The organism is Vibrio galatheae, from assembly GCF_000967545.1.
GTDB classification, from domain to species: Bacteria; Pseudomonadota; Gammaproteobacteria; order Enterobacterales; family Vibrionaceae; genus Vibrio; species Vibrio galatheae.
This window is the reverse complement of sequence record NZ_JXXV01000006.1, coordinates 56,313-113,983: the sequence shown is the minus strand read 5'-3', so window position 1 is coordinate 113,983 and position 57,671 is coordinate 56,313. Positions and strand designations below refer to the sequence as shown.

The following is a 57,671-nucleotide window of genomic DNA, read 5'->3' as shown; positions in this document are numbered from 1 at the left end:
AAAGATGTAAAGGCATACTCACCTGGGAATATTTTAAAAACATGGCTAGATCCGTGCATCCAATACAACTGCACGAGCATGATAGTCAGGATGACCATAAAAAAGATGACTTTATGAATAACTTTCAATACTACAATCCAATCATCGAAATGCTGAAAATGGAGACTCGACTCAAAATAATAATAAGATATCGCTTCCATTTTATTGCGTTTTCGCTAAATAAAAGCGGATAAATATTAGATCTGACTCATAAACTGAAAGCTAAAATATCAACGAAAAAGCACGCTAAAGGCCCATCCTAAAAGACCAAGTTGTCACCATGATTTGACCTGAATGAATCAAAAACTGCTACAATGGCGCCCTAATAACAAAGAGGGATTACCCTCGTTGAAAAAAGAGCACTGTCATGTCTTTATTAGCTAAAGGTACGTTGAGAAAAATGCGTGCCTCTCTCGAAAATACCGTTCACTACCGCCTGCCTGTTGGCGACGAGCTCGTCGATCTGGCACCTTTTATCGGTAAAAGTCTTACCCTAACTCACACAGGCAACATTTATTGTTGTTCTTGCGGCAAAAAAACCAAGAAAAGCTATTCTCAAGGGCACTGCTTTGTGTGCATGAAAAAGCTCGCAAGTTGCGACATGTGTATTATGAAGCCAGAGACTTGCCACTACGATCAAGGTACTTGTCGTGAGCCGCAGTGGGGTGAAGAGAACTGTATGGTCGATCACTATGTTTACCTTTCGAACACGTCTAGCCTCAAAGTTGGGATTACTCGTCATACCCAAATCCCAACTCGTTGGATAGATCAAGGAGCCACACAAGGACTGCCTATTTTCAAGGTAAAAACACGTCATATTTCAGGACTGATTGAAGTCGAACTCGCGAAACATATTGCTGACAAAACCAACTGGCGAACCTTACTAAAAGGTGACGGTGAACCAATGGCACTAGAAGAACGATTTAGCGAACTTCTTCCTTTGGTCGAGGAAAAAATTAGCGAGATAAGACAACAGTTTGGCGACGATGCTATTGAAGTTCTCCAAGAAGGCATTACCGCGATTCACTATCCAGTGACGCAGCATCCAACCAAGATAACCTCCCACAATTTTGACAAAAAACCTGAAGTTGCCGGCGTTCTGCAAGGCATTAAGGGGCAATATATGATTTTTGATACTGGTGTGATCAATATTCGTAAGTTTACCTCCTATGAAGTGGAAGTCAGCGCCGAATAAAAGCCGTTGAATAAAGCAAGACCTCCATATGGGAGGTCTTGTCGTCACGCTGTTTGTGGTTATTTGAGTATCGCCTTTAGCTCATCAAACAGGATATCAACCTCTTCTAAGGTGTTGTAGTGCATAAATCCGATTCTCACAACGCCACCGGTATCTTCTAGTCCGAGTTGACGCACCAAACCTAATGCATAGAAGTGTCCGTTCCAAACACAGATATTCCGTTCACCTAGTTTTTTAGCGACAAACTCGGGTGAATGATGGTCAAAAGTCAGGGCGAATGTTGGTGTTCTCAACTCGCTGTTGGCTTGCGTTTTTCCATACAAGGTCACCCCATCCAGCTCTGATAGACGCATCAAAAACCGCTCGTTCAGCGCGGACTCGTGTTGGTTAAACTGACTAAATGAATCGACCAGTCGCTGTCGCAATGAACCGTTACTTTTGCCCCACTGGGACAAGTATTTTACGGCCGCGACAACACCTGCTAAGCCTTCGAAGCTTTGAGTACCCGTTTCAAAACGCCCCGGTCCATCGTTAGTGGCTGGCTCAACCTTGTAAGGTTTAAGTGCTTGCAACCATTTAGGTGCGATGTAAGCAATTCCGACATGGGGGCCAAAGAACTTATACGCTGAACATGCCAAGAAATCACAGCCCAGTTTTTGTACATCAATTAAGTGGTGCGGAGCATAGTGAACCGCATCTACATAAACTTGGGCACCGACTCTGTGCGCAGCATCAATTACTCGCTTGACGTCGACAATCGAACCTGTGGTGTTGGACGCGTAAGTGAGTGCAACCAGTTTGGTTTTGCCATTAATCAGTGACAAAAGATGGTCAATATCTAAATCACAGTCCACTTCATCAACTTGTGCCTGATGAACCGTTACACCTTTATCTTCAGCGGCTTGTTGCCAGCTCGACACATTCGAATAGTGATCTAACGCAGTCACGATCACCTCATCACCCGCTTGCCAATCACGGCTTATCGCCCGGCTAAGCTGGAATGTCAGCGATGTCATGTTTGCACCAAACACAATGTTGCGACTTGATTCTGCGTTTAGCAGTGCCTGTGCAGATTCACGTGCCTGTTGCATCAAATCCGTTGTTTGGCGACTAGAAAAGTAATGACCGCCCAAATTTGAGTTATAAAAACCCAAATAAGCATGCATAGATTCAAGTACCGATCTTGGCACCTGAGAGCCACCCGGACCATCTAAAAACATCACGGGGAGATTGTTGTGAGTTTGTCCCAGCGCGCTAAACTGCGCTCTGGCTAAATTAGGAGTGAAGCTCATTAACGCTATCCTTTGCAGTCAGTACAAATACATCCATGTAACCCTCTTCGCCTTCAATCACTGAGCGAATCGGTGTCGCGTTATGCCACAGTTTGTTGTCTGCAAGCATCGCCACTTCACCACTTTGTAAAGCCTTACGGAAAAATGGCGCTTCGTTGAAACTGTTGTACAGCATGATGTCACCACCTTCTATATTGTGGCGTCCCATACCTATCAAGGCGATGTGTTCAAATCCATCCTGATGAACGCCTTCAGGCGCAACCTGTGTCTCGTTGTAAATCGCTGAGATTCGAATTTGATGAATTTCAATCTCTTGACCGTTAGTCAGATGGTTAGAGTCAACAAAGAGCTGACACATTTCGCGCATGCCATCACTGTTAATGATTGACTGTTCAATCGGCTCAAACTGCCTAACGACGTTACCTTGAAAGCGATTGATATCATCGGTTTGCATGAACTCATTCTTGTTCAAATCAACCACTTTACCGTCTTGCAAGGCTACCACTGAGTAACGTCTTAAGCGGTACTTGCCATCCGCATGCTCCGTATGTGGTAGCTGCATAAAAGATGGAGCAAGTTGTGAAATTGCTGTGTCACTTAACTTAGTCAGTTGTAGGGTGGTTTCGCGCTGATGTAACATCATCATCTCCTTAATGAATATACATACCTATAATTTGATTAACATCTTGTTCACAAATATTATTTACGCAGTTATGTTGCAAGATCAATAAATTTCAGCATTTCAATCCAACATAATCATAATTTAGGAGTTATATTTCAATATTTATTAAATTAATGGTCAATAACACCAATCGGCAAGCACCAAAGGTTCAAAAACTAGATAAGTTCACTAGTAACCAGCTATTTTTCATTTAAGTTCATACACTTAAATCAATAATTCATGCAAAAAAATGAACACTTGTGTTCTATTTAATTACCATTTATTCCATTTTCTCCCCTTGTGAACCCTTTTATTAACCCCATATATTCCATACAATCGAATCAATTAGATAAGCGTCACGCGATGGAGCACAAATGAGCGACGTAAAACACAGCAATCTTCTTATTCTTGGTTCTGGCCCTGCTGGATACACAGCGGCGGTTTATGCCGCACGTGCGAACTTAAACCCAGTATTGGTGACCGGTATGCAGCAAGGCGGGCAGTTAACCACGACAACAGAAGTCGAAAACTGGCCAGGTGATCCTGAAGGTCTAACCGGCCCTGCTTTGATGGAACGCATGAAAGAGCATGCTGAGCGATTCGAAACTGAAATCCTATTTGATCACATTAATGAAGTAGACTTTAGCCAACGTCCATTTCGCCTAAAAGGTGATAGCGGCGAATACACGTGTAATGCCTTGATTATCTCAACGGGCGCATCAGCAAAGTACTTAGGCCTAGAGTCCGAGGAAGCGTTTAAAGGTCGTGGCGTATCGGCGTGTGCAACCTGTGACGGCTTCTTCTATCGTAATCAAAAAGTGGCAGTTGTTGGTGGTGGCAACACTGCTGTTGAAGAGGCACTTTATCTATCTAACATTGCATCTGAAGTACATCTTATCCATCGCCGCGATAGTTTCCGCGCTGAGAAAATTCTGGTTAAGCGTCTTATGGATAAAGTTGAAAATGGTAACATTGTGCTTCACACAGACCGTACTTTAGAAGAAGTCGTTGGCGACGATATGGGTGTGACTGGTGTACGCATTAAAGACACTCAATCAGATAACGTAGAGCAAATTGATGTGATGGGCGCCTTTATTGCGATTGGTCACCAACCAAATACCGCCATCTTCGAAGGTCAGCTTGAGATGAAAGACGGCTATATCGTTGTCCAATCAGGCCTTGAAGGTAACGCCACTCAAACTAGCATTCCAGGCATTTTTGCCGCCGGTGATGTTATGGACCACAACTACCGTCAAGCCATTACCTCTGCGGGCAGCGGGTGTATGGCTGCACTTGATGCTGAGCGGTATCTGGATGCACTTGCCGATAGTAAATAATATTTTTCATTTTTAGCTCAAAACCTTAAAGCCCTGCGGTATGCCCGCGGGGCTTTCTTTTGTATAATGCGCAGCTCGAAATCCTTTATAATAATTCTCATTAAGCCTTCACGATGGATAAAAAGAAACAACGCAGCTTGAATCAGTGGCTCAAGCAGCAAAGTAAGCTCGCCAAGCGCTGGCTTATGATCGCTGTCAGTTTGGGCGTTCTTTCAAGCGTATTTCTATTAGTTCAAGCCGCCCTGCTTGCAACAATTTTGCATCAGCTCATTATCGAGCATGTTGATAAATATGAATTAGTCCCATACTTTCTCGGCTTAGTTGCCGTGGTCGGCGCGCGCGCATTATGTTCTTGGGGACGTGAAATCGCAGGTTATCGATGTGGAGAACAGATCCGCATCTACATACGTCAGCGAATCTTAGATAAACTCCGCGAATTAGGGCCTGCTTATATTAAAGGCAAGCCAGCTGGTGCATGGGCAACGCTGCTGCTTGAGCAGGTCGAAGATATGCACGATTTCTTTGCCCGTTACCTACCCCAGATGTCACTGTCTGTGTTAGTGCCGTTTGTTATTTTGATCGTGGTTTTCCCAGTTAACTGGGCGGCAGGTTTGATTTTCCTAATTACTGCGCCGCTTGTACCCCTGTTTATGGCCTTGGTCGGAATGAAAGCCGCCGAAGCAAACCGCAAAAACTTCAAAGCGCTGCAACGCCTTTCTGGTCATTTTTACGATCGTCTTCAGTCCATGACAACAATTCGACTATTCGACCGAACCGCGGCTGAAACTGAGGTGATGAGAGGCGCATCTGAGGTGTTCAGAACTCGAACTATGGATGTGCTGAAAATCGCTTTCCTGTCCTCAGCGGTGTTGGAATTCTTTACTTCTATCTCTATCGCTTTAACCGCGGTTTACTTTGGTTTCGCTTTTATCGGCGAGCTAAATTTTGGCGATTACGGTGCAGGTGTTACGTTATTTGCCGGCTTGTTCATCCTCGTACTCGCTCCCGAATTTTATCAGCCACTGCGTGATCTGGGCACCTTCTATCATGCCAAACAACAAGCGGTGGGCGCTGCAGAAAGCATTGTCGAATTTATCGAAACAGAGGTAGATTCTGTGCGTTCAGGCACAACTAAACTTAGTGCGGATAATGGAATCACTATTGCGGCCAGCTCACTAGAAGTCTACTCCCCTGAAGGTAAAAAACTGTTAGGCCCGATCAGTTTCGAACTTTCCTCAGCGCAAACTACAGCGGTAGTTGGGCCAAGTGGCGCGGGTAAGACAACATTGATCAATGCCATCTTAGGTTTCTTGCCTTATTCAGGTTCGCTCACCATTAATGGGATTGAACGCAGTGAACTTGATTTGGCCAGTTGGCGTGAGAACATCAGTTGGGTAGGTCAAAACCCACTACTGCTGCACGGTTCAATCCGCGACAACATCACCCTTGGCAAATCTCATGTCAGTGACGATGCTATAAACCGCGCGTTAGAGCAGTCATTTTCAGCAGAATTTGTTGACAGGCATGGGCTTGACTATGCGATATCTGACCGCTCCGGTGGTTTGTCGGTAGGCCAAGCTCAGCGCTTAGCCTTGGCACGTGCAATGGTGCAAAACGGGCACTTCTGGTTGCTCGACGAACCAACCGCGAGCTTAGATGCACGCAGCGAACGCTTGGTCATGCAAGGCTTAGAAAAGCAAATCGCTGGAAAAACGGCGCTAATGGTGACCCATCAACTAAGCCCATTGAAAAATGTAGGACAGATCTTAGTGATGAAAGAGGGTCAGCTTGTCCAAGCTGGCTCGTTTGACACACTGGCAAATCAAAAAGGTCTGTTCAAAGATATGCTGACAGCCAACCAAGCGCTCAACCAATCAAATAAGGGGAACCTAGATGCGTGAATTACTTCCCTACTTAAAACTGTATAAAAAGCATTGGTTTGGTCTTTCTCTTGGCATGCTACTCGCCTTTTTGACGCTTGCCGCGTCTATTGGCCTTCTTACGCTTTCCGGTTGGTTTTTATCGGCTGCGGCAGTGGCAGGCCTAACCATTGCACGTGAAACGTTCAACTATATGTTGCCCGGGGCTTTTGTGCGCGGTTTTGCCATGGGCAGAACGGCTGGTCGTTGGGGTGAGCGTGTTGTCAGCCACAACGCGACATTTAAGCTCCTAACCGATTTGCGTATCTTCTTCTTTTCTAAACTCGCACCCCTCATTCCGGGGCGGGTATCTAACCTACGTGATGCCGATTTATTAAACCGCCTCGTGGCAGACATCGACGCGATGGATCACGTCTATCTTAGATTAGTCAGCCCGATGATCGTCGGCACTTTAGGTATTTTGAGCTTAACCGCGTTAGTGAGTTGGTTTGACTCACAGCTTGGCTTAACGCTCGGTGCGATTTTGTTCGCTTTGCTGCTAACTTGGCCAGTGTTGTTCTACAAACTCGGTAAACGTAATGGTTCGGAGTTAACCCATAACAAAGCCAACTTGCGTATCGCCACTCTCGATTGGCTTCAGGGTTACAGTGAACTCACGCTGTTTGGCGCTGAAGAACGTTATCGTAACGCGATTTTAACCACGCAGGAAAAACTGCTGAAGAACCAGTTCTTTAATGCGCATTTTTCTGGCTTAGCGCAAGCACTACTGCTGTTAGCAAACGGTTGGACTATCGTATTAATGCTCTGGTTGGCGGCTGACGGCGTTGGCGGTAACACACCCGATCCTATGATTGCTCTGGTTGCTTTTGCGACAATGGCCAGTGTTGAGCTACTTATGCCTATTGCCGGTGCGTTCCAGCACTTAGGACAAACACTAACTTCAGCTCGTCGATTAAATGACATCATCCTTTCTGAACCAGATGTCTGCTTTCCAGAGCACGACACCGAACATCAGCAAGCATTTTCGATTCAATATAAAAACGTTGCTTTCCACTACCCCGATTCCAGCAATACGGTAGTGAGAGAGATTAACCTCGATATTCCGGCCAATCATCGTATCGCAATCGTCGGTCAGACGGGTTCAGGCAAATCGACCTTGCTTCAGCTACTCAATCGCTACTGGGATGTGCAAACCGGTTGTATTGAAATTGCTGGTAAACCAATTCAAGAATGGAGCGAGAGTCAACTTCGCCAAGCCATTAGTGTTGTCAGCCAGCGTGTCGACATTCTCAACGGCGCACTGCGTGACAACTTAATCATGGCCAAACCAGCAGCTCTAGATAATGAGCTCACTGAGGTGCTGCATCAGGTTGGGCTTGGAAAATTACTTGAAGATACTGGTTTAGACACTTGGCTAGGTGATGGTGGTCGTCAGTTATCTGGAGGCGAGAAGCGCCGTATTGGTATCGCTCGTGCCCTATTGCACAATGCCCCGATCCTGCTTCTTGACGAACCAACCGAAGGATTAGATAAACAGACCGAGCAGCAGATAATGCAGCTATTTGAACAGCACTTTATCAATAAGACCGTCGTGTTTATCACGCACCGCCTAGTCAATTTGGATAAGATGGACTCAGTGTGTTTGATTGAGCAAGGTGAGATCGTTGAACATGGTAGCCACCACGCACTGATTGAGAAGCAAGGTCGTTATTATCAGTTGAATCAGACCCTTTAACCGCAAGAGTTGGTCGACAATGTCGGCCAACTATATCGCCTGTTCATGGGCGATGTACTCTTCCAGAGCCCCAAGTGGCATTGGCTTAGCGAAATAATAGCCTTGAAACACATCACAGCCCAATTGACGCAGCACGACTGCCTCTTCTGCTGACTCTACACCTTCGGCTACGGTTTCCATTCCCAAACGCTGCGCCATATCGAGCACACCAGCCAACATAGAGTAAGACTTATCATTGCTCAGCATATCCGAGACAAAGCTTTTGTCGATTTTCACCTCACAAATAGGCAGATGTTTAAGTAGGCTCAACGATGAGTAACCGGTACCAAAATCATCCAAAGAAATGCGTATCGACTGTTCTTTAAACGCACTCAATAAGCTCTTAAGTTGGTCAACGTCTTCAGCAAATACACTCTCTGTCACTTCAAGAATCAGACGTTTTGGATCAAACTGATACTTCTGCAGCAATTGTTTGACAGTCTCGACAAAGTCGTAGTCTTGTAACTGCTTAACGGAAACATTAATCGCGACGTCAATTTGTACACCAGTTTGCTTCATCAACTGGCTCATATCTGCAAGCGAGCGTTCGAGAATGAAGTCACCTAACAGCGGCATGTAACCACAATTTTCTGCCACCGCGATAAATTTATTCGGTGGGACGAAACCAAGCTCAGGGTGATTCCAGCGCAATAGTGCTTCAACACCTTTGAGTTGTCTTCGAGCGCTCACCTGTGGCTGATAAACCATAGACAATTCGTTACGCTCAATCGCTCCCTTAAGGGCGAGCTCAATTTTACTGCGCTCTAGATAATCTTGTAAGAAAACTGGATGATAGAAAGCAATGCTACTGCGGGACTGTTTCGCATGTGACATGGCTAGGTCAACATTGCGTTTCATCGCTTCACCATCAAATTCGCCACTATTGTTGATGGCAATACTGACGCTGCATGTTAGTTCAAGTTCAAGCTCTCGATAGACAAACAAAGCATTGAAGGTGTTACGCAGTCCCTGCGCTATAGCTTGCAATAGCGCTTCTTGTGTCACCTCAGTCACCACAACAAACTCATCACCATTGGAACGATATAACTTATGTTCCTCACCGACGTATCGGTTAAGTCGCTCTGCAATAAGGCGCAGCACGAAATCCCCTGTCTGGCTACCAAAGTTGTCGTTAATCACTTTAAAGCCGTCTACATTAAGGCTTAACATGCTGTAGCTAGAGCGGTGCGATATCTGTGCAAGGGTGCGATCGAGACTAAAGCGGTTTTGAATTCCGGTTAGATAGTCGTGATGAGCCTGATAGGTCAACTCTTCTTGCTTACGTTTTTCACTGGTCGCAATACTGCTGAACAGGATGAACATCACCAGTACCGCAACCAGATACAGACCAATGATTACAGGTAATTTGGCGATAAAATTGGCAAACACGACGCTATTTTTCACCTCGGTCGCGACCCAAAGACCATATTTATCAATGTACATGACGGCTGAAATAGACTGCCGAGCAGAGTTAACCAATTCATTCACCACCACATTACCGGCGGTTTTTATCTCTTGGTAAGTCAAACCTGTTTGACGTTGCAGCCTCGCTACACTCAAGTCAACGTCACTTTGGCGTATCTGGTAACGGTAAGCTTTCGCATCGTATATTTTTTCGCGCGGGGCAATTTGGAAATATCTATCCTGTTCGCGGTAGAGATAGAGGTCATATTCTTGAGCGTCATAGCTTTCACTGTCAGTACGAAAATAGTGAAAGCCGTGTTTAAGCGAAACAGAGATTGAGAGAACAAAAAGCGGTTCACCGTTCTCATCCCTGATCATTTTTCGAAACGGAATAACCAGTTCCCCTACGGCCTCGTTGTAATATGTTCGACCAACGACAGCTTCGACACTTTGCACTGTCTCTTGGAAGGTATCGCGAGTTTCAGGGCGATTGATCTGATTGTAATGACCTTTGTCACCCAAATGTGGAGCAACAATGATCGGTGTTCCATCTGGCTTATAAAGCGCAACGACCAAGATTGTACTGTCGAGTTTGACCGTGGATTCAAGGATCTTGTAGGTATGATTTTTATCGGCATAAATATCGAAGCGTGTGAGGTCTGCGCCGACAATATCCAAAATGGTTTTAAACTGGGTTAGAGAAGAATCAAACGCTCGCGCCGTTAAGCTGGTTAAGTTGGCCTGTGTTTGACCAAACTCACGATAGGTTTCTTGATATGACAGATGTACAGCACCGACGGTGATAACTGTCCAAAATAAAAGGATAAAATAGAAGGCTAACCAAATATTCTTCTTAATAAATGCCATTTAGTCCAAATCCGTGGTACCGATACAACATGTTTGCACTCTTTAAAGAGTAGTGCAAAAAAACGTCCTGCCTATGCTGAGTTCTAGGTTACTTCGTGGATGTCAGTTCCTCAAGCAATTCGTGAGAGAAAAACTATTTTGATCTTGATTTTGCTTTTAGCACTGGGCCTAAATCGTTAGATACAAAAAAGCAGCATCGATATGATACTGCTTTTTTATATGATTATTTGGTTCTAGCGCTGTTTGTTGCGAGCGTTTGGCTGCCCCGCACCCTTTTTAGGTTTGCGACGAGAAGGGTTGTTACTGCGTCCACTACCACTGCTCACTCGCTCTTCATGGCGCTTAACAGCACGACGAATCTTCTGGCTGCGCGAACGCTCGCGCTTACGAGATGAGTTGGCTTTGTTTTCATCAAGCAGCGTCTCTTTCTCTGGACGAAGCTCAACCAGCTCACGTAGGTAGTTTACCTCTTTAAGGTCCAGTTCCATCCAGCCCCCACGAGGGAGTTTCTTGTCTAGGTAGATGTCACCGTAGCGAACACGTTTCAGGCGGCTAACTGTGGTGTCTTGTGACTCCCAAAGGCGACGAACTTCACGGTTACGACCTTCGTTGATCGCTACGTAGAAAGTGTGGTTCATACCATCACCGCCTGCGTAGACAACGTCTTCAAAGCGAGCCATACCATCTTCAAGTTCAACGCCACGAACCAAGTTTTTCACTTTTTGTTCAGTCACTTCACCAAAAACACGGACTAAGTATTCACGCTCAACTTGGCGACTTGGGTGCATCAAACGGTTTGCAAGCTCACCATCTGTAGTGAATAACAACAGACCCGAAGTGTTCGCATCAAGACGACCAACTGAAATCCAGCGAGAACCACGGATTTTTGGTAGACGATCAAATACAGTACGGCGACCTTCTGGATCATGACGAGTACACAGTTCACCTTCTGGCTTGTAGTACGCAAGTACACGACAGATCACTTCTTCCTGCGCTTTAGCAGAAACAACATGACCATCGATACGCACAACTGCATTTTCATCTTCAAGTCGTTCGCCAAGCTTAGCAACGATACCGTTCACGCTCACACGACCCGCTTTAATCAAAGCTTCTAGTTCGCGTCGAGAACCGTGACCAGCTCTAGCCAATACTTTCTGTAGTTTTTCGTTCATTTATCTACCTATGTGTCGTCTTCTCAGACGTCGAATAAACAAGTGCGACCCAAAATCGCGGCCGCACATTATCGCAAAAAGTGTGGGGAAAATCACGCACTTTTGACTATTCGAATGGCGTAGGATCACCAGAACCAAGACGAGCGATCACTGGCTCATCGTCACTGAAGTCGACGACTGTGGTTGGCTGCTCTCCAAGGTAGCCACCGTTCAAGATACAATCGACGGCATGTTCTAACATATCGCGGATGTCTTCAGGATCCGCTTCCGTCGTATCTTTGCCAGGTAGAATCAGCGATGTAGACATCAAAGGTTCGCCCATCGCTTCCAACAAATCCAGTGCAATACGGTTATCTGGGACACGAATACCTATCGTTTTACGCTTTGCATTCATCAGGCGACGAGGGACTTCTTTAGTCCCTTTGAAGATAAAGGTGTATGGTCCAGGTGTATTGTTCTTCAACAAACGAAACGCCGTGTTATCGACTCGTGCATATAGCGAGAGTTCAGAAAGATCGCGACACAGCAAAGTAAAATTGTGTTTGTCATCTAAACGTCGAATCTGACAGATACGTTCTAATGCCTGTTTATTTTCAAGCTGACAACCGAGCGCATAGCCTGAATCCGTTGGGTAAACGACGACCCCACCGTTTCGAATGATTGCTACAGCCTGATTGATCAAGCGAGCCTGTGGGTTTTCTGGGTGAACGTAAAAAAACTGGCTCATTGTAATTCCTCATTATTGAGTCTCTCGACTCTATATAGTTATTGTGGGCTTGAATCAATGATAGGTGACTCTAAACCCCAAGCCTTCCATACTGGCTCAACACCCGCTGGAAGCCATAAATTCCGCCCTAGCTCCATCCACGGAGAGGGATAATGAAAGTCGCTGCCTTGAGAGGCTAATAGATTGTATTGTATAGCATAATCGGCCAAGTTGCGTCTTTCTTGTTGACCTTGCTGCGGCTGAGCCACTTCCATCGCATCGCCACCCGCTTCAACAAATGCTGCGATCAAACGCTTTAGCCACTTTGTCGTCAAGTCATAACGCGCTGGATGAGCCAACACGGCTTTTCCTCCTGCAGCGTGTATTGCCTCGACGGCTTCTTGCATCGAACACCAATTTGGTGGCACATAACCCGGATTGTTGCGAGTGAGGTACTTTTTAAATACTTGCTGCATTGTTTTGGCGTATTGGTTATCAACCAACCACTTGGCAAAGTGAGCTCGCGTGATAGGTGCGTCTCCTGCAATTAACTTAACTTCGTCCAACACCCCTTCACGGGTCGCTTTTTCAAGTCGGCTGGCAATTAACTCCGCTCTCACTTCACGATGTTGCTGCTGCTTGTGAATCAAAGCCACCAACTCGTCAGATTGTGGGTTAATGTTCAAACCGACAATATGAATGTCTTTGTTTTGCCATACGGTCGAAATTTCAATGCCATTAATTAACTTGAGTGGCAGTTCGTTTTCGGCAATATATCGATGCGCATCGTCTAGAGCGTCAACTGTGTCGTGGTCTGTTATAGCCAAAACATCAAGTTGAAAGCCAAGCGCCCTATCAATTAGTTCGTTTGTCTCGAGCCTTCCATCTGAAGCTGTAGTGTGACTATGTAGATCAATTCTCATAATTTCATTTTTTTAGTTGACTTTTTACCTCTGCACTAGTTAACTAGTACACAAATATGCAGTACCTGACTTAAGGCTCACTATGTTACAAGACATTAACCAAAACCATAAAGCAAAAGTTGTTGGCGGCGATAGCAATTATCGTTCAGCTGATCTTGCTTGGTGGCGCACTTGGACAAGTTCTTGGTGGGCTAACGTGTACTTTTAATTTATAGAAATCATGTTTCCAAGCCCGCTACTAAAGCGGGCTTTTTTGTTTTGTAATCTGCCTCACACTTAAGTGCTTAAACAATGGTCAAATTTAACCAAAACCAGATTGGGTGACCGTTTTCTTTATGCGACTATGTACAGCAGCAAGTAAAAATTTCAGAGATAATAGGAGGTCTTGTGAACAAGGCCATTGAAATAAAAAAACTAGGCAAGGTCGAGTTAATTCGAACTCAAGCCCCTTATGCGCAGGATCCAACACAACTGTTCCATACGTTGTGCGAAAACAAAACCGATAGCCTGCTACTGGAATCTGCAGAAATTGATTCTAAGCAAGACCTTCAGAGTCTACTGATTGTCGATTCAGCTGTGCGTATCATCTGCTTTGGTCACACAGTGACAATGACCGCGCTGACCGATAACGGTAAAAACTTGCTGACTCATCTGACAAACAATGTCCATCCAAACATTCGCCATTCCTTTGATGGAAGTGAATTGGTGCTTGACTACCCTGCGCCTTGCGAAACATTGGATGAAGATTCTCGCCTACGTGAAGCCTCATCTTTTGATGCCTTGCGTTTGGTGCAACACAGCTTTGATATCTCAGGGCAAGATAAACACGCGGTTTTCTTAGGTGGTTTGTTCGCTTACGACTTAGTCGCCAATTTCGAACCGCTTGGTGATGCAAAGGCCACTAACCAGTGCCCAGATTACGTATTCTACGTAGCTGAAACCCTACTGGTTGTTGACCATCAGACAGAATCGTGTCAGTTACAAGCGACGTTGTTTGGCGACGACAGCGAAAAAACCGTACTCAACCATCGCATTGCGGAAATCAGCTCGCAGTGCGCGGCGCCAAAACCATTACCGAGTGCAACAAAAGTAGCCGATCTTACAGTACAACCTAGCGTATCGGATGATGACTTCTGTCAGATCGTGCGCGACCTGAAGCAATATGTCGTAAAAGGTGATGTGTTCCAAGTGGTGCCTTCGCGTCGCTTTACACTACCATGCCCTTCGCCGCTGGCGGCATACAAAGAACTGAAACAGAGCAACCCAAGCCCTTACATGTTCTACATGCAAGATGAGCTGTTTACGTTGTTTGGCGCCTCGCCAGAAAGTGCCCTTAAGTATGAAACACAAACCAATCAAGTGGAAATCTACCCAATCGCAGGGACTCGCCGACGCGGTAAACGCCCAAGTGGAGAAATTGATTTTGATCTGGATAGCCGTATCGAACTTGAACTGCGTACCGATAAAAAAGAGAACGCTGAGCACATGATGCTGGTCGACCTGGCGCGCAACGATGTTGCGCGTATTTCACAAGCTGGTACCCGTCACGTTGCAGATTTATTAAAAGTGGATCGCTATAGTCATGTCATGCACCTCGTCTCTCGCGTTGTCGGACAGTTGCGCGAAGACCTCGATGCACTGCACGCTTACCAAGCCTGTATGAATATGGGTACGTTAACTGGTGCGCCTAAGATTCGCGCAATGCAATTAATTCGAGATGTTGAAGGAGCCCGTCGTGGCAGCTATGGCGGTGCGGTCGGTTATCTAACTGGTGAAGGTACGCTCGATACCTGTATTGTCATTCGTTCAGCGTATGTTGAAAACGGAGTTGCACAAGTCCAAGCTGGTGCGGGTGTTGTGTTCGATTCGGATCCTCAAGCAGAAGCGGACGAAACGCGCGGTAAAGCTCAAGCCGTAATCTCTGCTATTCAAGCGGCACATAAGGAGTAGCACGAGATGGCTAATATCATATTTATCGATAACTTTGATTCATTTACCTACAACCTTGTTGACCAATTTCGTTCACTCGGCCATCAGGTCACCATCTACCGTAACAACATTGACGCAAAGATGATTGAATCGACGGTCGCTGAGCTCACTAACCCAGTCGTGCTGCTTTCTCCTGGACCAGGTGCACCATCAGAAGCGGGTTCGATGCCAGAGATCATTCAACGCCTAAAAAGCAAGGTACCAATGATCGGTATTTGTCTTGGTCATCAAGCCATTGTTGAAGCCTATGGCGGCACCGTGGCAGGTGCAGGGGAAATTATTCATGGTAAAGTTTCGATGATGGAACATCAGAACCACGCAATCTATGCCAATCTCCCCTCTCCGCTGGCAATAGCTCGCTATCACTCATTGGTGGCAACTCAGGTGCCTTCGTCATTGACAGTCACTGCTGAAGTCGATGGATTAGTTATGTCCGTGGTGCAAGAACAAGACAAAGTGTGTGGTTTTCAATTCCATCCTGAATCGATTATGACGACTTACGGTGCAACATTACTCGCCAATGCTATTGAGTGGGCTGTAGAGAACAACGACTAATAAGGGACAAGGTCATGGAACAAATTATTAATAAGCTTTACGCACAAGAGTCACTCAGCCAACAAGAAAGCCAGCAACTTTTCGATATAATTATTCGAGGCGAGTTAGATCCCATTTTGATGGCGTCAGCGTTAACTGCCTTAAAAATTAAGGGCGAAACACCTGACGAGATTGCAGGTGCAGCCAAAGCACTGCTGGCGAACGCCAATCCATTCCCGCGTCCTGACTACGATTTCGCCGACATTGTTGGCACAGGTGGTGACGGTCACAACACCATCAACATTTCAACCACAGCAGCATTTGTTGCAGCCGCTTGTGGACTCAAAGTCGCCAAGCATGGCAACCGCAGTGTATCAAGTAAATCAGGTTCTTCTGATCTGCTCGACTCATTCGGCATCAATCTAGCAATGAGCGCGGAAGATACGCGTAAAGCAGTGGATGATATTGGCGTCGCCTTCTTATTTGCCCCTCAATACCACACTGGTGTTCGTCATGCGATGCCTGTTCGTCAGACAATGAAAACCCGCACCATTTTCAACATTCTCGGGCCATTGATTAACCCTGCGCGTCCGAACATTGAACTGATGGGTGTCTACAGCGAAGAACTGGTTCGCCCAATTGCAGAAACCATGCTACAAATGGGCATGAAACGCGCCGCAGTTGTTCACGGTAGTGGCTTGGACGAAGTCGCGATTCATGGTGCAACCACGGTAGCGGAAATTAAAGATGGCCAGATCAGCGAATACACGCTGACTCCAGAAGATTTCGGTCTTGAAACCCATCCGCTTGAAGCAATCAAAGGTGGCGACCCGCAAGAGAACAAAGCAATCATCACCGACATTCTTACTGGCAAAGGCAGCGATGCACAATTAGGCGCAGTTGCGGTCAATGTTGCTCTGCTGATGCGATTGTTTGGCCATGAAGATCTCAAAGCCAACACACAGCAAGCTATTGATGCGATGAATTCGGGCAAAGCGTACCAGTTGGTACAACAACTTGCTCAGCACGCTTAAGGAATAAATCAAGATGACAGACCTCAACAGTCAGCAAGCAGACAACCTGTCTGAACACGTTTCTAAGCAAGAAGCCCAAATGGCCGAAGTACTGGCAAAGATCGTTCGTGATAAATATCAATGGGTTGATGAGCGTAAAGCATCACAACCGTTAAGCACATTTCAGTCGGAACTGATGCCATCTGATCGCAGCTTTTATGATGCACTGAGTGGTGACAAAACCGTATTCATCACCGAGTGTAAAAAGGCTTCCCCATCGAAAGGGCTGATCCGTGACCACTTTGACTTGGATTACATCGCATCAGTCTACAACAATCATGCGGATGCTATTTCCGTCCTGACCGACGAGAAATACTTCCAAGGTAATTTTGATTTTCTGCCTCAGGTGCGTAATCAAGTCAAACAGCCAGTATTGTGCAAAGATTTTATGGTCGATGCTTATCAAGTTTACCTTGCGCGTCACTACAGTGCAGATGCGATACTTTTGATGCTGTCAGTGCTAAATGATGAAGAGTACAAAGTATTAGAACAAGCGGCACACAGCCTGAACATGGGTATTCTGACCGAAGTCAGCAATGAAGAAGAGCTTCATCGTGCGGTTAAACTGGGCGCGCGCGTTATTGGTATCAATAACCGCAACCTGCGAGACCTAAGTACAGACTTAAACCGCACCAAACAGCTGGCCCCAACCATTCGTCAGCTTGCCCCAGACGCAACGATTATCTCGGAATCTGGTATCTATACCCACCAGCAAGTGAGAGATCTAGCGGAATTTGCCGACGGGTTTCTGATTGGTAGCTCGCTGATGGCAGAAAAAAATTTAGAACTCGCAGTGCGCAAAGTGACCTTGGGCGAGAACAAAGTGTGCGGCTTGACCCAAGCAGAAGATGCTGCGAAAGCCTATCAAGCTGGAGCGGTGTTTGGTGGATTGATCTTTGTTGAGCAGTCGCCACGCTTTGTGTCAGCAGAAGAAGCTCGACTGACCATGAGCGGCGCACCGCTTAAATATGTGGGTGTGTTCCAAAACCAAACCTTAGAGCAAATTACGGCTACCGTCAGTGAACTTGGTCTGTCTGCCGTTCAACTGCACGGCAACGAGGATCAACCGTTTGTCGACTCACTAAAGGCACAATTGCCAGCCGATGTCGAAATCTGGAAAGCGTACGGCGTGAGTGAACATGTACCATCACTGATTGAAAACAATATTGACCGTCATTTACTCGATACCAAAGTTGGCTCTCAAGTTGGTGGCACAGGCTTAGTGTTTGATTGGTCGTTAATAGCTGACCCATCAAAAGTGATGCTGGCAGGGGGCATTACCCCCTACAACGCGCAAAAAGCCGCAGCTCAGGGCTGCTTAGGATTAGACCTCAACTCGGGCGTCGAGCACTCCCCGGGGAAGAAAGATGGACAAAAGCTAGAGCAAGCTTTTGCCGCAATCAGAAATTATTAAGTATTTCAGTAGCGCGGATTGAACGCGCTCTAAACGATAGGAATTTTAACATGGCGAAACTTGATGCCTACTTCGGCGAATACGGCGGCCAGTACGTCCCGCAAATTCTCGTGCCCGCGCTAGAGCAATTAGAGCAAGCGTTTATTGATGCGCAACAAGATCCTGAATTTCGTAGCGAATTCATGACTCTGCTGCAAGAGTACGCAGGACGTCCTACCGCACTAACGCTTACACGTAACCTGACAAAAGGCACCAAAACCAAACTCTACCTCAAACGTGAAGATCTCCTTCACGGCGGCGCGCACAAAACCAATCAAGTATTGGGTCAAGCGCTGCTTGCAAAACGCATGGGTAAGAAAGAAATCATCGCCGAAACTGGCGCTGGTCAGCATGGCGTGGCAACGGCGCTAGCATGTGCTCTACTCGGTCTTAAATGCCGCGTTTACATGGGTGCCAAAGACGTCGAACGTCAAAGCCCGAACGTGTTTCGCATGAAACTGATGGGCGCAGAAGTGATTCCGGTACATTCAGGTTCAGCCACCCTGAAAGACGCCTGTAACGAAGCGCTACGCGATTGGTCTGCCAGCTACGAAGATGCTCACTACCTATTGGGGACAGCTGCGGGTCCACACCCATTCCCAACTATCGTGCGTGAATTCCAACACATGATCGGTGAAGAGACCAAGAATCAAATCTTGGCTCGCGAAGGTCGCCTGCCAGATGCAGTGATCGCTTGTGTCGGTGGCGGTTCAAACGCGATTGGTATGTTTGCAGACTTCATCGAAGAAGAAAATGTACGTTTAATTGGCGTCGAGCCGGCCGGTAAAGGCATCGATACTGACCAACACGGTGCTCCACTGAAACACGGAAAAACCGGCATCTTCTTTGGTATGAAAGCCCCACTAATGCAAGATGAGAATGGTCAGGTTGAAGAGTCTTACTCGGTATCTGCTGGACTCGACTTCCCTTCGGTGGGCCCTCAGCATGCGTACTTAAACTCAATTGGCCGAGCAGAGTATGACAGCGTTACCGATGATGAGGCACTCGAAGCCTTCCAAGAAATCGCCCGTAGCGAAGGTATTATTGCTGCGCTGGAATCTTCTCACGCTCTGGCACACGCACTGCGTATGGCTCGTGAGAACCCTGAAAAAGAACAGCTGCTAGTCGTTAACCTATCTGGTCGTGGTGACAAAGACATCTTCACTGTTCACGACATTCTAGAACAAAAAGGAGTGATCTAATGAGCCATTATGAGAAGATGTTTACACGCCTAAACGAGAAAAACCAAGGCGCATTTGTACCCTTTGTGACGGTTTGCGATCCAAACCCAGAGCAATCATACAACATCCTGGAAACGCTTGTTGAATCTGGCGCGGATGCGCTGGAACTTGGCATTCCATTCTCGGATCCACTGGCCGATGGCCCGACTATCCAAGGTGCCAATATTCGTGCGCTTGATTCGGGGGCCACACCCGATATCTGTTTTGAGCAAATTGCTAAGATCCGTGCCAAGTACCCTGAGCTACCTATCGGATTGCTGATGTACGCTAACTTAGTCTACTCACGCGGAATCGAGAGCTTCTACGAGCGCTGCGCGAACGCAGGCATAGATTCAGTGCTGATTGCGGATGTTCCTACCAATGAAAGTAGCGAGTTCGTCGCAGCAGCAGAAAAATTTGGTGTTCATCCGATTTTTATCGCCCCGCCGACCGCAAGCGATGAAACACTCAAGCAAGTTTCTGAGCTGGGCGGCGGCTACACTTATCTTCTTTCACGCGCGGGGGTTACTGGTGCTGAAACCAAAGCCAACATGCCAGTTGATCATATGTTAGAGAAGCTAAGCCAATTTAATGCTCCACCAGCACTGCTTGGTTTTGGTATCTCTGAGCCTGCGCAGGTAAAACAAGCGATTGAAGCGGGCGCTGCAGGTGCAATATCTGGCTCTGCCGTGGTCAAAATCATTGAAGAAAATGTCGACCAGCCACAGACCATGCTTGATAAGTTGAGTGACTTTGTTTCTGCGATGAAAGCCGCGACACAGAAATAATCCTCGCAACTCAATAAAAAAGCGCCCGTTCATTCACTGAGCGGACGCTTTGCTTTAGTACAAGCCTATAGATTTGCGCAGACTGATTTTAATGAGGACGTCATCGAAAACTCGGAATAGTGCGCAGTACTTATAAAAGATAATCCGTAAAACTAGCGGCTTACTCTAGTGGCAAAATATCATTTAGATAGATTAGTAACTGGCGCTTGAGCTGTTTCCAACTCAGATTTCAACTCGCGCTTTAAGATTTTACCTGTCGCACTCAATGGCAGTTGAGCACGAATTTCAACAAAGCGTGGGTACTTAAATGCCGCTAACTGCGAGCTGCCCCACCTCTGTAATTCCATGGCCTCAATATCTTGATCAGGTTTAAGAACAACGTAGGCCTTAATTTCTTCACCATATTCCTCGTTAGGAATACCGATAACGGCGACCATAGCAACCGCAGGATGCGTCATAAACACTTCTTCTATCTCACGTGGATAGACATTAAATCCACCACGAATAATCAGATCTTTCATACGGTCAACGATAAATAAGTTACCTTTTTCATCAAAACGACCCACATCACCAGTATGGAACCAGTCATTAACTATCGCGGCTTCTGTTGCGTCTGGACGATCAAGGTAGCCCTTCATCACGTTGTGACCACGAACGATAATTTCACCCTCTTGCCCGGTAGGACAAACATCCCCTTCTGGGTCAACCACCTTAACCTCAACGCCCTGAATAGGCTGACCGACTGATCCAGGAATTCTTTCTTGGTCCAGATGATTAAAACAGACGATTGGACTGGTTTCCGAAAGGCCGTAGCCTTCCAAAATGGGGACATTGAATTTGTCTTCGAACGCCCTAAATACTTCCGTAGGCAGAGGAGAACCACCACTAACCGCCAAACGAAGCGAAGAAATATCATTGCTGTGTTCAGCGTGCAGCAAACCAATATACATAGTCGGAACGCCAGCAAATAACGTCACTTTGTGCTTTTCGATAAGTTCCAGAATCAGCTTAGGTTCAAACCTTGGCACCAAAACCAGTGTCGCGCCAATTAACACACTGGCATTTAGGTGCACGGTCTGACCAAAAGTGTGGAACAGAGGCAAAGTGACCAAATGAACATCATCCGCCTGACTCATCATGATGTTTTGCGACACCAACGCATTCATAATGATGTTTTGCTGTGTTAGTTCAGCGCCTTTTGGTAGTCCTGTGGTCCCTGATGTGTAGAGGATTACACAGGTGTCATCCGCATTACGTGGAGCATAGTCAACCAGCGGTTCGACCTCATGAATAAAAGCGCTCAAAGTAGCCTGACCAGAATAATCAAACTGGGCTTGGTCTAATGTCATGACGATCATTTGTTTACAACTTTCCACTTGTTTAAAAGCAGCAAGCCCCTCTTTCGCCATTGGCAACTCAGGGCTGCCTTCAAAGCAAAAGTAAAATTTGGCCTTTGAATCTTCCAAGTGATACTTAATTTCACGTGCTTTCAATAACACATTTAATGGCACAGCAACCGCTCCCGCTTTTTGAATCGCAAAGAAGACCAGTGGAAACTGTGGTGTATTCGGGCAAGACAGAGCCACTCTGTCGCCCGGCTTAACGCCATGTTGGATCAGCGAAGCAGCAATTTTGCTTACCATGACATCGAATTGAGCGTAGGTGAGTTGCAAATCACCACATATTAGCGCGACCTTGTTGGGTTTGCTGATTGCATTTCGCTGCAACGCAGCGGCTAGATTCATCATGTTCAGTCACCTATTTGTTGTTATGGCTTATTTCTCATTGTCATCAGTTCAAAGTCGACCAACGACTTGTTTTTATGTCACTTAAAATTAACATTTAATTTACATGCACATCATCAGTACAAATGTAAAAAATTTCACATTTGGTATGTCGGGTTGTAGAAATGTGAACTTATAGCTACTTTAATCGCAATTCGTGATCAAAGCGCACGGACTCAAGCGCAACATTTACATTACAAACCACCATTGACTTATTCGCACCTAACCTCATTCATTACTTTTATCACGCAGCGAAAATATCCCCTCCAACCCTCAAGCAAACGTTTGCTATCGAGCAAAAAATTGCCACTCGTCAATGAAAATGCATATTTTTGCCTCGTTCCTAGGCTGCTCGTATTGCCAATTGTAAAAATTAAGTGTAAAAAGCGAGTCAGAATTATACTCCAACATACTTTTATGTAGTGGCATGTAATTCTAGGAATTTAAAATTAGTTAGCACAGAGGTTATGGAAGTGTTAAAAGAAAAGAGTTTACTAAGCAACATCGGTGTTCAGGTCGTGATTGCCATGATCGTCGGTACTGCCGTGGGTGCCATGATGGGTAACGAAGCGACTGTGTTCGCTCCATTGGGCGCAATTTTTATTAACCTAATCAAGATGCTGGTCATTCCGTTGGTGGCCGTTGCACTGATCTCTGGTGCAGCAGGTCTAGGCAATAGTCAGTCAGCAGGTAAAGTTGGTTTCACAACACTCGCCTACTTCGGCCTAACCTCTGCACTGGCTGTTGCATTAGCGCTACTTATGGGTGAAGTATTCAAACCAGGCATGGGTATCGACGTTACCGGCGTTGAAGGCATGTTCTCAGCAGAATACGCTTCAAAAGGTGAACTACCTACTTTCTGGGCAACCATCACTGGTATGATCCCAACCAACGTTTTCCAATCATTGAACGAAGCAAACATTCTACAAATCTTAGTGTTCTGTATGTTCTTCGGCATCGCTATCTCTAAGCAAGCGAAAGAACGCCGTGAACCGATTATCAACGGTGTAAACTGCATTGTTGATGCTATGGTTTGGATGATCAATAAAGTAATGGTCATTGCGCCAATTGGTGTTTTCGGCCTAATGGCAGAAGCAGTGGGAACATTTGGCTTTGGTGCACTTATGGTGGTGTTTAAGCTGTTCGTTGTCTACGTTGCGGCCATTCTAATCTTTGGCTTTATTGCTTACCCACTGATGGTGCATATCTTCACTAAAACGTCGGCGAAGAAGTTCCTTGTTGCAATGAAGAAACCGCAAGCTGTTGCGCTTTCAACTGCGTCATCAATGGCAACACTACCAGTAACAATGGACACAGTTGAGCACGATTTGGGCGTAAGAAACTCAACCGCTTCTTTCGTTCTTCCTCTTGGTGCGACCATTAATATGTCGGGTAACGCAATTTACTACGGCCTAGTCGCTATCTTCTTTGCCCAGTTGTTCAATATCGACCTAGGTATGGGTGCATACATTGCGATCATCATCACTTCAACACTTGGTGCCGTGGGTCAAGCGGGTGTTCCTGGTCCTTCATTCCTAGTTGTTGCGGTCTTGCTAGCGGCTGGTATTCCAATCGAAGGTCTTCCACTTCTTTTTGCCCTTGACCGAATCTTCGATATGATTCGTACGGCGCTCAACATTACGGGTGATGCGGCTTGTGCAGTGATTGTTGATTCATTAATTGAAGAAGAAGAGCAACAAGCTGAGCTAGAAAAACAGCAAGCATAATTGTTGAAAGCATGAAACTTAAGCCACTCAATCGAGTGGCTTTTTGTTTTCTTCCGACGGCTACATTGATTTAAATTGCAGCTCGACCAAACGCTGATATAACTCGCAGCTTTGCATCAGAGAAGCGTGATCACCAACATCAACAAGTTGTCCGTGATCCAAAACTGCTATCTTATCCGCGTGCTTAATGGTTGAGAGTCGATGAGCGATGATAATCGTCGTTCTACCTCGCATCAACTCTTCTAAAGCTTGCTGTACATGGTGCTCACTTTCACTGTCTAGAGCACTGGTCGCTTCATCAAGCAGCAATATATTCGGGTCTTTCAAAATCGCCCGAGCAATAGCAATTCGCTGTCTTTGCCCGCCGGATAAACGAACCCCTCGCTCGCCTAAGAAGCTTTTGTACCCTTGCGGCAAGTTAACAATAAAGTCATGCGCATGTGCCTTTTTAGCGGCCTCAATCACCTGATCGTCACTGGCCTCGGGATTGCCATAACGAATATTGTGTAATACGTCATTGCTAAATAAGGCGGGCTGCTGAGGGACAAGCGCCATTTGGCCGCGAAGTTGTTGCGGATCAAACGCTTTAATATCGACGTCGCCGAGCGTTACACTGCCTTGCTGAGGATCGTAAAAACGTTGCAATAGTTCAAACAAAGTCGTTTTCCCCGCGCCAGAAGGCCCGACCAAAGCGAGGATTTTGCCCTCTTCTGCAACCAGATTAAGCGCTTGTATTGCTGGCTGATCTGGCCGCGAAGGATAATGAAATGAGACGTCTTTGAACGCGACTTGGGCGGCAACTTGGTGGCTATCTTGGTAGCAAACATCAGGAGCAGTAATGTGACTTTTTACCTGCAGAATTTCAATCAAGCGTTCTGTTGCACCAGCAGCGCGCTGTAGCTCGCCCATTACCTCAGAGATGGTCGCTAAGGATGAAGCCACCATAATGGCATAGAAAACAAAGGCCGCTAGGTCACCTGCTGACATCACACCGTTAATGACGTCGCTTCCACCGACCCACAGCATGCCTGAAATCGCGCTGAAAACGATGACGATCACACCCGAAATCAATATTGCACGTTGCAGTACTCGCTTGCGCCCAATCTCGTATGCCCGCTCAACTTGATTGGCAAAATATTGCTTTTCTTGCGTTTCTCGGCTGTAACTTTGAACGGTTTTGATATGTTCAATTGCCTCACCAGCATAGCTTCCCACATCCGCCATTGAATCTTGGCTCTGGCGAGACAGGGCGCGTACCCGACGGCCATAAAACAGAATCGGGACCAAAATAAATGGCACTGAAGCCAATACAATAAGCGTGAGTTTAATATTGGTGGCAAACAGCATGATGATCGCACCAATGCACATTAAAGCACTGCGCATCGCCATCGAAAATGAAGAGCCGATAATACTTTGCAGCAGGGTGGTATCTGTGGTGATGCGCGACATAATATCGCCGCTGCCATTGGTTTCGAAATAGCTTGGATGCAAGGTCACAATATGGTTAAACACCGCAAGCCGAATGTCTGCGCTGACCCGCTCCCCAACTGAAGAAACGAGATAAAAACGGAAAAACGTGCCAATAGAAATCAACAAGGTGATCAGTAAAATAAATCCGATCGCGCTACTGAGCTGTTGAACAGATTGTTGTGCGAAACCTTGGTCAATTAGAATTCTCACCCCTTGTCCAACCGACAAGGTTAACGACGCAGTCGCGATTAGCGCTACTAATGCTGCTAACACTTTCAGCTGGTAAGGCTTAATAAACTTCACCAGCTCAAACAAGATCGCGAGGCTCTTACGCTTAACATCTTGTTCTGGTGGAGTATTTTGTTCGCTTGATGATGACATCGTCATACTTATTCCTTGGGGAAAATGCAAGATGTAAACCGTATACTGCTCAGTTATCGGAGTTTAGTGTACAAATAGCAACTCCTTAATTCACGAAATACAAAAAAGCCTGACCGAAGTCAGGCTTTGCAAACTGAGTCAGCTTTCAATTATAAGAAGTGTAAAGTGGCATTGAAAGACAAGTTTTTCACATCATCTTCTTTCATGTTGAAGACATTGTAGCTTGCACCTAGTGACAGAGGACCAGCGACAAAGTACTCAACACCAACACCGTACATCATATCAATTTCGTCTTCTTTGAAATTTGATCCTGTTAACTCATACGAGTGCAAACCACCTTTCGCGTATACGTGAAGAGGACCAAAATCAAGACTCGGTTTAACGGCAAAGTAAACCGCAGAACCTTCAAGTTGACCAGTGTAGTTTCCGTACGTGATATTGTCGAAGTCACCAAAGTTTTGGTAACCCGCCTCTAGACCGATAATAGGTAGAATTCCTGTACCAACGTGGGCGTTGTATGAAGTGGATGAATCGCCGCCTAAATCCGCTTGACCTACACTCGCGCTGCCGTAGATCCAAGAATCAGCTGACGCTGTCGCAGATGCGCCAATTAGAGCTAGCGCTAGTAGTGTCTTTTTCATAGTAAACCTTCTCTTGTTTCAAGGTGGAGGAACTCAGCTGGCAAGTCCCTGCCGTATTTGTCAAATCTCTGACCGATGTATTCTATTATGCAAGTAGCATACCTAACATGCATCAATCGCCATTTTAACGCGTTTGTCTGATACCGGATACGGTGTACCGAGTTGTTGGGCAAAATAACTAACACGCAGCTCTTCAATCATCCAGCGCACTTCTTTTACATTGTCTGGAATCACAACGCCTTTCGGGATCTTGTTGAGCAGTTCTTTGTAATCGTTAGTTACCGATTCGATTTTGAGCATATGCAAGCGATCTTTATTCGGGTCGATTGGCAGTTTTTCCATGCGACGTTCAATCGCTCTCATATAGCGCAAGATATCTGGGAGGCGCTTCCAACCGCACTCGGTCGCAAACCCTTTGAAAATCAAACCTTCAATTTGCGCCTTAATGTCGGATAGGGCGAATGCCATAGTAAAATCGATTTTGCCTTTGAGCTTTTTATTGATGTTAAAAGCAGTGGTCAGGATTGTCTCGACTTGCTGAGCAATTTCTACCACAGTGTCACCTAATTCGGCACGAACATGCTCTTTAAGCAGTTCGAACTGTTCTGGTTGCCAGACTATACCACCCTTCTGTTCGATAAGCTTATCGACGCCACAAGCGATACAGTCGTCGATCAAATCAAGCACTTTACCGTAAGGATTGAAGTACAAACCGAGCTTAGACTTGTTCGGCAAGTTCGAGTGCAAATACTTAATCGGCGAAGGTACATTGAGCAAAATAAGGCGACGCTGACCGGCTTTCATTGCCGAAACTTGTTCGTGCTCGGTTTCGTACAACTTGATTTCAACACTGTCTTTGCCATCTACAATGGCGGGATACGCTTTGACATCATAGCCACCGCGCTTTTGCTGATACACTTTCGGCAACTCGCCAAAGCTCCATGTATGCAGACCTTGCTGCTCAATATCGTCATCGGCCACTTTTGACAAGGTTTCTTGTACCTTGTCTTTTAAACTTTCCTTCAACTCATGCAGATCACGATGTTCTTTGAGTTTACGATTTCGATGGTCGACTGCGCGGAAGGTCACTTTCAAGTGATCAGGCACTTGTTCTAGATTCCAATCGTCACGCAAAACTTCAACACCTGTCATACGACGTAGCTCTTTTTCAAGCGAGTCGAGCAATGGTGCTTCCATCGCGGTAGTGCGCGCTAAGAATGCATCGGCGTAATTTGGCGCTGGCACAAAGTTTTTACGAATGGTTTTCGGCAGCGACTTAATCAAGCTCACCACCAGCTCGTGACGTAATCCTGGGATTTGCCAATCAAAACCCGCCGCTTCCACTTGATTTAAGATTGGCAGTGGCAAGTGTACGGTGACGCCGTCACTATCATCTCCGGGTTCAAACTGATAACTCAGTTTAAGTTTGAGACCATTTTGGTGCCAAAAATTCGGATAATCGAGATCGGTAACATGGCTAGCGTCGCCTTTGAACAGCATCTCTTTTTCAAAGTTAAGTAGCTCAGGGCTCTCTTTCGCTGCCTTTTTCCACCAAGTATCAAAATGTTTGCCAGAGACAACTTCAGTGCCGACCCTTTGATCGTAGAAATCAAACAATTCATCATCATCGACCAGAATATCGCGGCGACGAGATTTATGTTCCAGCTCTTCCACTTCTTGCAATAACTTACGGTTTTGCTTAAAGAAGGCGTGCTTTGTTTCCCACTCACCTTCTACCAAGGCGCTGCGGATAAAGATCTCTCGACTGACGGTGGCGTCGATACTGCCATAGTTGACCAGACGCTTAGGCACGATAGGTACCCCGTAAAGCATCACTTTTTCATGAGCCATGACAGCAGATCGTTTTTTCGACCAGTGTGGTTCACTGTAGCTACGTTTGATCAGGTGTTTAGCCAGTGGTTCAATCCATTCAGGCTGAATTTTGGCGATGATACGCCCCCACAGCTTGGAGGTTTCAACCAGTTCAGCAGACATGATCCACTTAGGCTGCTTTTTGAATAGTCCCGATGCAGGGAAAATATGGAAACGTGCATTGCGCGCGCCTTGATATTCATTCTTCTCCTGATCTTTCATGCCGATATGCGACAGCAGACCGACTAAGATAGCACTGTGAACACCTTGGTAGCTCGCCGGTTCCTCATTGAGTTTAAAGTCCATTTCACGCATTGCTTGATGAACTTGGAAATAGACGTCCTGCCATTCTCGAACACGTAAATAATTCAAATAATCTTGTTTGCACTGTTTACGGAACTGATTACCTGACAGGCTCTTTTGCTGCTTCTGGATATAATCCCAAAGATTAACAAAGGTTAAGAAGTCAGACTCTTCGTGGAAGAAGCGGCGGTGCTTATCATCAGAAGACTGCTGCTTGTCACTCGGACGCTCACGTGGGTCTTGAATTGAAAGTGCCGACGCAATGATCATCAGCTCTTTCAACGCACCATACTTAGGCGCTTCGAGCACCATACGTGCCAAACGAGGGTCGATCGGCAATCTTGCCAATTGACGCCCAGTCGATGTTAAGCGCTTTTTAGGATCTTTCGCGTTCTCGTTAATGGCTCCCAACTCTTCAAGTAACCTTACACCGTCTTGGATATTGCGTTTATCTGGCGCTTCAACAAACGGGAAGGCTTCAATATCACCAAGACCAAGCGCCGTCATCTGCAAAATAACCGAAGCTAAGTTGGTACGCAGAATTTCGGGATCGGTAAACTCAGGACGCGCGTTAAAGTCATCCTCAGAGTAAAGGCGAATACAGATCCCCTCTTCGACACGACCACAACGTCCTTTACGTTGATTGGCACTAGCCTGAGAGACAGGTTCTATAGGCAGGCGTTGAACTTTGGTGCGGTAGCTATAACGGCTAATTCGGGCGGTACCTGGATCAATGACGTATTTGATCCCCGGTACCGTCAGTGAGGTTTCTGCGACGTTGGTTGCCAACACGATACGACGCCCAGCATGGGGCTGAAAGATTTTATTCTGTTCGCCAGCGGACAAACGCGCGTATAGTGGCACAATTTCAGTGCTCTTGAGGTTACGCTTTGCCAACGCATCAGCGGTGTCGCGAATCTCACGTTCACCGTTCATAAAGATCAGAATATCACCCAGACCTTCATCGCACAGTTCATCAACCGCTTCAAAAATGCCTTCTAGCTGATCACGATCGCCATCATCTTCGCCACTCAATGGTCGATAGCGAGTTTCAACCGGATAAGTTCGACCCGACACCTCAATGATAGGCGCATTATTAAAGTGCTTTGAGAAGCGCTCAGGATCTATGGTCGCCGAGGTAATGATAATTTTGAGATCGGGACGACGAGGAAGCAGTTCTTTCAAATAGCCGAGAATAAAATCGATGTTTAAGCTACGTTCGTGCGCTTCATCGATAATAATCGTGTCATATTGATTGAGGTAACGGTCATGTTGGATCTCGGCTAACAGGATACCGTCTGTCATCAGTTTGATATGGGTATTTTCAGAGATTTGGTCATTAAAGCGAACCTTATAGCCCACGTACTCACCCAGCTTGGTTTCCATCTCTTCCGCGATGCGATTTGCCACCGAACGAGCTGCTAAGCGACGCGGCTGAGTATGACCAATAAGACCAAATTTACCACGTCCTAACTCGGCACAAATCTTAGGTAACTGAGTGGTTTTACCCGAGCCAGTTTCACCCGCGACGATCACAACTTGGTTTTGTTCAATTGCCTGTGCAATATCGTCTTTCTTCTGGCTAACGGGTAGCAGCTCTGGGTACTCTATGCAAGGTGTGTAGCTAGCACGCTGCTCGGCATCCATCATAGATTTTGCTATATCGAGAGCGATTTCATCGAAAACAGCATTGCGAGCGGCTTCTTTTTTAATTTTATTTGCCCCTGAAATGCGTTTACTCAGACGAAATCTGTCTTTCAACATACATTGATTCAGCGCCTTACGAAGCGAAGCCGCACTATTGGCCTGCACTTGGCTATCCGCTGCGTTTGATTTATCTGGCTGTGACGAAGTCAAAGCGATTCCTATTCTTTACAAAATTTAAAACGCGCGAATTGTATCACAGAAATCGCAGATAGCATGAGTTCGAGGCGCTTTATTTATCCATCTCAAAGGCTTGCGCAGCTTGCTCTCAGCTAGGTAATGACAAGCTTAGAATTGATTGTCGAACTGAGTAATAGAATGAAAAAGAGCGGCGAATTGCCGCTCATAATGGATGGATTAGAAATCGATTTGTAAGTAAACAGTATTGTAGTTACTGCCACCTTTTATGCGTCCATATTGCGAAGCACTCTCGAAAATAGCACTGCGATGGTGAATCGAGTATCCAAGCCACATTTTATCTAAGTCTCGATTGTTGAAAAGGTCACCGATGTTGATATCAAAAGAGAAATCGAGATAGTTAAGTAAGTGACTTGGCGTGTAGCCCTTTTCTTTCATTTCTTCATTTTCGATGTAAGTCATACTGTCGATATAAGACATCCCTTCTGCCACACCAAAACGCCACTTCGTCGGCCAATTTATGGTGTAGTAAGCCTTAATTGCGGCGATGTACTCGGTTGCTGCCGACTGAACATCAGAAGACCAATGATGGACAATGCCCGGAGTAAAGTAGATATCTAAAGGGATGCCAAACAGCTCGTCCGTGAGTGGGTGACCATAAAACAGCGAGGTCATCTGGTTGTTATAGGGATCTTTTTCGCTCTGCAAACCAATAATGTCACCAATATTGGATGGCGTAGCCCAGCCATGTGCAACCCTGAAATATCGCTTGTTGGTTAGCTCAGATTTCGGCGCTTTAGTTTTGTCGTTGAACAGACCAAAGCCAAGATAAAACTCAGCTTGGTAACGCTCGTTAACAGCCGATGAATGGAAGGCGTTGTCGTCAAGACGCGTTACACTCGTGGCGCCCAGTAAGTAAAGATTTTGGTAGACATGATAACGCGCTTTAACACCAAGATTCGCATCCACGCCAGCCCCGATATTCTGACCAGTATAATCAGCAAAGGCGTAGTACTCACTGTTAAAGTCCGCATCCTTGTACCTTAAAGTCGCGTGAGGCTCAAGCTCCCAATCGCCAAACTCATATTGAGCTTGCACGGTCAAGTTGGCATGAAAACGCAAATCCTTGTCGCTCATCAGCTCAGTATCTAGCCACCACTGGTCATCGAGTTTGTATTTAAACTGAGCACCCACATCGACAGTATCACCTTGATTGGCATTTTGAATTTCAGCAGGGATATCGACAAAACGCAACCTCGTAAGCGCATTGAATTCAAACGTTTCATCGTCGCTTTGGTATAGGTGCACACCGCCTTCGATGCCGTTGATAAACAGATGTTCGCCTTCAAAATAAATTACGGGAACAAAAGTACTCACCGATTGATCATCTGAATTGGTATTGAAAGGAATGGTTGCCGAACGATAGACTGCGGCAAGTCCCCAATTTTTTTCTCCGCGGTCAGGCTTTTGCTCTGCGCTTAGCGAGGTTGATGTGACACCACTGACGAGTATCGCTAGCGCCGACAAATGTTTATTCGTTATCATTTTTTGTCCAAAAGTGACTAAAGCACTCAAAAACTAACCATTTATAACAGTTATTACTTATGTTTCTTGGTCATTCGTCGTTAAAATATCTAGATATGGTCTCTTAAAACGAATAATTGTGAAAGCCTCTGAACTAAAAAGATTAATTGAATCGTTACCTGCGGACAGTGACCCAGATATTGTCACAGGTGAGTCTTGGCTGCCTGAACGTTTACTCGAAGCCAAACTCGATGGTGAGATGTTGTTCCTCTCGTTCGATTCCGCACCGGAAGAAACGCAAGGTGAAGAGGAAGGACGGGGATTTGTCGAACATGAAGTATCCATGATTCGACACCGTTTAGAGCAGTTGATAGAAGAACGCTCAGATACCAAAACCAAAGCTGACGCCATGCTGGCGCTGTTTTTAATGGGGCACGAACTTTCTAGCTCGGATGTGATCGAAATATTGGAAGATCCCCAAGTTCCAGAGCCACCAACCGAGTAGAGCATGAAGAATAGCTTACCTTTCCTTATCGCAGGCCCGCTGCTACGTAAAACAACCCGTACTGAACTCGTTTTCTGGCTAGTCACCAGCGAGCCACTAACAGGTCAATTTAAGCTAACGTCATCCACCACATCAGATGTTATTTTTAGCCAAGAGATCAGTCACTGCCACCAGCTAACTATTGGCCAGCATTGCTATCTTACCTTAGCTCAATTTAAGGGCGACTTTCCTGTCGATACCCCATTAAGCTATGAGTTTCACACCCAGCACGGAGCGCTAACGGCACTTTACCCCGAACTGCTCTATGACGACGAGCAGCAACTGAGCTTTAAGGTTTCGACCAAAGCAGACTACATTATTCATGGCTCTTGTCGTAACCCGCATCACCCGAGTAAAGACGCTCTGGTACAAGTTGACGCGAAAGTTGCCAAGCAAGCTATCTCGACCAGACCAGATCTATTGATGATGAGTGGCGATCAGATTTACGCCGATCATGTTGCTGGCCCGACTTTGGATGCCATTATTCAAACTGTCAAACTGCTCGGGTTACCAGACGAGCAATTTGATCATGCGCCAATCCAGTCAAGTCAGGAGCTATACGCGCATTCGGACTGCTATTACGCTCGCGACAGAATATTGCCACATGATATTGATGAAGAAGGTTTATTGGCTAAGCTTTTACCAAAGCGCAGCACACCTATATTCAGCTCACGAGAGTGTGAAAATCACTTGGTGACCTTCTCTGAATTTTTTGCCATGTATTTGTTGGTTTGGTCGCCAATGCTTTGGTCTCACATCAATATAAACCACTTGCGAGAGAAAAATTTTACACACGCGGGGAACACAATAGAGGCAAAATATCAGCAGCAATGGCACGACGAAAAGGCGGCTATTGACGACTTTATCCAAGGATTACCTCGTGTTCAGAGGCTACTCGCCCATATTCCGACCTACATGATTTTCGATGATCATGACATCACCGACGATTGGAACCTCACCATAGGCTGGGAAAAAGCGGCCTATGAAAATCCGTTTTCCAAACGCATCATCGGCAACGGCTTAATTGCTTATTGGCTATGTCAGGGTTGGGGCAACGAACCGAGTAACTTCAACCAAGAGTTTCTTTCTTTAGCACAGCAGTTTCTCCAACATCCCGGAGCTCAGTACCAAGACGACTTTATCCAGCACCTCTATGCGTTCGAACGTTGGCACTACACCATTGAAAGCTCACCGAAAGTGGTGGTGCTCGACACTCGTACTCGACGCTGGCGCTCTGAATCTAAAATGAATAAGCCCTCTGGACTGATGGATTGGGAAGCCCTGATTGAATTTCAGCACGAATTAATCCATCAAGACAAAGTGGTGATTGTCTCTCCGGCGCCTATGTTCGGGGTGAAATTTATCGAGACTTTACAGCGTGTTGTCACTTGGCTGGGTAAACCTTTAATGGTCGACGCCGAGAACTGGATGGCGCACCGCGGTAGCGCTAACACCTTACTTAGCATTTTTACTCATACCAAAACACCAACCAACTTTGTGATTTTGTCGGGGGATGTGCATTACTCGTTCGCTTATGACATTAAGCTCAGGTTCAGGCGTAATAGTCCCAATATTTACCAGATAACATGCAGTGGATTTAAGAGCAGCTTTCCTGAGCCACTGTTGGCGATATGCGATCATGCGGACAGGTTACTCTATTCCCCTCGCTCACCACTCAATTTTTTCACCAAACGTAAAAGGCTCAAGATCAAAAAGCGCGATCCTAATATCAAAGGGGCAAGACGGCTGGTCAATGCTAGTGCAGTTGGTGAACTGAGACTTAACCAACAAGGTAAGCCAGAGAGAATCTCTATTCTGACCAGTAATGGCGATGAGTGTGACTTTCCGCCACTGAAAGAAAAGTAAGCGTTGTGTAAAGACCCTTGAGATGTTCGGCAATAACCACTATTTATAACAATAGTGCTATTACAAAGACGACCCTTATGTTGAACTCAATCAAATCATTATTTAAGCAGTTACTTGAAGGCCAAGATTTAGGCCAAAGCGCGCAACCCGATGTCAATTTAGCCATCGCGTGTCTGCTGTGCGAAGTCGCGGGTGCTGACCACCAAATCGCGCAAGTCGAAATCGATGCCAAACGCCAGTTATTGGCGCGTTTTCTCGATTTAGATGAGTCGGAAGTCACCACGCTTCTCAGCCGCGCGGAATCGCGCAGCAAGGATTCAACCTCTTTGTACGATTTTACCTCACAACTTCGTGAGCTAAGCCAAGAAAGCCGAATTACCTTGATCAAAGCAATGTGGCAAGTCGCCCACGCAGATGGTGAGATTGACCCACTCGAAGATTCCGTAATCCGGAAAACCGCCGAGCTGCTCTACGTGGATCATAGTGAATTTATTCGTGCCAAATTAAGCGTAACAGATAGCAAGAAATAACTAAGGGAGCCAATGTGCTCCCTTTTCACTATTACAGCATAGTCAAGGCAAGCTTGGCGAGATTATAAGCGTCAACGTAGCCGGAGTGTTGGCGCCCTTCCCACTCGATACCTTTGCTTTCTTGCGCGGCTCTGTGACCAATACGTTTATCTTTAAGGCGGTTTTGGATGCGATACAGTGTTGCTAGGTTGATATACTCGTTGAACGGCATATCAATACCTTTAGCGAGACACTCTTGTTTTAAGACAATATCGTCACGTCCCCAAGCTGCGTAGATTTTATTGGCTCCGCCAAAGTTTTTCACCATAGACTTGATGACTTCAGCTAATGGGCGACCTTGTTTTTCAATCTTACGTGGCGTAATTCCCGTTAACTGCGAACAAAACAGCGAGACTTCATCTTGGTCAGGTTTCACATAGTATTGCGCGCGTTTGACAATCTCACCCTTGATTAGGTCGATCTCTGCAAGCCCCACTTCGATGATCTCACCAGTGGTACCGACACCGTTTTCATTCCAACAACACATTTCTAAATCGAAACAAACGACTCGGTTATGGTTCATGATCCGCCTTCGTACAAACTATTATCAAAGCGCAAAATTCTACATCAGAATGAGTTAAAACTCGAATCTAGCCGCATCAACTGGCTAGTTATTCTGCAATTGATACTCGATTGCGCCCTGCTTGCTTACTCTTATACAATTGCGCATCAGAGGCTTGCATTATGTCTTCTTCGTTTTCGGTGCGGCGAATAGCCGCGCCGATACTAAGCGAACACTGAATTAATTTACCATCAAATTCATAGTGCGAGTTCGCTACCGCTTGGCCAATGCGCTCTAAGCAACGCACTAAGTCTTCGCGCTCAACGAGTTGGCTGATAATACAAAACTCATCGCCGCCCATCCTCACGAACACATCCCCCTTGTTAAGGTGCTTCTGAACTACAGCAACGACATGACGCAACATTTCGTCACCCGCGACATGTCCGTAGTGATCATTGATCAACTTGAACCTATCGACATCAAACACAGCCAAAGAAAAACAGGTTTGTTGGCTTACTTTGTCAGTCAAATAACGATTAAATGCGCGGCGATTGTAGATGCCTGTCAATGAGTCGTGATCCACCAAGAACTGCAGCTCTTGGGTACGTATATCAAGCAATGCTTCGAGATGTTCTTGGTCACGCACCAACAGTAAAACAATGTAACTGGATAGTGAGGCGATCACTAGCCCAGCCAACGCAATACCAATAAGCACATATTGTTCGTTATCGGTAGCTTTCTTATCGAGTTTAAAATCAACCTGCCAACCGCGATTCGGCAAGGTGACCATTTTTGTCACCTCAATACCCGTTGTCTCTAGCCATCCTTCACTTTGGTAGAGCAGCGGATCGTCTTCTGCGTCAAAGCCGAGATCAGTCACTTTAACCAACAACTCTTGCTCGGTCGCCGTCTTGTTAACGATAGATTCAAAATAAAGGGTCGAGCGGATCACACCTATCACGACGCCAAGCAATTTTTCACTATGGTCAGCGTCGAAAACTGGGTGATACACCAATAAGCCCGTTTTGGCTAAATTTCTATCAAGACCATCTTGCAACAGGCGAATTTTATCCGAAACGTTCGGGTGGCCAGTTTTAGCAATACTGTCAAGAACCAGTTGAAATCGTAGCCGTGACGAGTAATAACCAAGTGCTTTAAAGTTGTCAGGGTTACGGGGATAGACATCGGAAGCTGGGTAAATTGCCTCTTGGTTGGGCATGATGTAGCCGAGCGTTTTTGGTCCGTCCTTAGGCACGGTATAGAGCTGATAAAAGGGATAGGTTTGCTTGACCTTGGCGATATGGTCAGCAATTTGGTCGTGTTCAACTCGTGGCATCCACTGCAATGCAATCAGTGTTTTTGACGAGGAAACGATTTCATCGGCAAATATTGGGAATCTATGCCAATCCTCGGCTTGAGTAGCATGAAAAAAATTGGCACCTGCGCCAATAAACTGCAAGTCACTTTCTACAGTTTGTTGCAGATTCTCTGCCTGCTGAAGGGCAAGTTTATCAACCAAAGAAACGGTATATTTCACTTGGGATTGATAAACAAAATAGACCAGATAAAGCGCCAGTAGCGAGGTAAAGGCGAACGCTAACAGCGGGTAGATAATCTTTTTCTTATTTAATTGTTGCATAAAGCATTTTTGTAAATCTTGGCATAAAAATAACCGCGACATTCTAGCTTTATCTTTTTGGTTACATAAAGAGCAAATCGCAATTACATATGAAACTATTTACGTTCCGTGGCAGATGCCTCTTTTTGCGGCGACAATTGGGCAAAAACGCATCAATTGAACGGTGTAACTTAGGTTTAAACGGCTTTTAGTAGCAGAAAGACCACTTGATTATGATATTATTTGCCCCAATTTTATTAGCACAACTGGGCTCTACACCTCTTCAGAGCCATAGCAGAGATTGAATCTATCTCTCGTTACACTAAACACAAAGAGAATTGTCATGACGTTCGATTTACAAATGATCCCTCAAACATTCGATATGCTCCATGCAGGTCTAGCTGCGTCCAGCGTATTGTTGCTTCTCATCGCCGTGTCGCGCAAATCAAAAGTTATCGAAAAAGTCGTCGAAAAGCCGGTTGAGAAAATCGTTGAGGTAGAAAAACCGGTTGAAAAGATCGTTGAAGTTGAAAAAGTAGTCGAAGTAGAAAAAGTCATCGAAAAGGTGGTCGAAGTAGAATCAAAGCTCGCTACGGCCTCAACAGACTCTGCTATGCAACTTCTCTCTATCATGCAACAAGAAGCTCGCCTAATTGACTTCTTGAAAGAAGATCTCACGTCATTCTCTGACGAAGAAGTGGGAGCAGCGGCTCGCGTTATTCACACTGGCGGACAAAAAGTTCTCAGCGACTATGTTACGCTTGAGCATATTCGCACTGAAGATGAAGAAACCCGCATCACGATCGAGGAAGGTTTCAATCCACAACAAGTTCGCTTAACTGGCAACGTAACTGGCAGCGCACCATTTAACGGCACCTTGGTACATAAAGGCTGGAAAGCGAGTGCCATGAATTTGCCTAAATTGGCGGAAAACTATGACGCTTCGGTGATTGCGCCTGCTGAGGTAGAGCTGTAATGGAACATCACAACCACCAACAGCCAAGCAACGAGCCTAACTTAGCAAAATTTAGTGTCGGTATCGATTTAGGTACCACTCACTGCGTACTTTCTTATATCGACGCCAGTATGGAAAATGCGCGTGTTGAAGTCATGGCCATTCCACAGCTTACTGCACCAGGGACAGTAGAGAATCGCAGTCAACTTGGTTCGTTTTTATACCAGCCCCATGAGCATGAGATGAATCCTGCTTCTCGCGTGTTACCTTGGTCATCACAGCCAACTGCGCTGGTCGGTGCCATTGCGCGTAATCTTGGCGCGAAAACACCAATTCGTTTAGTCGCAAGTGCCAAGTCTTGGCTTTGCCATGGCGGAGTGAATCGCCGCGATGCATTTTTGCCGGCAGGTAGTCCTGAAGATGTCGAAAAAATCTCGCCACTGCGCGCGACTGAGCTGTATCTAGAGCACTTAAAACAAGCTTGGGATCATTCAAACCCAAATCATCCACTGGCAGATCAAGATGTTACCATTACGGTTCCCGCTTCATTTGATCCTGCTGCACGAGATTTAACCGCTGAAGCAGCACGTAATGTTGGCTTTGTTCACCTTACGCTGTTAGAAGAGCCGCAAGCGGCAATGTATAACTGGATCGACAATAGCAACGACAAATGGCGTGATGAAGTCTCGGTCGGCGATATTGTCCTTGTGGTCGATATCGGTGGTGGTACTACTGACCTTTCACTGGTCGAAGTGACGCAAGACCAAGGCAACCTGACACTGAATCGTATTGCCGTCGGTGAGCATATTCTGCTCGGCGGTGACAATATGGATTTAGCACTCGCGTATCGCCTAAAGATGAAACTGGCCCAAGAAGGCAAAGAACTTCAGCCTTGGCAAGTTCAGGCGATGACGCACGCATGTCGCGATGCAAAAGAAGCCTTGCTCAATGACAGCGATCTTCATTCCGTGCCAATTGTGGTACCTAGCCGTGGCTCGAAGCTGCTTGGCGCGACGCTAAAAACTGAACTGACTCAAGCAGAAGTTCAGCAAACGCTGGTGGACGGTTTCTTCCCGAAGGTGGCAGTGAGTGAACACCCAGTCCAACGAAGCCGTGGCGCCTTGACGCAAATGGGGCTGCCTTATGCGCAAGATGCGGGCATTACGCGCCACATCGCCGCATTCCTAACCAAGCAAGCGAACGCCATTTCTGGCAATGCATCAAACGAACAGGACTTTAACCCGTTTGCCAATATGCCAGGTATACCGGGGAGCGAAACAGCTCAATCGGCTGAATTCATTAAGCCGACTGCGATCTTGTTCAATGGCGGCGTATTAAAGTCCACCCTGCTGGCGAATCGTCTAGAAGAGACCATCAATCACTGGTTGATTGATGCCAATACTGAGATGGCGAAACGTCTGACCGGTGTTGATCTAGATTTAGCCGTGGCAAGCGGCGCAGCCTATTACGGTAGTGTGCGTCGTGGCCAAGGCGTACGTATTCGCGGGGGTATTGCTTCGAGCTACTACGTAGGCATTGAGAGTGCCATGCCAGCGATTCCAGGAATGGCGCCACCGATGGAAGCACTGTGTGTCGCTCCGTTCGGTATGGAAGAGGGCTCAAGTGTCGACGTTCCTAGCCAAGCGTTTGGATTGGTGATTGGCCAACCTGTTAATTTCCAGTTCTTTGGTTCTACGGTTCGCCGCGATGACCTAGCAGGAACACACCTTGATCATTGGGCACCTGATGAGCTGGAGGAGCTACCAGAAATTCAGGTCACTTTGCCCGTTTCTGAGGGTCGACGCGAAGGTGAAGTGGTACCGGTAACTTTGGCCGCGCGAGTCACTGAACTAGGTACACTCTATCTCGAAGCCATTGCGTCTGATAATGGTCAGAAATGGCATGTTGAGTTTGATGTTCGAGAAGACGCAAACTCTTAAGCATAATCATCAACGGCACCATTGAGGTGCCGTTATTTTAAGTTATACCCAGATAAGGTGAGCTATGGCATCTCCTCGATTCTTAGTCGGTATCGATTTAGGGACAACCAATACCGTTGTCGCATTCTGTGAAATAACCGACGACCTGCAAAACTCTGCCGTTTCCCTATTTGAAATAGACCAGTTGATTGGCCCTGGCGAAGTGGTGCGCAAACCGCTTCTCCCCTCTTTCCGCTACCATCCCGCACAAGGACAAGTCTCGCCTGCTGATCTAACCTTACCGTGGGACAATCAACCTGTCGCAGGTGATATTCACTCCGTGATTGTGGGTGAATGGGCAAGAGAGCTTGGGGCAAAAGTGGAAGGTCGTCAGGTCTCCAGCGCGAAAAGTTGGTTATCACATCAGGCGGTTGACCGTCGCTCTGATATATTGCCATGGGCAGGAGCAACTGATGTCGATAAAGTTTCACCGGTTATCGCCAGTGCAAGCTACCTGAACCATATCCGGCAGGCATGGAACTATCGCCATCCGAGCAACAAGTTAGAAGATCAAGATGTTGTTGTCACTGTACCAGCCTCGTTTGATGAAACGGCGCGCAAACTAACCCTAGAAGCCGCACTATTGGCTGGTTTAAGCAAGATTGTATTGCTGGAAGAACCTCAAGCGGTCTGCTATGACTGGTATGCACGCCACCAGCAAAGCGCCGCAGAGGAGCTGAAAGATCTACCGCTGATTTTAGTTTGTGATGTGGGGGGCGGTACCACCGATTTAAGTTTGATTGAAGCTAAGTTTGATCAAGATGAACTTTCTCTAGACCGGATTGGGGTCGGTGAGCATTTAATGCTTGGTGGTGATAATCTCGACTTAGCTCTCGCTCACCTTGCTGAGCAGCGCTTTAACCAAAGCAAAAAACTCACTGCGGCCAGCCTGACCAAACTCATCCAACAAACACGTAAAGCCAAAGAGAGTCTGCTCTCTTCAGACGCTGCGCAAGAAGTGAAAATCACCATGTTAGGCAGCGGCTCAAAACTTCTCGGCGGCACAAAAAGTATTGCGCTTTCAAAACAGGAAGTGCATCAAATTGCCCTCGACGGTTTTTTTCCTCTGTCAGATTTTAGCCAAACTCCGGATAAAAGACGCAGTGCGGTGGTCGAATTCGGTTTGCCCTATGTCGCCGACCCAGCAGTAAGTAAACACATTGCTGAGTTCCTTCACCAGCACCAACACGTCTCTTATGCGGCACTAAAGCAGCAAGATACGACAAAACCAGCCATTCCAGTCGGATTACTGCTCAACGGCGGTGTATTCAATAGCGATCTAGTGACTGAGCGCGTTACCCAGTTGCTGGGAAATTGGCGTGGCAGTGACATAACGGTTCTTGATAACCCACATCCAGATTGGTCCGTGGCTCTTGGTGCTGTCGCCTTTAGTAAAGCGCGCCGCGGGGCACAATTGAAAATAGGTGGCGGCGCTGCTCGTTCCTACTTCTTGCACCTGCAAGAAAAAAACAAAATCGGCAAAGCATTATGCTTGCTGGCAAAAGGCACCGAAGAAGGCCACGAAATCCGACTTAGCGGTCGCCGATTCTCACTCACACTCGGTGAACCAGTACGTTTCAATCTACTCACCACAACACACGATACGCTTTCAAACCATACCGCCATTCAGAATGGTGTAATGGTGGATATCGACCCAGACTTATTTGCCCCACTGCCTCCGTACATTTCTACCTTACAAGGCGAAGGCGTCGAGCTGCAAGCCAACCAGAAAGAACGCGTTGAAGTCCAGCTCGCTTGCCAGTTAACCGAAGTCGGCACGCTAAAAATGGAGTGCGTTAACCTTGACGATGACAGCAAGCGTTGGGAGTTGGAGTTTGAGGTACGCAATCAGCAGGCCGACGAGCAAGATCGACAGACGTTCCACCCTCGCCTACCTGAATGTAAAGAGTTAATTTCACGCATTTACAGCGGCAATAAGAAAAGCGCAGAGAGCAAAGAGATTAAGACGCTTGCTAAAGAACTCGAACGTAAGCTTGGTAAGCGTGATGATTGGGACTTCACCACCTTGCGTCAACTGTTTGATGCCTTTGCTGTCGGCCGCAAGCGTCGTCGCCGCTCTGAAGCCCATGAGAAAAACTGGTTGCGTTTAGCGGGTTTCGCCCTTCGACCTGGCTTTGGTGATGCAACTGACTCTTGGCGTATAGAACAAATCTGGAGTCTCTATCCACAAGGGATTCAGTTTAAAAATCACCAAGGTTGGACAGACTGGTGGGTGTTCTGGCGCAGAATTGCAGGTGGCTTAAATCAAGATCAGCAAGAAACCATCTTAGCCGATATCGCGAAATACCTGCATCCTGGAGCGATGAAAAACCCGCAGTCAGCGAAAGCAGCGCAAGAATTAGGTTATGAATCTATGGTCCGACTTGCCGCATCATTAGAGCATCTAGAGGTCGAAGACAAAGTACTGCTCGCCTCTTGGTTCTTAAGTAAGGCGATAAATCACAATCAATTTGAACAAGCGCATTGGTGGGCGCTAGGGCGACTGGCCTCACGCACACCGCTATATGGTAGCCAACATAATGTCATACCTCGCGAACAAGCACAGCAGTGGTTGCCTAAGTTACTTGATCAGAACTGGCAAAAAGAGCCAATGATCGCCTTTGCAGCAGTGATGATTTGTCGCAAAACCGGCGATCGCCTATTTGATATTGGCGACGATTACCGCGAGCAGGTACTTACCAAACTGAAGCAAAGCAAGGTTCCAGAGTCTTGGGTTAATCTGGTTGAAGAGGTGGTCGAACTTTCTGAAAGTGAGTCCAAACGCGTCTTTGGTGATGCTTTGCCGAGTGGTTTAACACTAGTGAATCATTAAGTGCATCTTGAATAAGCAGTCAGTCAATGGCTGCTTTCATTTTCTTCTTAACTTTGAACACGGAAATGTAATGTCGACATTCTTAGCAGGCTTTTCGCTCGGTCTATCGTTAATCTTGGCCATAGGATCCCAAAATGCATTCGTCTTAAAGCAAGGTCTTAAGAATCAGCACGTTTTTGTTATTTGCGCGGTTTGCGCCATCTCTGACGCGATTTTGATCAGCTTAGGTGTCGCGGGGTTTGGTGCCATCATTGCGCATTATCCTGCGATTGAAATCATGGCGCGCTATGGCGGCGCTGTTTTTCTCTTCACCTATGCATTTCTCAGCTTTAAGTCAGCATTGACAGCGCACCACGGCATGAACGCCGCAGAGCAAAACAATACTTCGCTACTCAAAGCAGTCTCTATCTGTCTGGCCTTTACTTGGCTCAATCCCCATGTCTATCTCGACACTGTCGTGTTGCTAGGGTCCATTTCAACCCAGTATCAACCAAATCAATTCCAGTTTGCCTGTGGCGCAATTATCGCATCCTTGATTTTCTTCTTCTCCTTAGGTTACGGCGCGCGATTCTTAGCCCCACTATTTAAGAAGCCTAAATCATGGAAAATACTCGAGTTTTTGGTCGGGATTATTATGTCATCCATCGCGCTTTCGCTAATTTGGTAAAAACTGTAATTTATCTATTGCACCCAAAATGACTCGTCATTTTGGTGGCACTTCAGGATACGCCGACTCATGCTACGGTTCAAAACCGAGAATAAATTGCTAAACCTGTACCAAACGGGTTGATCTATTTGTTAGTCTAAACGGATAAATATCAAGAGGCTGACAAGATGACATTAGAAAAATTTGCTGACATTTACCAACGCGCTGCTTCTCGTAAAGGAGGAGAAGACAAACTGGAACTTATGTTGTCCAAACCACTTGCCAAGGAGCAGCTAACGCAAGTTACAAACGCACAATGGCTATCAGCTTTTAGCATGAAAGTGTTTCAAAGCGGAATTTCATGGCAGGTAGTTAGAAACAAATGGCCAAACTTCGAGGAAGTCTTCTTCGGCTTTAGCATTGAGCCGCTGTTAATGCTGTCTGATGAACAATGGGACAACAAGGCGGCTGACAGTCGTATAATACGTCATCATGGCAAAGTAAAATCGATTCTTGCCAACGCTAAAATGCTCCACGAGGTCTCACTACAACACGGCTCATTCTCAAACATGGTCTCGAACTGGCCAGCAGAAGACATTACGGGTCTATGGACATTTCTTAAAAAGCATGGCAATCGACTCGGTGGCAACACTGGCCCTTACGCTCTGCGCCAAATGGGGGCTGATACCTTTATTTTGTCAGGCGACGTCGAGAGTTACTTGCGCAATAGCAAGATTATTGACGGTGGTAAAGAGACCAAACGTTCGTTAACTGCGGCCAATCAAGCTTTTAATCAATGGCAACAAGAAAGTGGACGTTCCCTAACTGAAATCAGCCAGACTATCGCGTTCAGTATTGGCGACAATAGGGTTTAGGGTTTAGGGTTTAGGGTTTAGGGTTTAACGTTTATGCCGTTTGGTTTCGTTGTCACACCACCTTCGATGCTTTCACTTAATGTTCCAGTGAGTTGATCACTTTTTCGCACAGTTTTTTAAGCACAATCATTTCATCAAGATCTAAGGGAATCTTACATTTCATCGCGGCGGGGACACTGAGTGCTTTTTGCTTGAGCAGCATTCCCTCTTCGCTAAGCTTTAGCACACGAACTCGTTCATCAACCTCGCTGCGACTGCGAATAACATAACCTTTCGCTTCAAGCCTTTTTAACAACGGCGTCAGAGTGCCCGAATCGAGGTAGAGCCGCGCGCCAAGATCTTTAACGCTTATGGCGTCACTTTCCCACAACACCATCATCACTATGTATTGTGAATAGGTCAGATCCAACTCGTCTAGCAAGGGACGATAAGTACGAATAACGGCATTCGCGGCGCTATAGAGCGGAAAACAAACCTGATTGTCGAGCAATAGACTCTCTTCAACAGATAGCGGGGAATCCCCTTCACAATAACTCATCGTCTCACCCTGAAAAATAAATTGCGCACAATATACTTGCATTCTATCTTTGTTTCGATCTAATATTGCAAACAATTAAATTGCACACAACTTAAATTAAAGGATATTCAGATGACAACAATCTATACAACTCAAGCTACCGCTTTGGCAGGCCGCAATGGTCAAGTGAAAACAAACGACGGTCTTTTAGAACTTGAACTTTCTTATCCAAAAGAGATGGGAGGTTCTGGTGTAGCGACAAACCCAGAACAACTTTTTGCTGCTGGCTACTCTGCCTGTTTTTCTAATGCGATTCTTCATGTCGCACGTGAAGCTAAGGTCGCCATCAAACAAGCACCTGTTACAGCCGAGGTGGGAATTGGTCCAAATGAGCAAGGTGGTTTTGCCTTAACGGTTAGCCTTGCCGCTACATTAGAACTGCCACAAGAGCAAGCGCTTGAGTTAGTTCGAGTCGCACATCAGGTTTGCCCTTATTCAAACGCTGTGCGTGGCAACATAGATGTTCAAGTAACAGTCAATGGCGATGCAATCTAGTCTGCGTCTAAACCAGTATCGCTTTAACATTTCTTTTCAGAACAATACCGACCTTTTGCTAGGTCGGCATTTTCTTAGCTCAGATATCAAGCTTGATAGGCTTTGCGTAATTGTTTGGCCGCAAGCACCATATTGGTCAGCGAAGCTTCGGTTTCGCTCCAGTTACGTGTCTTTAAGCCACAGTCTGGATTGACCCACAGTCGCTGTGCTGGGATCTTCTCAACCGCTTTATTTAGCAGACTTTCGATCCATTCTTTTGTCGGAATATTCGGTGAATGAATATCGTAAACGCCCGGGCCAATTTCATTGGGGTAATTGAACTCCTCAAACGCCTTTAACAACTCCATATTCGAACGTGATGTTTCGATAGTAATCACGTCAGCATCCAGCGCTGCTACCGATTCAATAATTTCATTGAACTCTGAGTAACACATATGGGTATGGATTTGAGTCTCCGGTTTGGCACTGGCCGCAGAGATTTTGAACGCTTCGACCGCCCAATCAAGATAGGCTTTATGATCGCGTTTCTTGAGTGGTAATCCCTCTCGAATCGCGGGTTCATCAATCTGAATGATGTTAATCCCAGCAGCTTGCAGATCCGACACTTCGTCGCGCAGTGCCAATGCGAGCTGATTAGCAATTTGTTTGCGAGTGATATCTTCACGCGGGAATGTCCAGCAAAGAATCGTTACGGGGCCGGTTAGCATGCCTTTCATCTGTTTAGACGTCAGAGATTGTGCGTAGGTCGACCACTCAACCGTCATCGGCTTTTCACGTTCAATATCTGCGACAACAATCGCGGGTTTAACACAACGAGAACCATAGCTTTGTACCCAACCAAATTTTGTGGTTTGGAAACCGGCTAAGTTTTCAGCAAAGTATTCAACCATATCGTTACGTTCAGCTTCACCATGCACTAGCACATCCAAATCCAACGCTTCTTGACGCTTAACCGCTTGCGCAATATGCCCTTTCAATGCCTGATTGTAATCCGCGTGCGACAGTTTTCCAGCGCGATAAGCGCTACGCTGCAATCGAATCTCGTTAGTTTGCGGGAATGAACCTATCGTCGTGGTTGGGAAAAGAGGCAAGCCAAGAACTTCGCTTTGATGGGCCGCTCTTTGTTGATATGGTGCGCTTCTTTCTGCTAAAGCACGACTAATGGTGTTTAAGCGCGCTTGTACCTGCGGTTTGTTCACGTGAGTGGCGGTTTTGCGCGCTTGAATCGGTGTGCTGTAAGTATCACAAGCCAAGATCGCGTCTTGATCACCATCTAATGCTTTACCAAGCAAGGCAACTTCGGTTGTCTTCTGTTTGGCAAAAGAAAACCAACTACGCACTTCATCGCTTAACGAAGGTTCTAAGTCGAGATCGACCGGGCTATGCAATAAAGAACATGAACTGGCGACCCAAAGTCTATCGCCAAGTTGATCCTTAATGGGCTGCAACGACGCCAACAGAGCGCTTAGATCGGCGCGCCACACATTGCGTCCGTTGACCACACCGGCTGACAATACCCAGTCATTTGGTAGTTTTTCGATCACTTGATTCAGTTGCTCTGGTGACGCAGACAAATCGATATGCAGTCCATCAACTTGTAGCTCAACGATTTTATCGAGTGTATCGCTGACCGAATCAAAGTAGGTAGTCAGTAACACTTTGATGTCACTACGAATAACTTGATAGGCGAGCTTAAAGGCATCTTGCCACGGCTGTTCCAATTCTAGTGCCAGAATAGGCTCGTCAATTTGAACCCATTCAACCCCTTGTTTTGCAAGCTTGGCAAGTATGGCTTGATAAGCCGTTAGTAAGCGCGGCAAAAGTGATAGGCGGTCAAAGCCTTCTTCAATTTCTTTACCCAGATAGAGATAGCTCAGTGGGCCAAGAAGTACTGGCTTTACCTTGTGTCCGGCTTGCTGAGCCTCGTTGACCTCTTCAAACAACTGCGGCCAACTGACCTCAAAGCTGTCGTCTTTACTAAACTCGGGGACAATATAGTGATAGTTGGTGTTAAACCACTTGGTCATGTCAGATGCCGCGCTACCACTGCAACCACAGTTTGCTTGAGACTGACCACGGCCAACTCTGAACAAGGTATCGAGATCTGGAAACCCACTGCGGTGACGCTTAGGAACGTGCCCAAGCAGCAAAGTGGTCGTCAATACATGGTCGTACCATGCAAAATCACCCGCAGCAACGAAATCTAACCCAGCTTGTGTTTGAGTTTGCCAGTTTTGCTGACGTAACTGTGCGCCGAGCGCTTTGAGTTGTGCTTGGTCAATCTCGCCACGCCAGTACTTTTCTAGAGCAAACTTGAGTTCGCGTTTTTCACCGATGCGAGGGTATCCGAGGATGTGAGTCGTCGTGGTCATGCAACTTTCCTTTAATTTTTTATGCGTTGATTGGGCAAATACGATTGCAGTTCAGAGCATCATAAAGATGTCTGGATGGCTAAATAATCTCGATTAATACCACGATGAACAAGCTCCAAATATTCAACTTGTTTATTAAAAAAATTCATAACGACCTTCATTCCCCACCCTGCATCGCATCTCAATGAGCAGAAAAAGACAAATAGACGTCTAGATGTTTACACCCCTATTCAAACCGTGTAGGTTAAGATTATTCATGCTAAACAATTTTGTCTGAAGGGAATTCATGATAGAGCTTAAGCACCTGAGAACACTGACTACCTTACGTGATACGGGTTCGTTGACTGCCACAGCCACGACACTGCATTTGACTCAGTCGGCGTTATCTCACCAGATAAAAGATCTCGAAGCGCGCATTGGTGGGCAGCTTTTCTTGCGCAAGACCCGACCGGTGAAATTTACCTCCGAGGGTGAAATCGTGTTAAAGCTCGCTGATGAGGTATTGCCGAAGATCGCGCGGGCAGAAAATGAGATAGCCAGTCTAAAAGAAGATGTCAATGGCAGACTACATATGGCGATTGAGTGCCACTCTTGTTTTCAGTGGTTGATGCCAGCACTTAAGGAGTATCAACAAGCCTGGCCAAGTGTCACGCTCGACTTCTCGTCTGGGTTTGGTTTTGAACCACTACCTGCCTTGATGGCGGGTGAACTCGATTTAGTGATTACATCAGATATCCAGCCACGTTCAGAAGTGCATTATGAGCCATTGTTTGATTTCGAAATGCGTTTAGTCACCTCAATTTCTCACCCACTTGCAGAGCAAGCGTGCATTCAGCCGCACGATCTCGCCGATCAAACGATGCTCTCTTACCCGGTACAGAAAAATCGCTTAGATGTGGTGAAACACTTCCTTCAACCCGCAAGTATCGAACCCATAAAATGGAAGCAAGCAGACAACACCTTGATGCTAATTCAAATGGTCTCTGCTGGGCTGGGTGTTGCGGCATTGCCAAACTGGGCAATTAGTGAGTTTTCACGGCAAGGATTGATTGCCAGCATCCCGCTTGGTGATGGACTGTGGCGACGCTTGTTTGCGGCAACGCGCAACGCAGATAAGAATAAACGTTACTTACAGGCGTTTTTTAACACCGCACGAATTCAATCCCAGAGCCATTTAGATGGCATAAAAACGGTCTAATAAAGATTCAGCAACAAAAAAGAGGCATTCGAGCCTCTTTTTATTTATCTGTCATAAGATTTGAATTGATTGGTCAAGGGATCGTATTGATAGCCGAGCACATCGAGCTTACCTACCACCGCCTCAACATCCATCTCATACATAGAGACTAGCTCTTCAAATGAGTCACACTCTAAACGCAGCTTTTCATTGACAATCCCAAGAAGAATGATGCTGTCGAAACTGCCTGCATTACTGAGATCCATTCCCGCCTCCTTTTACTTCACCGCTTCTAATAGCGTAGACGCAAATGACCCTTTTGGCAGTGACCTAGCTCTAATTCAAGTTAGAGGGCAAATAGCGCCTGATTCGACGTGGTCGCAATCAACATAAACGCCAGTGCAATCGCCAACTGCAATTTGTTGATCTCTTTTGCCGCAAGCATATGCCAACTCCAGACTAAGACCGAAGTTATCATCAAAGCAAACCCGACTAACAGCGGCTGAGTAACGGCCGTCAAGGTCTCGCTATCAAGCGCGTAGGCTTTAAGTAAAATCGCCACACTCATCAGCATAGCCGCTACCACACCTGACACAGGTAGAATACGATGAAAAGCCTGCAGGCGAGTACGTGCAATGGTTAAAAGCAAATGTGCGAGCAAAGCACCGAGTAAGATAATCTCAACAAACACACTTAGGCTTGCCGCCAGTGTGGATTGCGCGCCAATCTCAATGGCGACATAGGCAATGGCTAAACCATTAGCTAAATACATGACCCACAAAGGACCTTGGTCTCGGGTTTTCTTCGTTTGCACTTGGGAGTAAAAATACCAGATGGCAAATACGACCATCATAGCTTCAATACGTAATGAGGCCACCGCAAGCCACAAAATAGCAAGTGACGGCAGCATTTTATGAATGCGACCTCGCTGACCAGGGCAGATATCGCCTTTGACCAAAATGAGCGTAAGTATAAGCTGAGCACCAAGCAACATAGGTGCAAACACGGCAAGTAATTGCTGAACCATAGTATCTTTAATTTTTTAAAACTGAGATTGGATGGCGATGATAGCAGATTGCGCAGTTTTAGCCATCGACCAAATGCTGCAACACAGTCTGACTGGTAACAAGACCAAGATAATCGCCCGATTCCGTTACCACTAACCAAGGAGGCGCTAACCCACAGCGAACCATCTCGCTGATATGACTAGCTGGGGTTTGGAGCAAAGTGGAGTGAACATCGCGCCGCATAATCTGATCGAGAGTTTTATTGTTGATGGTGCTGTCGAGTAGCAACTCTTTTGATGTCCCTTGCGCGCTAAACATATGCTTATTAAGCTCTTCACGGCCAACAACACCGACACACACTTTGTTATCGACAATGGGGATTACTTCTAATTGATAGTGTGGCGAATTAAACAACGCGATGGCTCGGATAATAGTGTCTGTCGGTGCCAAGGTAGGCAAGTGGACTTGGGCAAGGCTGAGGATCCCAGCTTGCTTTGCTCTTCCCTGACTCGAAAGAAATTTCTCAATTTTCTCTTTATAGTTCCACGCTTTAGCCAGCTCATCCAATGGCAGCGGCTTAGCCAAGAAATAACCTTGGACATAATCAACCCCAAGCCCGCAAACTACTTCTAACTCTTGCTCGGTTTCCACTCCCACCGCCACCACTTTGGCCTTAAATGTATGTGCGAATTGAATAATCGCTTTAACCATAGTGCATTTATGGCTGCCTAATTTAATGTCTTTGATAAACACTCGATCAATTTTGACCACATCAAAATTGCCTTCGCTAAGATGGGCGATTGAGCTGTATCCCGTGGCAAACTTATCGATCGCAACCTTAACACCGCGACGACGCAGGCTACGTATCAACGAGGACTGATGTGATTGGCTATCAAAATAGGCGCTTTCATTGAGTTCGACTGTCACGTATTCTGCTTGAGAAGCATATTGATGAATCAAGGCGTCAATACTCTGCAATGCCTCATCCACAACTAATTTGCTATTGAGTGAACGGTTGATGGAGATCGATATCTTTTGCTCAAACTGTTGCTGAATCTTATCCAAATCTAACAGGGCTTGTTTGGCCGTCATCCAATCCAAGTCGATAATCAAATCCAATTCTTCAGCGATGGCAATCATCTCGTCGCTATTAAATAGTTTACCGTTTGGCCCGCGAAAACGACTTAATGCCTCAAACTTAGCGATTTTCCATTTTTTTACATCAATAATTGGCTGATAATGAACCTCAACTTGTTGCGACTTGACCAGTCTTTCTACCCATTGTTGCTTATCTTTACGGCGCAATACTTCGTTCTCTAACGCAGTATGATAGAAAGTAATCTGACCTCGTCGTGCGACATCTTGTTGCAACATCGCTTGCAGTGCATGAGAGACCGCTGTCTTGGTGTTATGTGTATCATGTCCTAACACAGAGACTCCTACTCGACCACGCACAATTGCGTTATGCATTGCTTTAGCCGAGACTTGGCTTAATTCGCTAAAGAAACGGCGCACTGTCTGGTGAATCATTCTGACTTGCGATGGCCCACTGCTCGTACTGCACTCTAAATAAGCGACAAAGTGATCACTCCCCAGATAGCCAACATGTTTGCTCATGCGATTATTACGCAGTTGTTCAGCTAACGCCCCTTTACTGTCAAAGTCTTCCTCTGGTTCGAACTGAGGGGCAAACGCCACAACTATACCAATACTGGACTGTGCCTCCGTCATCCAATCATGAGTAATCGAACGCGTAAATTGCTCTTGGGTCAGCAATTGAGTGTTCAGTTCTACACCTCCGCTTTCAGCTTCATCGATACGATAGAGCTGGTGAGAAAGATCCAAATAGGTCGCAAGGTAGAATACACGCTCTTCCAAGGTGATTTTTTGTGTTGTCAGGCCTTGTGGGTAGGTCTTTCCTCGTGCGGATTTAAGCAAAACAGTCCCCGACCAGCTTCCATTAGAGTCAGTGTGTTGCCAGATGTTTTGAAAAAATCCAGCATGATGTTTTTCGGAATTAAACGTGTCTATCGAACGACCGACCAAAGCTGAGTGCTGGTAGTGTGAGTTTTGTAGGAAATAATCATTGCACGCGATAATCTCACGCTCATCATCTAACAAAACGACCCCATGGTGCGAGTTGTTAAACAACTGCGCAAAAAGTTCACTGATCATACTGGCAGTGGCATGCAGAAACAGCAGCGGCGTCAGTGTCCCTTTGACAAGCTTAGGATCTTCGCCGCGAAAGCGTAGCTCTACGTAGCAGCAATTTTGGTCACTTAACTGAAGGCAACAGCAAAATCGCTGCTGAGATTTAAACTGACACGACTTCTCTAGCAAGGATAAAAGTGCAGTTTGATCTGAATAGCTCATGCACGGGAGTAATACATTGCCAGTTAATGACGGCAATTCAGAGTGCAAAATTTGGCGGCAGAGTGCTTGATCAATTTGTAGCTGATGGTGCTCAGTGTCCCATGTCCACTCAAGAACCGTTGAGCGAAATGGCTCGCTGATCTCATGCAAAGGTTGCTCAGCCCCCAACTCCTTATACATTGACGAGTCCTTTCGTTCGCTTTCCCTATCATTAAAGTTAGAACAAGTTTGAATAACTAACAGAATTATTATTAGTCACTTATTTTTTTAAAACGTCGTAAAACGCGCTCGACCAATTGTCCAAGTTACTGCTTTAGAAAGGTTCGGCGTAACTCAACACCCAAAGCAGATTCCCCCTCAGATAGCCATATTCATAATGAGGTAGATAGTCTACGAGCAAGTCGCTATAATTCGCGCTCCTTGGCACAGAGAACAAAATATGTACAGCAATATCACTCCTATTCATGAGCACAAAAAGTATTGGGCGGAGTGCATTAGTTAATTTTCTAGAACCCTTACTCCACTTGGCCTGACAAACAAATCCCGCAAATTCATTGCGTTACGATTACCTTTCAAAACTGTCTATCTAGATTCCTATCTGTCACATTTGTGTCCCCAGCGCCTTTTTTGACCCCAAATGTCCCCTTTTTTGCCCCGATAAAACAGCACAAAAAAAGGCCACCGAAGTGACCTTTGTTCCACATATAATTTGTTATTCGATACTCACCTCATCGCTGATGTATCCCGCAACACGCTGCATTAGCCCTGACGTAAGCTCGCTACTTTTCGGTATCGCTGTTAGTAGTTCGATTAAATCCAAGCCTAACTGGCTGATACTGTACAAACGATCAGTATTGTCGTTTGACGAATGGTTGTTATTATTCATTCTAAGCCTTTTTGCAAAATTAAGGTTTATGCGCCAGCGGTACCGTCCAAAGTTCGCTGGCGCACTCGTTTTGTGCCTTTCCAATCACGGAGCTCCACGCTCAAACTTCCCTACCAAAGAGCCGTCCTTTCGTGTCGTTCTCCATCTCAAAGACCAAAAAAGAATGTCATAACTAGCCCAGTTGTTCAAGTGCTCAACAGTGTCACTCTGTTACCACAAGTGACTGTTTTATTGGAATAAAACATATATTATTTTCCAATTTACAACGACGAAATTTTAGTACTAGTTATTCCTAACAAATAATAATCGAGCGATTGAGCTAACGCCCAGCTAAGTGGCGAGAAACCATCAAAATCTCTGGTTTAATTGGTTTTTTACATTCGTTTTTGAAACGGAAAAATAGCCTAATCCCTATTACATCTAATAAATGACGTGACAGAGATATTCCTAATAACTTGCGCATCCTACTTATAATTGGAAATTTTTTCTTAAAAGAAACGGCTAAAAAAACGACAATCCCATAGTGGTTTTACTCTTAATATATGTGAACCTGATCAACAAAAAAGGGGCAAAACGCCCCTTGGTTTGATTAGTCTGTGGTGACTTCGTCAGAAATGTAACCCACTACCCTTTGAGTTAAGCCGTTCGTCACTTCGGCGTCCTCAGGGATGAGCGATAGCAGCTCTAACAAGTCTTGGCCTAGCTGGCTGATCACCATAGGCGCGTCGGTGCTTTTTGCAAGTGTCAGCATTAGTGCACCTCCGTATCGTCTTTTCCATCAAGATGACGCTGAGTAACCTCTGTCATGTAACCTGCTGCAATACGCAGCTCAATCAAGTGCTCTGCTAAACCTTCAACAAAAGCTCGTCGTTCCAGTTCATCTTGCGTCATACAACACTGAATCACCTCACTTGCGCTTAGAGGGTGCTCTGAATCTAGATACAGTTCAGCAAGATATGCCCCTGCGTCTTTTCCTTTCAATGTTTTCATGGCAAGCCTCTATAGATACAGTTCTTTGAAACGAGCGATCACATCAATGTGGTAGGTATTCACTTCACCAAAGCGTGGGCAAACTGCTTTCTTAATGTCTTTACCTAGCAGTGAGCTGAGTTGCTTGAGCACTCGCCATGATTGAGCGTTGTCTTTGGTATCGGTATCTACGCGATCGGGTATTTTTGCCGCAATCACGCTTAAGTACTCGCCAGTGTCTTGAACTTTATCTTCTAGCGCTTTTATACGCTTAGTCGCAGCACCAAGCTTGCCCATCACACTGGCCTCGCGGGTGCGGCTGATTTGTGACTTGGTGCGAACAGCATGATCTCGCTCCAGCTCTGCGACTTCTTTCGCCTTCGTCTCTTTGAGCAGCAATTGCAGTTGAGAAGAGTCCATAGTGGATGCAACTTGTAGATCTGAGGGTTGGTCTTGAAGTTGCTGTTCTAGATCTTCCATGCGCTTTTGCACTTTGGCACGTAGAACTGGGTTATAACCTGACACTACAAAGAGCGCTTGTGACTTGGTAAGCTGATACTCATCACGCAGTTCGCCCTTCCCATCAACATATTTAACCAAACCAAATTTGGTTTGGTTGCCGTAAACCTCGATGTAGGCGCATTCTTGCTTGCGAATGTCACGAATCACATGATGGTGATGTTTGCCTGTCAGCTCAGCAATCTCGCGTGAACTCATGGTTAGCTCACCTGTATGAATAACAGGGGCTTGCTTTGAAGTGTTATCATGAACTAAAATCATAATGTAATTCCTATGTTGCTTTGCTTGGTGATTTGGTTTTGCATCGAAACCTCAGTGTTGGCGCACTGGGGTTTTTTCATTTTTAGACTTTGCATTTCTCCTGCTCCTCTTTTGCTTTTCTGATTACATCAATCAGAAATGCATTTTTCGATTGGAATCGACGCTTTGATTCCTCATCTAACCAATCTCGTAACTCCACTGGCAGACGCGCGGAGAAGTGTTTTTGCTTGTATTGCATTTTACCTCCTTGATGATGGTAGGATTTCTCCATCACTAAATATTGACACTGTTTTAGTGTCATATCCAAATAATAGGATGACACTAAAATAGTGTCAAGTGTTCTTTCTGGTGTTTTGTTATAGAATCATTTCAGTCTTTCTATCAACCTACGCAGAATCAATGGAATACCGTCGTATAACCTTAAGAATTCCGGCAGATATACATGACCGATTAACTCAGTCTGCTGAAGAAACCAGTAAATCAATGAATGCTGAAATAATTGGCCGGCTAAGCGCATCTTTTGACGACGATGACAAGCAGGACTTAAGCGACTTCCCGACAGCAGAAGAAGTCAAGAACATTGCCAGGGTCGTTAAACAAAAAATTGCCGAAGCTATTTATGATTTGACGCTAGAGACATTAAGAAAGCAAATTAAGCTCGGTCACACCCGCTTCTTTGTTGATGTTAGTGAATTCCAATTAGAGCTACTGGATGATGCTGAGTTTGACCGGGTGCTTGAACCGACACTCACCAAACTTAAAGAGCTTGGCTATGTTATTTACGAAGATCATATCAGCGCTGATAGCTTTGGCTTTGAGGCTGAATGATCACAAATTCAAACTCAGCCACTGGCTATGCAACTAGATTGTTGTAGTCTGATGCGGTTTGATTTGAAAGGGATTTTGAGATGAGAAAAGCTTTAGTGCTGTTGGTGACGTTGGTTTCGTTTGGTGTGAGTGCTGTAGAACTGAGTTGTGATATAAAAGGCCAGCCTTGGAGTGCCAACATTAAATTTAAGTATGACTCGCAACTCCTTTATGTTGAACATAACAAAGGAGAAAAGCACACTCTCAGCTTACTATCGCCTCAGAGCAACCTTAAATCTTACTGGCCTAAAGAAAAAGGCGGAGGTGCCGTGGCAATAAGTGATGTGCATGATGGTTTTTTCAAATTTGAAGGAGCTACCTCCAGCAGCATAAAGCTCACACCAAACGCTCCAATAGCCATCTCCAAGTTTGACCTTGGAACCCACACGTTGACGTTTGGATTTACCGGGGCGTATGGTGAAGTGATATTCGCTGAATCATATGAACTAAACTGTATTTAAGGGGCTCTCGCCCCTTTTTTATTGATCCATCATTCCAGCACTCGGCGCAAGCAACCCTGGCACAATAGCCCCTCTCACTGAATTCCCACTGGTGGTTAACACCTGGTTTAATCGCTCAGGCGGTATGCCTCGATGTGTCAGAATTCGTCGCAATTCAGACTCAGACAAATTGGGATTGAGCAGGATTTTAGCTAATTCGTCCTTGAACTCAGGCGTGGTGTCTTTTCCTTTTAGCAGTGCGTTCACAGTATCCATCGCCGTTCCCAACCAATTCCCACTTGCGACCTCGGATAGCCTTTGCCCTGTCACAGAGGCGTTAGCCTCTTGCTGAATGGTTTGGTTATCTGCCGTCATGGAGTTACCTGTTAAGCGTTGACGGGTTTGTGTGTACATTGCTTCACGCTCAATTTGATCAAGCAGCATGTCAGCTGATTCTTCACTACCCGTTACTGCAATCAGCTTTTTCCGCTGCTCTGGTTTGCCAAACAGTCGCTGACCTGCATTGTGCGTATCGGCAACTTTGTCCATTTTGTCTTTGATGGCGCGCCCAACACCTGTACGGAATAGTTCTGCCTCACTCGCGCTTGCGGTTTCCATTAGGCTTTCAATTTCTTTGACGCTCATTTTGTCAAAGTTGACCCCTGCCTCTGCCGCTTCAATCAGCGCAGACTCCCCGGCAAACGCGTCACGCGCCGCTCGGTACTCAGGCACCTGCTGATCAACCGTTTCAATCAAGTCTTCTTTGAGTTTGGTGTACACACGCGCTTCATTGTTATTACCTTGGCGCTTAGCAGAAGTGATCAGGTCGTCAAGATGGCGCTTGGCATAATCAAGCATTTCAACATCACCAATCGAGGACGGGTCCCGCCCCTCAATGTTAGCGAGCTTGCTTGCTTTATCGAACGCACCAATTTCATCAAGCCTACCTACTAGCGATTCAAGAGACTCGCTAGGTTGCAACTCCTTGCCATAAGCCACACCATATAACTCATCGGCTTGACGTGAACGTTGCTGAGCAATATCACTAACGATAGCCTCTAGCTCATCACCTTGATTACCAAATAGATCATTGGCTGCTTTGGTGATGCGATCTTGCTGATTGGACTGTCGATCGTTTAGAAAGTTGGTCGCTTTGGTTCTAGCATTACTCATACCGCGAGTGGTCAAGGAGGCACCCGCTTGTAAATTAGGGTCTAGATCGGCTAGCACAGCCTCGCTGCCTGCCTTGCGGTAAGATTCGGCAATCTCATCAATGCTCTTACCTGTATAACCTGCCAGCTCTTGAGCAAAACGCTTGGCCTGCTTTTCTGGATTGTCGTTTAAGCGATTCCAGATCCAACCCGTTCCTTTTTTAGTGAGCTCGCCCCCTTTATTAATCAGTCCACCCAACAAAGGGGCAGCGACCGCACCCACGCCTGCACCTACTGCTGCGTCCTGCGGCACTTCCTCCAAGGTATCGGCTTGCCCTG

49 protein-coding genes and 1 other annotated feature (2 of these 50 cut by a window edge) are annotated in these 57,671 nt (G+C 46.1%); of the genes, 24 read left to right on the top strand and 25 right to left on the bottom strand.

The window, feature by feature from the left end; all coding sequences use genetic code 11:
• Positions 1–98: the 5' portion of a GGDEF domain-containing protein gene (locus TW81_RS02495; protein WP_045954204.1), read on the bottom strand. Its footprint begins 1,186 nt before the window's first position; only the first 98 of its 1,284 coding nucleotides appear in the window; the start codon lies at positions 96–98; its stop codon lies off the left edge, out of view.
• 308 nt (positions 99–406) lie between these two features.
• On the opposite strand from TW81_RS02495, the gene TW81_RS02490 reads away from it, so the two are divergent.
• Positions 407–1,234 carry a DUF2797 domain-containing protein gene (locus tag TW81_RS02490; RefSeq protein ID WP_045954146.1) on the top strand — a complete coding sequence of 276 codons (828 nt, stop codon included), beginning with the start codon at positions 407–409 and terminating at the stop codon, positions 1,232–1,234.
• A 59-nt stretch (positions 1,235–1,293) separates the two neighbouring features.
• Here the strand turns inward: TW81_RS02490 and TW81_RS02485 are convergent, their stop codons facing one another.
• Together TW81_RS02485 and TW81_RS02480 are read right to left on the bottom strand one after the other, a co-directional pair.
• A complete protein-coding gene (locus TW81_RS02485) occupies positions 1,294–2,526 on the bottom strand; it encodes a cysteine desulfurase-like protein (protein ID WP_045954145.1) in 1,233 nt (410 codons plus the stop codon).
• Complete coding sequence (locus TW81_RS02480) at positions 2,510–3,166, bottom strand: 2OG-Fe dioxygenase family protein (RefSeq protein ID WP_045954144.1); 657 nt, start codon at positions 3,164–3,166, stop codon at positions 2,510–2,512. The genes TW81_RS02485 and TW81_RS02480 overlap by 17 nt, the downstream gene beginning before the upstream one ends.
• Before the next feature lie 395 nt (positions 3,167–3,561).
• Here TW81_RS02480 and trxB point away from each other — a divergent pair, with 395 nt between their 5' ends.
• The 3 genes from trxB (at position 3,562) to cydC (ending at position 8,139) form a co-directional block, all read left to right on the top strand.
• Positions 3,562–4,524, top strand: coding sequence for a thioredoxin-disulfide reductase (gene trxB, locus TW81_RS02475; RefSeq protein ID WP_045954143.1), 963 nt, complete (start codon positions 3,562–3,564; stop codon positions 4,522–4,524).
• A 113-nt stretch (positions 4,525–4,637) separates the two neighbouring features.
• Entirely contained in the window at positions 4,638–6,425 is a 1,788-nt protein-coding gene (gene cydD / locus TW81_RS02470; RefSeq protein WP_045954142.1) for a heme ABC transporter permease/ATP-binding protein CydD, read from the top strand.
• Positions 6,418–8,139 carry a heme ABC transporter ATP-binding protein/permease CydC gene (gene cydC / locus TW81_RS02465; protein ID WP_045954141.1) on the top strand — a complete coding sequence of 574 codons (1,722 nt, stop codon included), beginning with the start codon at positions 6,418–6,420 and terminating at the stop codon, positions 8,137–8,139. Before cydD ends, cydC begins: the two co-directional genes overlap by 8 nt.
• Before the next feature lie 30 nt (positions 8,140–8,169).
• Here the strand turns inward: cydC and TW81_RS02460 are convergent, their stop codons facing one another.
• The 4 genes from TW81_RS02460 to rnm all read right to left on the bottom strand — a co-directional run bounded on the left by TW81_RS02460 (position 8,170) and on the right by rnm (position 13,250).
• Positions 8,170–10,449, bottom strand: a complete 2,280-nt coding sequence (locus tag TW81_RS02460) for a bifunctional diguanylate cyclase/phosphodiesterase (RefSeq protein WP_045954140.1) — start codon at positions 10,447–10,449, stop codon at positions 8,170–8,172.
• A 233-nt stretch (positions 10,450–10,682) separates the two neighbouring features.
• On the bottom strand, positions 10,683–11,621 hold the full coding sequence (rluB, locus tag TW81_RS02455; RefSeq protein ID WP_045954139.1) for a 23S rRNA pseudouridine(2605) synthase RluB: 939 nt from the start codon (positions 11,619–11,621) through the stop codon (positions 10,683–10,685).
• Positions 11,622–11,727: 106 nt separating this feature from the next.
• Positions 11,728–12,348, bottom strand: a complete 621-nt coding sequence (locus TW81_RS02450) for an L-threonylcarbamoyladenylate synthase (protein WP_045954138.1) — start codon at positions 12,346–12,348, stop codon at positions 11,728–11,730.
• A 38-nt stretch (positions 12,349–12,386) separates the two neighbouring features.
• A complete protein-coding gene (gene rnm / locus TW81_RS02445) occupies positions 12,387–13,250 on the bottom strand; it encodes an RNase RNM (protein WP_045954137.1) in 864 nt (287 codons plus the stop codon).
• An 82-nt stretch (positions 13,251–13,332) separates the two neighbouring features.
• Here rnm and trpL2 point away from each other — a divergent pair, with 82 nt between their 5' ends.
• The 7 genes from trpL2 to trpA all read left to right on the top strand — a co-directional run bounded on the left by trpL2 (position 13,333) and on the right by trpA (position 20,307).
• Positions 13,333–13,458: a tryptophan operon leader peptide gene (trpL2, locus tag TW81_RS02440; RefSeq protein ID WP_045954136.1), complete on the top strand. Its 126-nt coding sequence runs from the start codon at positions 13,333–13,335 to the stop codon at positions 13,456–13,458.
• Positions 13,405–13,507: a sequence feature (Trp leader region), on the top strand. It overlaps the preceding gene by 54 nt.
• Positions 13,508–13,637: 130 nt before the next feature.
• Entirely contained in the window at positions 13,638–15,200 is a 1,563-nt protein-coding gene (locus tag TW81_RS02435; RefSeq protein ID WP_045954135.1) for an anthranilate synthase component 1, read from the top strand.
• A gap of 6 nt (positions 15,201–15,206) precedes the next feature.
• A complete protein-coding gene (locus TW81_RS02430) occupies positions 15,207–15,794 on the top strand; it encodes an aminodeoxychorismate/anthranilate synthase component II (RefSeq protein WP_045954134.1) in 588 nt (195 codons plus the stop codon).
• 14 nt (positions 15,795–15,808) lie between these two features.
• Positions 15,809–16,807 (top strand): anthranilate phosphoribosyltransferase, encoded by a 999-nt coding sequence (gene trpD / locus TW81_RS02425; protein WP_045954133.1) that lies wholly within the window; start codon positions 15,809–15,811, stop codon positions 16,805–16,807.
• A 13-nt stretch (positions 16,808–16,820) separates the two neighbouring features.
• Complete coding sequence (gene trpCF, locus TW81_RS02420; protein ID WP_045954132.1) at positions 16,821–18,260, top strand: bifunctional indole-3-glycerol-phosphate synthase TrpC/phosphoribosylanthranilate isomerase TrpF; 1,440 nt, start codon at positions 16,821–16,823, stop codon at positions 18,258–18,260.
• Positions 18,261–18,310: 50 nt separating this feature from the next.
• Positions 18,311–19,501, top strand: coding sequence for a tryptophan synthase subunit beta (gene trpB, locus TW81_RS02415; protein WP_045954131.1), 1,191 nt, complete (start codon positions 18,311–18,313; stop codon positions 19,499–19,501).
• Positions 19,501–20,307, top strand: coding sequence for a tryptophan synthase subunit alpha (trpA, locus tag TW81_RS02410; RefSeq protein WP_045954130.1), 807 nt, complete (start codon positions 19,501–19,503; stop codon positions 20,305–20,307). Before trpB ends, trpA begins: the two co-directional genes overlap by 1 nt.
• Positions 20,308–20,486: 179 nt before the next feature.
• Here the strand turns inward: trpA and TW81_RS02405 are convergent, their stop codons facing one another.
• Positions 20,487–22,055, bottom strand: coding sequence for a long-chain-fatty-acid--CoA ligase (locus tag TW81_RS02405; RefSeq protein WP_045954129.1), 1,569 nt, complete (start codon positions 22,053–22,055; stop codon positions 20,487–20,489).
• Between the two features lie 503 nt (positions 22,056–22,558).
• Here TW81_RS02405 and TW81_RS02400 point away from each other — a divergent pair.
• Positions 22,559–23,818, top strand: a complete 1,260-nt coding sequence (locus TW81_RS02400) for a dicarboxylate/amino acid:cation symporter (protein ID WP_045954128.1) — start codon at positions 22,559–22,561, stop codon at positions 23,816–23,818.
• A gap of 60 nt (positions 23,819–23,878) precedes the next feature.
• Here the strand turns inward: TW81_RS02400 and TW81_RS02395 are convergent, their stop codons facing one another.
• The 4 genes from TW81_RS02395 to TW81_RS02380 form a co-directional block, all read right to left on the bottom strand.
• Positions 23,879–25,675, bottom strand: a complete 1,797-nt coding sequence (locus TW81_RS02395) for an ABC transporter ATP-binding protein/permease (protein ID WP_045954127.1) — start codon at positions 25,673–25,675, stop codon at positions 23,879–23,881.
• A gap of 143 nt (positions 25,676–25,818) precedes the next feature.
• Positions 25,819–26,310, bottom strand: coding sequence for a porin family protein (locus TW81_RS02390; RefSeq protein ID WP_045954126.1), 492 nt, complete (start codon positions 26,308–26,310; stop codon positions 25,819–25,821).
• A gap of 102 nt (positions 26,311–26,412) precedes the next feature.
• A complete protein-coding gene (gene hrpA, locus TW81_RS02385; protein ID WP_084715788.1) occupies positions 26,413–30,342 on the bottom strand; it encodes an ATP-dependent RNA helicase HrpA in 3,930 nt (1,309 codons plus the stop codon).
• A gap of 204 nt (positions 30,343–30,546) precedes the next feature.
• On the bottom strand, positions 30,547–31,872 hold the full coding sequence (locus TW81_RS02380; protein ID WP_045954125.1) for a MipA/OmpV family protein: 1,326 nt from the start codon (positions 31,870–31,872) through the stop codon (positions 30,547–30,549).
• 118 nt (positions 31,873–31,990) lie between these two features.
• Between TW81_RS02380 and TW81_RS02375 the strand changes: the two genes are divergently transcribed.
• The 3 genes from TW81_RS02375 (at position 31,991) to TW81_RS02365 (ending at position 34,791) form a co-directional block, all read left to right on the top strand.
• Complete coding sequence (locus TW81_RS02375; RefSeq protein ID WP_045954124.1) at positions 31,991–32,356, top strand: VC1380 family protein; 366 nt, start codon at positions 31,991–31,993, stop codon at positions 32,354–32,356.
• A 3-nt stretch (positions 32,357–32,359) separates the two neighbouring features.
• Entirely contained in the window at positions 32,360–34,261 is a 1,902-nt protein-coding gene (locus TW81_RS02370; RefSeq protein ID WP_045954123.1) for an alkaline phosphatase D family protein, read from the top strand.
• Positions 34,262–34,338: 77 nt separating this feature from the next.
• On the top strand, positions 34,339–34,791 hold the full coding sequence (locus tag TW81_RS02365) for a tellurite resistance TerB family protein (protein ID WP_045954122.1): 453 nt from the start codon (positions 34,339–34,341) through the stop codon (positions 34,789–34,791).
• A 31-nt stretch (positions 34,792–34,822) separates the two neighbouring features.
• Here TW81_RS02365 and TW81_RS02360 read toward each other — a convergent pair whose 3' ends face one another.
• Complete coding sequence (locus tag TW81_RS02360) at positions 34,823–35,353, bottom strand: 3'-5' exonuclease (RefSeq protein ID WP_045954121.1); 531 nt, start codon at positions 35,351–35,353, stop codon at positions 34,823–34,825.
• A gap of 88 nt (positions 35,354–35,441) precedes the next feature.
• Positions 35,442–36,971 (bottom strand): sensor domain-containing diguanylate cyclase, encoded by a 1,530-nt coding sequence (locus TW81_RS02355; RefSeq protein WP_045954202.1) that lies wholly within the window; start codon positions 36,969–36,971, stop codon positions 35,442–35,444.
• Between the two features lie 322 nt (positions 36,972–37,293).
• On the opposite strand from TW81_RS02355, the gene TW81_RS02350 reads away from it, so the two are divergent.
• The 5 genes from TW81_RS02350 to TW81_RS02330 all read left to right on the top strand — a co-directional run bounded on the left by TW81_RS02350 (position 37,294) and on the right by TW81_RS02330 (position 44,238).
• Positions 37,294–37,926, top strand: coding sequence for a DUF2760 domain-containing protein (locus tag TW81_RS02350; RefSeq protein WP_045954120.1), 633 nt, complete (start codon positions 37,294–37,296; stop codon positions 37,924–37,926).
• Positions 37,926–39,845, top strand: coding sequence for an Hsp70 family protein (locus TW81_RS02345; protein WP_045954119.1), 1,920 nt, complete (start codon positions 37,926–37,928; stop codon positions 39,843–39,845). The genes TW81_RS02350 and TW81_RS02345 overlap by 1 nt, the downstream gene beginning before the upstream one ends.
• A gap of 64 nt (positions 39,846–39,909) precedes the next feature.
• Entirely contained in the window at positions 39,910–42,717 is a 2,808-nt protein-coding gene (locus TW81_RS02340) for an Hsp70 family protein (RefSeq protein WP_045954118.1), read from the top strand.
• Between the two features lie 70 nt (positions 42,718–42,787).
• Positions 42,788–43,384 carry a LysE/ArgO family amino acid transporter gene (locus TW81_RS02335; RefSeq protein WP_045954117.1) on the top strand — a complete coding sequence of 199 codons (597 nt, stop codon included), beginning with the start codon at positions 42,788–42,790 and terminating at the stop codon, positions 43,382–43,384.
• Positions 43,385–43,551: 167 nt separating this feature from the next.
• The gene (locus tag TW81_RS02330) at positions 43,552–44,238 is read left to right on the top strand and encodes a DNA-3-methyladenine glycosylase I (protein ID WP_045954116.1); all 687 of its coding nucleotides are present in this window, start codon (positions 43,552–43,554) and stop codon (positions 44,236–44,238) included.
• A gap of 76 nt (positions 44,239–44,314) precedes the next feature.
• On the opposite strand, the gene ohrR is transcribed toward TW81_RS02330, so the two are convergent.
• Positions 44,315–44,776: a transcriptional regulator OhrR gene (ohrR, locus tag TW81_RS02325; RefSeq protein WP_045954201.1), complete on the bottom strand. Its 462-nt coding sequence runs from the start codon at positions 44,774–44,776 to the stop codon at positions 44,315–44,317.
• 111 nt (positions 44,777–44,887) lie between these two features.
• Between ohrR and ohr the strand changes: the two genes are divergently transcribed.
• Positions 44,888–45,310, top strand: coding sequence for an organic hydroperoxide reductase Ohr (gene ohr, locus TW81_RS02320; RefSeq protein WP_045954115.1), 423 nt, complete (start codon positions 44,888–44,890; stop codon positions 45,308–45,310).
• Positions 45,311–45,396: 86 nt separating this feature from the next.
• Here the strand turns inward: ohr and metE are convergent, their stop codons facing one another.
• The gene (gene metE, locus TW81_RS02315; RefSeq protein WP_045954114.1) at positions 45,397–47,682 is read right to left on the bottom strand and encodes a 5-methyltetrahydropteroyltriglutamate--homocysteine S-methyltransferase; all 2,286 of its coding nucleotides are present in this window, start codon (positions 47,680–47,682) and stop codon (positions 45,397–45,399) included.
• A 286-nt stretch (positions 47,683–47,968) separates the two neighbouring features.
• On the opposite strand from metE, the gene metR reads away from it, so the two are divergent.
• A complete protein-coding gene (gene metR, locus TW81_RS02310) occupies positions 47,969–48,880 on the top strand; it encodes an HTH-type transcriptional regulator MetR (protein ID WP_045954113.1) in 912 nt (303 codons plus the stop codon).
• Positions 48,881–48,924: 44 nt separating this feature from the next.
• Here metR and TW81_RS02305 read toward each other — a convergent pair whose 3' ends face one another.
• The 8 genes from TW81_RS02305 to TW81_RS19195 all read right to left on the bottom strand — a co-directional run bounded on the left by TW81_RS02305 (position 48,925) and on the right by TW81_RS19195 (position 55,112).
• On the bottom strand, positions 48,925–49,125 hold the full coding sequence (locus tag TW81_RS02305) for a DUF4250 domain-containing protein (RefSeq protein WP_045954112.1): 201 nt from the start codon (positions 49,123–49,125) through the stop codon (positions 48,925–48,927).
• Positions 49,126–49,205: 80 nt separating this feature from the next.
• A complete protein-coding gene (locus TW81_RS02300) occupies positions 49,206–49,886 on the bottom strand; it encodes a hypothetical protein (RefSeq protein WP_045954111.1) in 681 nt (226 codons plus the stop codon).
• A gap of 58 nt (positions 49,887–49,944) precedes the next feature.
• Entirely contained in the window at positions 49,945–52,419 is a 2,475-nt protein-coding gene (locus TW81_RS02295; RefSeq protein ID WP_045954110.1) for an EAL domain-containing protein, read from the bottom strand.
• Between the two features lie 532 nt (positions 52,420–52,951).
• A complete protein-coding gene (locus TW81_RS19205) occupies positions 52,952–53,125 on the bottom strand; it encodes a hypothetical protein (protein WP_156980902.1) in 174 nt (57 codons plus the stop codon).
• 589 nt (positions 53,126–53,714) lie between these two features.
• Positions 53,715–53,876 carry a hypothetical protein gene (locus tag TW81_RS19200; protein WP_156980900.1) on the bottom strand — a complete coding sequence of 54 codons (162 nt, stop codon included), beginning with the start codon at positions 53,874–53,876 and terminating at the stop codon, positions 53,715–53,717.
• Positions 53,876–54,115, bottom strand: coding sequence for a hypothetical protein (locus TW81_RS02290; protein ID WP_045954109.1), 240 nt, complete (start codon positions 54,113–54,115; stop codon positions 53,876–53,878). The genes TW81_RS19200 and TW81_RS02290 overlap by 1 nt, the downstream gene beginning before the upstream one ends.
• A 9-nt stretch (positions 54,116–54,124) precedes the next feature.
• Positions 54,125–54,874 (bottom strand): Rha family transcriptional regulator, encoded by a 750-nt coding sequence (locus tag TW81_RS18810; RefSeq protein WP_052706129.1) that lies wholly within the window; start codon positions 54,872–54,874, stop codon positions 54,125–54,127.
• Between the two features lie 82 nt (positions 54,875–54,956).
• The gene (locus TW81_RS19195) at positions 54,957–55,112 is read right to left on the bottom strand and encodes a transcriptional regulator (RefSeq protein ID WP_156980898.1); all 156 of its coding nucleotides are present in this window, start codon (positions 55,110–55,112) and stop codon (positions 54,957–54,959) included.
• A 161-nt stretch (positions 55,113–55,273) separates the two neighbouring features.
• Between TW81_RS19195 and TW81_RS02280 the strand changes: the two genes are divergently transcribed.
• The gene (locus TW81_RS02280) at positions 55,274–55,702 is read left to right on the top strand and encodes an Arc family DNA-binding protein (RefSeq protein WP_052706128.1); all 429 of its coding nucleotides are present in this window, start codon (positions 55,274–55,276) and stop codon (positions 55,700–55,702) included.
• 80 nt (positions 55,703–55,782) lie between these two features.
• Entirely contained in the window at positions 55,783–56,202 is a 420-nt protein-coding gene (locus tag TW81_RS02275) for a hypothetical protein (RefSeq protein WP_045954108.1), read from the top strand.
• A gap of 18 nt (positions 56,203–56,220) precedes the next feature.
• On the opposite strand, the gene TW81_RS02270 is transcribed toward TW81_RS02275, so the two are convergent.
• Positions 56,221–57,671 carry the 3' portion of a hypothetical protein gene (locus tag TW81_RS02270; protein ID WP_045954107.1) on the bottom strand. It continues 460 nt past the right edge of the window, so the window shows 1,451 of its 1,911 coding nt (coding positions 461–1,911); its start codon lies off the right edge, out of view; its stop codon occupies positions 56,221–56,223.

Coding starts and splice junctions, on each gene's coding strand:
- TW81_RS02490 (WP_045954146.1), top strand. CDS start 407: ATGTCTTTATTAGCTAAAGGTACGTTGAGAAAAATGCGTGCCTCTCTC.
- TW81_RS02485 (WP_045954145.1), bottom strand. CDS start 2,526: ATGAGCTTCACTCCTAATTTAGCCAGAGCGCAGTTTAGCGCGCTGGGA.
- TW81_RS02480 (WP_045954144.1), bottom strand. CDS start 3,166: ATGTTACATCAGCGCGAAACCACCCTACAACTGACTAAGTTAAGTGAC.
- trxB (WP_045954143.1), top strand. CDS start 3,562: ATGAGCGACGTAAAACACAGCAATCTTCTTATTCTTGGTTCTGGCCCT.
- cydD (WP_045954142.1), top strand. CDS start 4,638: ATGGATAAAAAGAAACAACGCAGCTTGAATCAGTGGCTCAAGCAGCAA.
- cydC (WP_045954141.1), top strand. CDS start 6,418: ATGCGTGAATTACTTCCCTACTTAAAACTGTATAAAAAGCATTGGTTT.
- TW81_RS02460 (WP_045954140.1), bottom strand. CDS start 10,449: ATGGCATTTATTAAGAAGAATATTTGGTTAGCCTTCTATTTTATCCTT.
- rluB (WP_045954139.1), bottom strand. CDS start 11,621: ATGAACGAAAAACTACAGAAAGTATTGGCTAGAGCTGGTCACGGTTCT.
- TW81_RS02450 (WP_045954138.1), bottom strand. CDS start 12,348: ATGAGCCAGTTTTTTTACGTTCACCCAGAAAACCCACAGGCTCGCTTG.
- rnm (WP_045954137.1), bottom strand. CDS start 13,250: ATGAGAATTGATCTACATAGTCACACTACAGCTTCAGATGGAAGGCTC.
- trpL2 (WP_045954136.1), top strand. CDS start 13,333: ATGTTACAAGACATTAACCAAAACCATAAAGCAAAAGTTGTTGGCGGC.
- TW81_RS02430 (WP_045954134.1), top strand. CDS start 15,207: ATGGCTAATATCATATTTATCGATAACTTTGATTCATTTACCTACAAC.
- trpD (WP_045954133.1), top strand. CDS start 15,809: ATGGAACAAATTATTAATAAGCTTTACGCACAAGAGTCACTCAGCCAA.
- trpCF (WP_045954132.1), top strand. CDS start 16,821: ATGACAGACCTCAACAGTCAGCAAGCAGACAACCTGTCTGAACACGTT.
- trpB (WP_045954131.1), top strand. CDS start 18,311: ATGGCGAAACTTGATGCCTACTTCGGCGAATACGGCGGCCAGTACGTC.
- trpA (WP_045954130.1), top strand. CDS start 19,501: ATGAGCCATTATGAGAAGATGTTTACACGCCTAAACGAGAAAAACCAA.
- TW81_RS02405 (WP_045954129.1), bottom strand. CDS start 22,055: ATGATGAATCTAGCCGCTGCGTTGCAGCGAAATGCAATCAGCAAACCC.
- TW81_RS02400 (WP_045954128.1), top strand. CDS start 22,559: ATGGAAGTGTTAAAAGAAAAGAGTTTACTAAGCAACATCGGTGTTCAG.
- TW81_RS02395 (WP_045954127.1), bottom strand. CDS start 25,675: ATGACGATGTCATCATCAAGCGAACAAAATACTCCACCAGAACAAGAT.
- TW81_RS02390 (WP_045954126.1), bottom strand. CDS start 26,310: ATGAAAAAGACACTACTAGCGCTAGCTCTAATTGGCGCATCTGCGACA.
- TW81_RS02380 (WP_045954125.1), bottom strand. CDS start 31,872: ATGATAACGAATAAACATTTGTCGGCGCTAGCGATACTCGTCAGTGGT.
- TW81_RS02370 (WP_045954123.1), top strand. CDS start 32,360: ATGAAGAATAGCTTACCTTTCCTTATCGCAGGCCCGCTGCTACGTAAA.
- TW81_RS02365 (WP_045954122.1), top strand. CDS start 34,339: ATGTTGAACTCAATCAAATCATTATTTAAGCAGTTACTTGAAGGCCAA.
- TW81_RS02360 (WP_045954121.1), bottom strand. CDS start 35,353: ATGAACCATAACCGAGTCGTTTGTTTCGATTTAGAAATGTGTTGTTGG.
- TW81_RS02355 (WP_045954202.1), bottom strand. CDS start 36,971: ATGCAACAATTAAATAAGAAAAAGATTATCTACCCGCTGTTAGCGTTC.
- TW81_RS02350 (WP_045954120.1), top strand. CDS start 37,294: ATGACGTTCGATTTACAAATGATCCCTCAAACATTCGATATGCTCCAT.
- TW81_RS02345 (WP_045954119.1), top strand. CDS start 37,926: ATGGAACATCACAACCACCAACAGCCAAGCAACGAGCCTAACTTAGCA.
- TW81_RS02340 (WP_045954118.1), top strand. CDS start 39,910: ATGGCATCTCCTCGATTCTTAGTCGGTATCGATTTAGGGACAACCAAT.
- TW81_RS02335 (WP_045954117.1), top strand. CDS start 42,788: ATGTCGACATTCTTAGCAGGCTTTTCGCTCGGTCTATCGTTAATCTTG.
- TW81_RS02330 (WP_045954116.1), top strand. CDS start 43,552: ATGACATTAGAAAAATTTGCTGACATTTACCAACGCGCTGCTTCTCGT.
- ohrR (WP_045954201.1), bottom strand. CDS start 44,776: ATGAGTTATTGTGAAGGGGATTCCCCGCTATCTGTTGAAGAGAGTCTA.
- ohr (WP_045954115.1), top strand. CDS start 44,888: ATGACAACAATCTATACAACTCAAGCTACCGCTTTGGCAGGCCGCAAT.
- metE (WP_045954114.1), bottom strand. CDS start 47,682: ATGACCACGACGACTCACATCCTCGGATACCCTCGCATCGGTGAAAAA.
- metR (WP_045954113.1), top strand. CDS start 47,969: ATGATAGAGCTTAAGCACCTGAGAACACTGACTACCTTACGTGATACG.
- TW81_RS02305 (WP_045954112.1), bottom strand. CDS start 49,125: ATGGATCTCAGTAATGCAGGCAGTTTCGACAGCATCATTCTTCTTGGG.
- TW81_RS02300 (WP_045954111.1), bottom strand. CDS start 49,886: ATGGTTCAGCAATTACTTGCCGTGTTTGCACCTATGTTGCTTGGTGCT.
- TW81_RS02295 (WP_045954110.1), bottom strand. CDS start 52,419: ATGTATAAGGAGTTGGGGGCTGAGCAACCTTTGCATGAGATCAGCGAG.
- TW81_RS19205 (WP_156980902.1), bottom strand. CDS start 53,125: ATGAATAATAACAACCATTCGTCAAACGACAATACTGATCGTTTGTAC.
- TW81_RS19200 (WP_156980900.1), bottom strand. CDS start 53,876: ATGCTGACACTTGCAAAAAGCACCGACGCGCCTATGGTGATCAGCCAG.
- TW81_RS02290 (WP_045954109.1), bottom strand. CDS start 54,115: ATGAAAACATTGAAAGGAAAAGACGCAGGGGCATATCTTGCTGAACTG.
- TW81_RS18810 (WP_052706129.1), bottom strand. CDS start 54,874: ATGATTTTAGTTCATGATAACACTTCAAAGCAAGCCCCTGTTATTCAT.
- TW81_RS19195 (WP_156980898.1), bottom strand. CDS start 55,112: ATGCAATACAAGCAAAAACACTTCTCCGCGCGTCTGCCAGTGGAGTTA.
- TW81_RS02280 (WP_052706128.1), top strand. CDS start 55,274: ATGGAATACCGTCGTATAACCTTAAGAATTCCGGCAGATATACATGAC.
- TW81_RS02275 (WP_045954108.1), top strand. CDS start 55,783: ATGAGAAAAGCTTTAGTGCTGTTGGTGACGTTGGTTTCGTTTGGTGTG.